This window comes from Arcobacter rhizosphaerae (assembly GCF_049472155.1).
In the GTDB taxonomy this organism is placed as follows: Bacteria; Campylobacterota; Campylobacteria; order Campylobacterales; family Arcobacteraceae; genus Arcobacter_B.
The window spans coordinates 57,672-115,342 of record NZ_JBMOVW010000006.1 but is presented as its reverse complement, the minus strand read 5'-3'; the positions used below and the strand labels follow the sequence as shown (position 1 = coordinate 115,342).

Below are 57,671 nucleotides of genomic sequence, written 5' to 3'. Positions count from 1 at the left end.
AGATTTAGGAAAAATGATGGCTATTTTTGGTGGAAAAAATCCACATCCACAGTCATTAGTTGTAGGTGGAGTAACTTGTGTTCAAGATATTAAGAACCCTGCAAGAATTGCTGAGTTTAAACAGATTTTAAAACTTGGTAGAAAATTTACAAAACAAGCTTATTTACCAGATGTTTATATGGCTGGAACAATGTATGCTGATGAAGCACTTGAAGGAATTGGTGGAGGTTTAGGTAACTTCATGACTTATGGAGACTTTAACTTAGATGATTTACCATTTTATGAGTCTTCAAAACTTTTCCCATCAGGTATTGTTAAAAATAAAGATTTATCGAAAGTATATGAAGTAAATCAAGAGAAAATTACAGAAGATGTTACTCATGCTTGGTATGAAGGTACTACAAACTTACATCCTTATGATGGAGAAACTAAGCCAAATTACACTGGTTTTGGTAGAAAAGAAGATAATATTGCTTATTTAGATACAGAAAACAAATATTCTTGGATTAAATCACCATTATATGATGATGAAAGAATGGAAGTAGGGCCACTTGCTAGAATGATAGTTGGGGTTGCTAAAGGTGATGAAAGAATCTCTAAATATGTAACTACTTTCTTAAAAAATGGAAACTTACCAACAAAAGTATTATTCTCAACAGTAGGAAGAACAGCAGCAAGAGCAATTGAAACAGAACTTATGGCTGATGTAATGATGGAATGGGTTGATGAATTAGCTAAAAATGTTGCTATGGGTGATTTATCGACATGGACTGAATTTGATTTTGATGATGTTTCAGCTGACGCACAAGGTTTTGGTATGTCAGAAGCTCCAAGGGGTGGTTTAGGTCATTGGGTTAAAATCAAAGATGGTAAAGTAGTTAATTATCAAGCTGTAGTACCTTCAACATGGAATGCTGCACCAAGAGATTATAAAGGAAGACTTGGAGCTTATGAAGCTTCACTAGTTGGAACAAAAGTTGCAAACCCTGATCAACCTTTAGAGATTTTAAGAACAGTTCATAGTTTTGATCCTTGTATTGCTTGTGCTGTACATATTATAGATTCAAAAGGTAAAGAGTTAGGTGTTTATAAAGTGGACCCAATAGGAGGAACTAGCTGTGCCTAAAATGAAACGGGTTGAGAGAATGACTCCAATCATGCGTACGATTCACTGGATGAATGCTGTATGTATGATTGTTGCAGTTGCAACCGGGTTATATATAGGTTACCCATATTATCAAACATTTATTGCTGATCCTGCTGTGGATAAGTATGTAATGGCTTGGAATAGATGGGGGCATTTTATTGCTGCTATTATTTTTGATGTAACAGCAATTTTAATAGGTTATTTATATCTTTTCTCTAGGTTTGAAAAGCCATATAAAAAGATTTTACCAACTAAGAAAAACTTTATTGAGTTTTGTGAAGTATTTTTTAATTTAATTACATTTAATAGAAGAAAAAAGTTTGATTCAACACATAGTGATTCTTATAACATTATGTTTTTTACACTTTTTCATATATTACTAGTATTTATGCTTTTAACAGGTTTACAGTTATATGTACATGGACTAGCTTCTGGACATAGTTCTATTGGTGCTTGGTGGCCTTGGATGTTGCATTTTGCTACTGATTGGACACTATATGTATTTGGTGGAAATATGGGAGTTAGAATCGCTCATCATACTACAATGTATTTAATCTTAATGTGGGTTATGTGTCATATTTATTACCAAATTTGGAGAACTATTTTCTGGAGAGAGGGTGATATTGGTATTGTATTTAGTGGACATAAGTTTGTTGAAGAGAAAGAAGAAGATAATAAAGAAGAGAAAAAACAGGATTAATCTCCTGTTTTTATCTTTTTTATAAGCAGTAAGAATTAGTGCTTATAAAAGAGATATAAATTTGATAGCATGGAGTTATAAAATGAAAAAAAATATAGTAGTAGGCGTAGGAAATATGCTTTTTAAAGATGAAGGCGTTGGTATTTATGCTTCTGAATTTTTAAAACAAAACTATGAGTTTGATGGATATATTGAAATTATAGATGGGGGTACATTAGGATTTAAACTAATGTCATATTTCCAAGAATATGAAAATGTTATCATTTTAGATACTGTATCTATTGAAGAAAATGCAGGTGAAATATATAGAATACCATCTGATGTACTTTTAGGGATGGGAAACTATAGAAAAACAGCCCATGAAGTAGAAATAGTAGAAATGCTTGAAATCGTATCTGTTTTAGACTCTCATGCAAAAGTAACTATTTTAGGAATAATTCCAGAAGATATTATAAGTGTTGGAATTGGTTTAACCAAAACTATTGAAAATAGATTTGAAGAGTTTATTTTAAATGCAGTAAAAGAAATAGAATCTCTTGGTATAAAAGCAAAAAAAGTAAATAATATAGCCATTCCTGATATTGTAAAAAGTATGATAGGTAGTTATAATGGTGAACATTTAAGTAGAATCCCAAATGAAGAAGATATAAGATATGCAACTAATATATAAAATAGAATTTAATACAACTAACTCATACTTTAAATACATAATAAATAAATTAATAAAAGAAGCAAATGTAAATGCAGTATGCAAACAATATAAAGGTTTTATAATTTTAAAACTTGAGGAAAGTGCAGAGAATATTGAGAGTTTTTTTGCTTTATTAGAAAAGAAACTTCCTGTTTCAATTTTTTTAGGTAAATCTTATGTAATAGAAGATTTTGATGAAAGTCTTGAAGAACTTGAATGCAAGGAAGTAAAACAAAACCTTACACTTTTAACAAATGATGCTATTAAAAATATAATAGAAAACAATAATATCGATTTTTTAAATGATATAGTAAAAATCTCAAAAGGTGAAATTTCAAGATTTGAAACACATAATGGACTAAAAGATTTATTTTTACCAAATAAAACAATAAGAGAAGATTTTGAACAAAAAGGTCATGAAGTAAAACTTTTAATTACAGATATAAATAAAATTACAGATTTATTTGATGTAAGTGCAAAAGACTTACAACTTTTATGCTCTATTGAAAGACCTTTAGTAAAACTAAAATTTAAACTTTTACAAAATAAAGAAAATGAATACTCTTCTACAAACTTTATATATGCGAAAATTCCAGATGATAAAGAAACAGTTTTATTTGCACAAGCTCTAAAACAAAAAGATATTTCTCATGTTTTATATGTAAATGATGATGTTTATCAAGATGGGTTAAAGGTTACTTATTTTAATGAAGAGAATATTATTATTCATGGAGATAAAGGACTTTTTCCTAAGTTTGATTATATAGCAAATAAAAAGTTTAACTCATCAAAAGAGTATTTTGATGAAAATGGTGGGGTTTATAAAGCCTCATTAGCTCAATATAATAAAAGATTAGTTCCTAGTGTTGGGGTTTATTTTTCAGTTAATTCAAATAAAAGTGCTATTTTGATGAATCTTCCAACAAAAGGCTTAAAAGAAGTAATAGCAATACCAAATATAATAAACTCTTTTGAACACTGTTTAGAAGAAATAATTGAAATAGATGAGTTTTGTGAAAGACTGGTTTTAAATTATAAAAAGAAATTCTCTACATATTTTGAAGATATGAGTGTAGATAAAAATGCTCATGGATTTGAATCTATTATAAATATGTGTTCAAAAGCTTTGGGTATGAAAGGTGGAGCAAAAGAGTTTGAAGATACAGCTTTAAATATTAGCATAAAAAGTGGAATTCAAATAGATATGAAACTGGTAAATATAGAAGGTATAAACTATCTTGATTATAGAAGAATAGTTCAATCTATGATGTCTTATAAAATGGCAGATGTAGATAATGCAACTTTAGTATATTCATTTTATGAAAGTCTTAGTGAATTTATCTGTAATTATGTAGATGAAGTAGCAAAAGAGATAAAAGCAAAAGATGTAGTAATGACTGGGAATATGTTCTCAAACTCTATATTACTTTCAAAAACTCACAAAAATCTAAGTAAAAACTATAACTTCATTCTTCCTAAAGAGTATCCTTTAGATTACTAAAAACAATAGCCTAAATATTTTTTAGGCTATGTTAGAAATAAAAATACCAATATAGAAATCAATTTAATTATTTTGATTCTTTATTGGATTAATATAAAAAACTTTTAAAAATGTCACAAAAATGCCCCAAAAAAGGCAAATTTTTAAATTTTATGAATAACCATTCATTTTATTGATTTTGGTCAAGGAACTTTAACCTTCATTAGTATAGAATTCTTTAAATAATAAATGAATAGTCATTCATAAAATTTAAAGGACATATTTTGGATACTAAAAAACTATTTGAAAAACTATCTAATAGATTGTTAGATTTAGAAAAACTACCAAAACTAAAAGAGGATAAATCAATCTCTACACACTTAGATGAAAAAGGTGTGTCAAGAAGAGATTTTATGAAATGGGCAACTGCAATTACTGCTATGTTAGCTCTTCCTGCTTCGTTTACTCCACTTGTTGCAAAAGCTGCTAAATTATCTGATAGATTACCTATTATTTGGCTTCACATGGCTGAATGTACTGGCTGTTCAGAATCTTTACTTAGAACAGATGCTCCTACTATTGATTCATTAATTTTTGATTATATCTCTCTTGAATATCATGAAACATTAATGGCAAGTGCTGGTTGGCAAGCAGAACACAATTTAGAGCATGCAATTGAAAAATATAAGGGTCAATATATTTTAATGGTTGAGGGTGGTATTCCATCAGGGGATAGTGCTTCATTTTTAACTATTGGTGGACATGGTAAAACAGGTGAACAAAGTGCTATTGATGCATCTAATAACGCTGCAGCAATTTTTGCTATTGGGACATGTTCTTCTTATGGTGGTGTTCAAGCTGCTATTCCAAATCCAACAGGAGCTGTTGGTTTATCAAAAGTTACAGATAAAACTGTGATTAACGTACCTGGTTGTCCTCCTAGTGAGAAGAATATTGTAGGGACTTTACTTCATTATATTTTATATGGAACACTTCCTGCTCTTGACGCTTATAATAGACCAAAATGGGCTTATGGGCAAAGAATTCATGATTTATGTGAAAGAAGAGGTCATTTTGATGCAGGTGAATTTGTAGAAGAGTTCGGTGATGAGGGTGCAAAAAAAGGTTATTGTCTTTATAAAGTAGGATGTAAAGGACCTTATACTTTTAATAACTGTTCAAAAAATAAGTTTAACTCTCATATATCATGGCCTATTCAAGCTGGTCACGGATGTATTGGATGTAGTGAGCCTGATTTTTGGGATACTATGGGACCATTTGAAGAGCCTGTTGCAAACAGATTATATGACACAGTATTTAAAGGACTAGGTGCAGATGCAACTGCTGATAAAGTTGGAGTTGGATTATTAACAGTGACTGGTATTGGTATAGCAGCACATGCAGCAATTTCAAAGTTTAAAAATCCAAAAGATGGTGAGGAGTAAAAAATGGCAAATAAAAGAGTAGTAGTAGACCCAATCACAAGAATTGAAGGACACTTAAGAATTGAGGTTGAAGTAGATGATAATAATGTAATTCAAAAAGCCTACTCATCATCAACTTTATGGAGAGGTTTAGAAACTATTGTAAAAAATAGAGACCCTAGAGATGCAGGTTTCTTAATGCAAAGAATTTGTGGTGTTTGTACATTTTCACACTATAGAGCAGGAATTGAAGCAGTTGAAGATGCACTTGGAATTGTTCCTCCACTAAATGCAAAGCTTACTAGGTCTTTAATGAATCAAGCTTTATTTATGCATGACCATGTTGTTCACTTTTATCACTTGCATGGGCTTGACTGGGTTGATGTTGTTGCAGCATTAGACGCAGATCCTGCAAAAGCTGCAAAAGAGGCATTTAAGTATTCAGATGCTCCAATAGCAACTGGTGAAAATGACTTAATTAAAGTTAAAAAAAGAGTTAAAGAATTCGTAGACAAAGGACAATTAGGGCCTTTTGCTAACGCATACTGGGGACATAAAACATATAGATTTACTCCTGAACAAAACTTGATTTTATTATCTCATTATCTTAAAGCTTTAGAAGTTCAAAGAGAATTAGCAAAATTAATGGCTATGTTCGGTGGAAAACAACCACACCCACAAAGTCTTACTGTTGGTGGAGTTACTTGTATTATGGATTTACTTGATCCTTCAAGAATGGGTGAGTATTTAACTAACTTTAAAATAGGTATTGATTTTGTAGAAAATGCCTACCAAGCTGATGTTATTATGGCAGGGAAAGTATTCAAAGATGAACCATCTGTTACTCAACAAGCTGGTGTTATGAACTTTATGTCACATAAAGAGATGCAATTAAATAGAAGTGAATTCTTATTTGATTCAGGAATTATCTATAAAGGTGATTTATCAAAAGTATTTGATATTAATGAGGATTTAATCACAGAAGAAGCTACTCACTCATGGTATTCTGACAATGAACCTTTACATCCTTATGATGGAAAAACAAATCCTGAATACACAGGCTTTAGAGATATGGATACTATTGGTGCAGATGGGACAGAAGTTCACTCAAAAGTTATTGATGAAAAAGGAAAATACTCTTGGATTAAATCCCCAAGATATGATAATAAACCAATGGAAGTAGGGCCACTTGCTTGTATTTTAATCTCTTATGCAAAAGGAAATGAAAGAATTGTTCCTTTAGTAGATGATTTCTTAGCTAAAACTGGATTACCAAAAGCTGCATTATTTACAGCATTGGGAAGAACAGCTGCTAGAATGATTCAAGCAAGAGCAATTGCTAAATATGGATTAGAAGCTTTTGATACTTTAATTGAGAATCTAAAAGTAGATCAAGATACATATACTTCATACAAAATTGATAAAAACCTTGAATATAAAGGTAGATTTATTGGTGATGTTCCAAGAGGTATGTTATCTCACTGGATTAGAATAAAAAATGGAGTAGTTGAAAACTATCAAGCTGTAGTTCCATCAACTTGGAATGCAGGTCCTATTGATTCTCTTGGTCAAGTAGGTCCTTATGAAGCCAATTTAATTGGTTTAAAAGTTGAAGATGTTTCTCAACCTTTAGAGATTATTAGAATTATTCATAGTTTTGATCCTTGTATTGCTTGTGCTGTTCATGTTATGGACAAAAAAGGAACAGATTTAGGAACATATAAAGTTGATCCTATTTATGGAATGTCTTGTTAAGGAGTAGGTCATGATAAAAAAACATTATGAGTTTTCATCTTGGCTTAGAATAACACACTGGATTAGAGTTATTGCTATTGTTATCCTTACTTTTACGGGGTTTTATATAGCAGTTCCTTTTATTAGTGCTGCACTAAATCAAGGGGAACCAAACAATTATTTATATGCTTTAATGAGATCTTGGCATATTATTTTTGGTTTTGTATTAATTGCTGTAACTATTGGTAAGTTTTATTTGTTTATTTTTGATAAGCAAAGTAAGCTTGAAAGAGTTTCTTTTTGGGATTTCATAAATCCAAAAATTTGGATAAAACAGATTAAATATTATATGTTAATTGGTAAACATGCTCACTTAAAAGGTGTTTATAATCCTTTACAATTCTTCGCGTATTTGGGAGTTTATGTAGCTATTATTGCTATTTGTATTACTGGATTAATTTTACATATTCATGTATATCATGAGGGTTTAGGTGGCTTTTTATATGATATTTTGAGACCTCTTGAAGTTATGATGGGTGGATTAGCAGTAGTTAGAGAACTACATCATATTTTTATGTGGGTATTTATTGTATTTTTACCTGTACATATTTATTTAGCAGTATTTAACTCAATCTATGGAAAAAGTGGAGCAATGGATTCTATTGTTTCAGGATATAAATGGGAAGATAAAAAATGAATATTTTAATACTAGGAATAGGAAATATCCTATTCCAAGATGAGGGAATTGGCGCACATTTTATACATTATTTAGATGAAAAATATGAATTTATATCAGATAATTCTACAGTTAGTATTGTAGATGGTGGAACTCTTGCTCAAAGATTAATACCTGAAATAGTTAAATATGATGAGGTTATTGTTGTTGATTGTGTAGATGCTTTAGATTCAAAAGCTGGAGATGTTTACTTTTTTGATTACAAAAAAACACCTTCTCACATTAACTGGCAAGGAAGTGCCCATGAAATTGAAATGTTACAAACATTAAATATGATTGATATGAATCGTGATTTACCAACAACAAATGTTTTGGGTGTTATACCAAAAAGAGTTGCTGATGATACTACTTTTGATTTAAGTAATGAAATTGTAAATGCTGTAAATACAATGGAAAATGTAGTGATAAAATATCTTGAAAAATTAGATGTGAAATCAAAGATTATTAATTCAGATATAACTATAGAATCAATAAGTGAGGTTTCTTTTAAACGGGAGATTAAAAATGGTCCTAGAGTTTAAATTTAAGTATTTATCTAAAAACAAAACCTTTGGGAAGTTTTTAGATCTTGCTGCAAAAAAAAGTTCTTGTGAGTATAAAATAGTTCAAAAACTAGATTTTATATACTTATATATAAAATGCTCACAAGAAAGCTTGAGTGATTTTTCAAACTCATTATCTTTATATCTTCCTATGTCTATTTTTTATTATGATGTAAGTGTCAATCCTCTTGATGAACTTCCAAATGTACAAAGTATGTCTTTAGAGCAAGATAATTTAATCTCATTTTGTCCTACTTGTTTAAAAGCTGTAGAAGATGAAAAAAGTAAAGATTACTATAATGCTTTTAAATCTTGTGAAATTTGTGACTCTTATAAAGAAGCTAATTTTATTTTAGATAATCACAAAGTAAATTCATCAAAAGAACTTTTTGAAAACCTAGCAGAAAAAATCAATGAAAACAAAAAAATCAAAATCAAAACTCTTAGTGGAACATTTGTTTTTTCAAAGTTAAAGGATTTAGATTCAAGTGAAAATCTATTGGCTACAAATTTAGTAAATATATCTTCTTTAGTAGTTGAAAATAGAACAGATATTGTTTCTCTTGCATGTATAGAAAAACCTTCAATTGATTTTAAAATAAATGAAATATACAAACTTAAAAACCAAATTAAAAAAGATTTTATAAATATAAGATTTGCTAATGATTTGACTTTATATTTTTTATGCACAGAATTATCAAAATTAAACATAAATTTTTTAAATATAGAAAATAAAGAAAATGAATTTGATATATTTTTAGATATAGAAGAAAAAACACAAACAAATAAAGTTTTAGATATTCCTCTTATAAAATGTTTTGAAAATAAAAAATTTATTTTAAAATCAAACTCTTATGATAAAAGTTTAGATGTAATTTATAGTAAATTTGAAGAAAAAAATAAATCACAATTTATGACAGTATTAGCTGAAAATGAACTTTTTGATAAATCAATCGTGAACTTTTATATTAGTACAAAAGATGATGATGGTTTATCTTTTTATAGCCAAAAGTTTGATGGTCTTATAGATATTGTAAAACCTTTTTATATTCCAAATAGTATAGAACAGTTTTTTGAGACAATGAAAAACGATGAAACAAGTAGTAGATTACTGCAAAATTATAAAGAAAAGTTTGAAGATGATTACAATGAAGCTTTAAAAAGTGATATTTCTTCTTATAAAACAAAATCTTTTTATAATTATTGGAAAATCGCAAAACAAATATTATGTTTTAAAGAAGATATTTTAGAAAATGCCAACAAATGTATGCTAGAAAAAGGCCCGCGAATAGATTATAAGCTTGTAGAAGATGAAAAGCTTTATAATAGAGAATTTGATTATGTAAAACTTATCAAATCAGCTATGAGTTTTAAATTAGCTGGGGTAGATGAAGAGACTATATCCTTAGGTTTTATAGAGAGTTTAGCCCATTTTATAGGGTATGAATTAGATAATATAAATAGCTCTTATGATTTAGATGGAGTTAGTTTATGTGGTGATATGTTTAGATATGATATATTTACTGCACTAGTAGAAAAAAGTATTACTAAAAACTTCAATATTTACTATAATAAGGAGTTTGTAATACAGAAATAAATATTTGGGGTTATGAATGTATGAAAAAATATATTTACTTTTTAGTGAGAATAGTAAAAATAATGAAGATGAAATAAATAAATATCTTAAAGAAAAATACAAACTTCAAGTAACTGCAAGAAATTATCAAAAAAAAATAAAAGAAAAAAATGCTCTTTACCTTCTTGATTTAAATGACAATGAAATCAAAAGTTTTTTTAAAGAGCATATCCACCATGATATAAATCTAGCTATTTTACCAAATGATGATGCTAATAATTGTATGTCAAACTATGGTATATCAAAGAATCTTAAAGAAGCACTTGATGATGCCTTAAATCAAAAACTATTAACAAAAATAGATTTACTTAAGTGTAATGATGAGATTATTTTAAATAAAATAGAAATAGGTGATATGCATGGTATAAACAGCTATAAGTTAAATACAAAGTTTGATAAAATAAAAACTTTTTTTAAAAACTTATTTAATATAAAATTTAAACCATATAAGTTTACAACTTCTCAAGATTATAGTTTTGAGACAGTGGCTTCTGGTATTATTATTTTAGAACACTCTTTAAATAGTAATAATAGTGCTTTAAAAGATAAACTCTCTATTCAAGATGGAAAATTAAATGCTTTGATATTATCACCTGGATCACTTTTAGCTTATTTTATATATTTAATTTCAATATTTTTTTATGAAAAAATCTCTGTTTTATCTCTTCCTAAAAGTTTAGGGTTTATAAAAAGTGAGTCTTTAAAAATAGAATCTAAAGAAGCTATGGATTATATTGCTGATGATATAGTAGTTAAAAATGTTAAAAGCATAGAGATTTTTGTTTTAAAAGATACTTTTAACCTACATTTAGGAAGTAAATTAAAAGAGTATATAAAAGATGAAAAAAATGATGAAGAAGAAAAAGAATCTATAGAAGTAGATAGTTTGCCAAAAGAGGAATTAAGTGAGGTTTTATTAAAAAAGAAGTTACCATTTTTTAAAAGAGCTTCTGAAGAGGATTTTAAAGATTTATTTTTAAGTCTTAAAAAAAGTGCAAAAATCACATTTATTTTTTCTACTTTAATGACTTTAAGTACCTTACTATCAACTACAGGACTTTTTGCTAACTCTTCTCCTGTTATTATTGGTGCGATGATTTTAGCCCCTTTAATGGCTCCTATGATATCACTATCAATGGGAGTGGTAAGAGCAAATAGTTTTTTGATTATACAAAGTATTAAAACCTTAACTTATGGGGTTATTATAGCCTTATTTGTATCTTCAATTTTTACTTGTTTTATGCCTTTAGATGAAATAACTTATGAGATGAAAAGTAGATTAAATCCTAATTTATTAGATTTACTTGTAGCAATTTTTTCTGGAATAGCAGGAGCTTATGCAAACTCAAAAGAAGAGGTAATCAAATCCCTAGCAGGAGTAGCAATAGCTGTTGCTTTAGTTCCTCCTTTAAGTGTAACAGGTATAGGTATTGGTCTAATGGATTTAGATATTATTTATGGATCATTTTTACTTTTTATTACCAACTTAGTGGGGATTACTCTTAGTGCTTCTTTAACATTTATTGTTTTAGGATACTCACCAATTAAAAAAGCAAAAAAAGGTTTACTTTATACGTTTTTATTATTAGTATTTATTAGCGTACCTTTAGTAAATACATTTGAAAAAATGGTTGAAAAAAATGAACTTTCAAATAAAATAAAAGAGTTAAAAAAAGTAAATGTAAATGATAAAGATATAGTATTAAAACTTTTAGATTTAGAAGATAAACAAGAGTATGTTTATGTAAGAATGGAGCTTATAAGTAATAGTTTCACAAGTACTTTAGAGTATAAAGCAATAAGAAAAGAAATAGAAAGAAGATTAAATCGAAAAATACTTTTAGAAGTATCTTCAAAATTAATAGTTAAATAAAGTGTGCAAATGATAAGTAAAAAAATAAAAGTAAAAGGTATAGTTCAAGGAGTAGGGTTTAGACCTTATGTATATAATTTAGCTTTGAAATATGATATAAAAGGTTGGGTAAACAATGACGAAGAAGGAGTTAATATTGTTCTTTATGCCTCTGAAAAAAACTGCACTAAGTTTATCGAAGAGTTAAGAAGTAAACCTCCTGTTTTATCAAAGATAGATTCTTTTGAGGTAGTAAAAATAACAGAAAATAAAGAGTATAAAAGTTTTGAAATAATTCAAAGTACCAATGAGAATAATAAGAGTACTATTATCTCACCTGATATGGCAATTTGTCAAGATTGTATAGATGACATAAATGATAAGAGTAACTTTAGATACAATTATGCTTTAACAAATTGTACTAATTGTGGTTCACGATATTCTATTATAAAAACAGTGCCTTATGATAGAGTAAACACATCTATGTCTAAATTTAAATTGTGCTCTAAATGTGAAGAAGAGTATACAAATCCTACAAATAGAAGATATCATGCTCAGCCTGTAGCTTGTGAAGAATGTGGTCCAAAAGTAGTTTTGTATAATAAAAAAGAAGCATTATTTTCAAATATAGAAGCAATAAAAAAATGTGCAGATTATATTAATGATGGAAAAATAGTAGCAATAAAAGGTTTAGGTGGGTTTCATTTACTTTGTGATGCTACAAATGATGAGAGTGTTAAAGAGTTAAGAAATAGAAAAAATAGACCTCATAAGCCATTTGCATTGATGTTTGAAAATCTAAATACTATTAAAACTTATACAGTTATATCAAAGAAAGAAGAAGAGCTTTTAGACTCAAAAGAAAAACCAATAGTATTAGTGAAAAAACAAAAAAATACAAATCTTTCTTTTTTAGTAGCTCCAAATATTGATAGACTAGGGTGCTTTATTGCTTATACGCCACTTCATCATTTATTATTTAGGTTTTTCAAAAAGCCTTTAGTTGCAACAAGTGCTAACTTAAAAGATGAACCAATTATTAGATTTAAAGATGAAATATTAGAAAAATTAGGACACGTTGTAGATTTTGTACTTGATTTTAATAGAGATATTGTAAATGCTTGTGATGATTCTGTTATACAAGTTGTCAACAATAATATTTCAAAGTTAAGAAATGCTAGAGGATATGCTCCAACAACTATAAATTTAGAGAAAAAGACTAAAAAGAAAATATTAGCTTTAGGGGCAAACCAAAAATCAACTATTTCATTAGCTATAGAAAATAATATTATTGTATCTCCACATATTGGAGATTTAAACTCTATAGATTCTGTTGAGTATTTTGTTAGAACTATTGATACTTTTAAAAACTTTTATGATTTTGAACCTGATATGATTGTTTGTGATAAGCACCCAAATTATGAGAGTGTAAAATGGGCAAAAGCTCAAGATTTTGAACTTGTACAAGTTCAACATCACTATGCTCATATTCTTTCAACTATGGCGGAATATAAGTTAAAAAACGATGTTTTAGGAATCTCTTTTGATGGTACTGGATATGGCGATGATGGAAATATTTGGGGTGGTGAGGTTTTTATATGTAATAAAAATGAGTATAAAAGGGCTTATAATTTAAAATATTTCAAACTTTTAGGAGGAGAGAAAGCTGTAAAAGAACCTAAAAGAGTTGCTTTATCTTTGTTATTCGATATTTATTCATTAGAAGAAGTTTTATTACTTGATAATAGTGTAATAAATGCTTTTTCAAAAAGTGAAATTAAGTTAATGCACACAATGTGGCAAAAAGGTTTAAATGCACCATTAACAAGCTCTGTTGGAAGACTATTTGATGCAGTTGCTAGTATTGCTAATTTGCTTCATATTCAAAGCTATGAAGGTCAAACAGGACTTATAATAGAACAAAACTATGATAAAACTATAACTGAGAGCTATGATTATAGAATTGAGAATAAACAAATAGATATAAGTCAAATTATAAAACAAATGCTAAAAGACGAAGATTCTAAACTTATTTGTTCTAAGTTTATTAATACTTTAGTCAGACTAATACTTGATATTTCTTCTACTCATAAAGATTTAGATGTTGTACTAAGTGGAGGAGTTTTTCAAAATAAAACTCTTTTAGAATTAGTATGTAAAAAGCTAAAAAATCAAAATACAAAATATTACTATTCTAAAGAAATTCCTTTAAATGATGGTGGAATTTCTGTTGGTCAAATTTACCATATAATTTAATTTTAAAAAGAAAACTTCTAAATAGAGTAGGGACTATTTAGATTCTTTTTCTTCTACTTTAGTCTTTTTGATATATAAAAATAAAAACTATAAAAAATCTACATTATATAATAAGTAAAAGTATAACAAAACATATAAGATATTAATGGAATAAATATATAATATTATGTATGAAAATATTCTAAAAACTCTATATATAGGCTTTATTTGAAAAAATAATTTTTTAGAAAAATTAGATGAAAATAGTTTTCAAAAATTTGATTTAAACTTATATAAAGTGTATATATTTAAATATTATTAAATAGATACAAAATAAATTCAAATCTAATATATAAAATTTTATATGTTAAAATCACAAAAAATATTTAAGGTGAAAAATGATTAAAACAACTCATGAAATCTCAAATGAAAATGGATATATAAAATATAATTTTTTTGAAATACATCCAGATTTAGAAGCAATTATTGCAGAAGAGTATAATACTTATAACACGGATAAATTTTCAAAACAAGAATATTGTGAAGCAATGTATAAAAAGAATTTTTATGATAAGTATGATGAAGTTACGTACAAAGAAGTATATGAAAAGTATATAAATAATGAAAAGTTTAAAGAAAAAGCAATGTTCATTTATAGCATTGTAGATTTTGATAAGTTTAAAAAATTTGTAGAATTAAATCCTGAAATACAAAATCCTAATGATCTTACTATTACATACTCTATTTTAGATAGCAGTGGAGTAAAAGTTCAAATTTACAATCTTACTATCAATGATTTAGTTTTCGTATTTTAATTTTCTTTTTTGCGACTAAGTTGCATTTAAAATATACTATGTATAATTATAACTTTAAATTATGCAACTTAGTTGTAAAAAAGGAATTATATTGAAAAAACTAATATTAGGTTCTCTTATTTTAAGCAGTACAATTTATGCTAGCACAACTTTAAATTATGCTTATGCTATTAAAGATTTTAATAACTCTATGACAAAAAAAAGTGGTGCAAAAATTCATAATTTTAGCATTCTTCATAACTTTAAAAATCATTCTTTTAATTTAGGATATCAAAGTGATAGAGTTAAGAGAGAACATTCAATAAAAAAAATTACTTTGCCTTCATTAGATATAGAAAAATACAATTTGAAATATCTATATAAACTAAATGAAAATATAAAGTTGAAAACAAGTTACTTAAAAATTATTGATAATCTAGCTCCTACTGATCAAGGAAAAATTTATGGATTGGGTGGAAGTTATAATTTTACAAAAGCTTTAAGTTTAAAAGCTGATATATACAATAGTGATTATGAAAAATTTGATGTAAGACAATATGATTTAGCTATACAAAAAGCTTTTAAAATTGATAATACAAAATTAAAGATAATTGGCTTTGTAAAAAAATAGATATTCATGGAGATAAATACGCTTCTTATACTTTTAAGAAAAAAGATTATCTAACAAAAGGTATTAAACTTGTAGCTAATCATCAGGGCTATATAGGAAGTGTAGCTACTTTTTTTGGAAAGAGAGCTTTTACTGTACTTGATGATGGAACTAAAGTTCAGCATCATGCCATGGAGCAAGATAAAACTTATATCTTAAGTGTTGGTAAAAAATTTAAAGAGTTTGATATTTTTTTAAAGTATTCTTTTCAAAATGGAAAAGAGTTACCTGAAAATAAAGAGGATGTAGATACAAAAGTTATGTCAATAGCTTTTTCATATAGATTTTAAAAGAGGTTTAAAACCTCTTTTATTATATAAAAAGTTTAGGATTTAAAAATCTTCCCAAATTTCTTTTTTTTCTTTTACTTCATCTTTTCCTTGAAACTCTTTCTCATTTGCATTTTGTACAATAGTATTTGCTATAGTAGAAGTATTTGTAGCTATTTTTTGAGTTTCAGTTGCTATGTTTGCATTTTTTTGAGTTTGTGCATCTAAAGAGTTTATAGCATCGTTTATTTGAACTATTCCTGTTTGTTGTTCATTTGAAGCATTAGATACATCACTTATAAGTTCAATTGTTTCATTTATATTAGATTTTAATTGAACATAACCTTCTTGCATATCATGAGCAATAGTTTTACCTTCATTTGCTTTTAATGTGGCTTTTTCTACTAAATCTTTAATCTCTTTTGCAGCCTCAGCACTTCTTGAAGCTAAATTTCTTACTTCTTGTGCAACAACAGCAAAACCTTTTCCAGCTTCACCAGCTGTTGCTGCTTCTACCGCTGCGTTTAGTGATAAAATATTTGTTTGGAATGCTATTTGATCGATTACTGTTATTGCTTCATTGATTGAATCAACTTGTGTGTTTATATCATCCATAGCAGTAGTTGTTTTAAGTGCTAAGTTTTCACCTTTATTTGCTGATTGTGTAACACTTGATGTTAAATCATTCATTCTAGTAATTTTTTGTGTTGTTAAAGATATATTACTTGTGATTTCTTCAAGTGCTGCTGCTGTTTGTTCAAGTGATGCTGCTGCTTCATTTGAACTTATATTTAAAGTATCTACATTTTTAAGTAGTACATCTGAACTACTATTTAGTGTTAAACCATTTGATTTATTTTCAATTAACATAGTAGTAATAGAATCACCTAAACTATTAACTCCATTAGCTAATCTTTCTAAATGCTCTTTTATTCCCTTTGTATTTACTTTATTTAAATAGTTGTAGTTTGAAAACTCTTCAAGTACATCTAAAATATTTTCAATATTATGCTCTAAGTGTGAACCCATATTATTAAGAACATTTTTAAGTTCATTTAATGCAGGATTGTTTACTTCTGTTGTGATTCTTTGACATAAGTCACCTTTTTCAAATTCACCTAAAACTGTAATAGTCTCATCTATAATAGCTCTATCTTCTTCGATGCCTTTTTTAGCTTTTTGAATATTTTCATTTACAACTTTTGACATTATTCCTATTTCTGTATTTGTTGTATTTGATAACTGCTCAACTGTATTAGTTTCTCTATTTAAGTATTTAAAGAAGTTTAGTAAGCCTTCTTGGAACTGACTAATTTGATAGTTTATATCTCTTGGTATATAAATACCAAGTGCAAGAATTATTAATACTACTATAAGTGAAATAAGTTCAACAGCTATTTCTAAATTGTTATTTGTTTTTGAAACACTTGACCCAACAACATCTTGATCTTTTTTAATTGAGTGTTTTATATCATTTGCTATTTTAGCAATATTTGGACCAATAATATCAAGTTCTTTAACTACTTTATTTCTTTCATTAATTAAAGCAATAATTTGTGTTAAACCATTTGAATATGTATCTATTAATAAAATAGCTTCTTTTAAAAGTTTTTTTCTTTGAGGTGTTTGAAGTTGTTTTTGAATCTTATTTAAGTCTTTATTTAAGTTTTTAAAGGCTTTTCTTGCTGTTAGATAATCTTCTTTTTTATTTGAAATTAAAAAGTTAGAAGTATAAAGTCTAGCTAAAAGTAAGTTTCTTATACTTTTTGCAGTAGCAAGGGAAGTTTTTAACTCGTCATCTTTTTCAGTACTATTCATAAGATTTGTTAAAAGAGTTTCAACTTTTTTACCATTTATATCTAAATTAGTGGCAACAACATTATTTTTAATTTGTACATATTCTGTTACAACTAAAAACTTTTTTTTATAATTAGATAAATCTTTTGATAACTCTTTTATCAAAGTTTTTCTTTTTGGCTCATAAATTTTATTTAAAGCCTCATCTGCTAATTTTTTGGTTTTGTTATAAAAATGTTCAAACTCTTCAATATCTTTATTTGATGAAGTATTTAAAAAATCTTTAACATTCATTCTTACCATCAACATATTTGACTGAACTCTACTTGCTAAAACAGTATTTCTAGACATCTGTCTATAATTAGAAAAGCCTTCTGCTGATTTGTATATACCAAATACACTATATAGTCCCAGCAAAACTATAAGTATACTGATAATTGAAAATGAAATAATCAGTTTAGATTTGATTGTAAAATTATTCATTTTTGTATGCTCCTTTTTTAAAATTACTTCATTCTAATAAAAAAAACATTACAGTTTTTGCTTTTTACGTTATAAGTGAGGTTATATTTATGAATATGTATTCACCAATTATTATCGAATCATAAAGTTACTATTAAATTTATATATTATAGAAAATAAGAATTAATTTTGAAATAATTATGTAATTGTTACATAATAGTTTAACTTAATTTTAGATAAAATCTTTTGTTTTTAAATTAAGGAGAACTATGAATTCATCAAGATTTACAAGGTTTGGATTTATTTTAGCTGCTGTAGGTTCAGCAGTTGGTTTAGGAAATGTATGGAAATTCCCGTATGTTACAGGTGAATATGGAGGTGGAGCCTTTGTATTAGTTTATTTAATTACAGCTTTATTTATTGGAGTATTTGTATTAATTTCAGAGTTACTTATTGGTAAGCTAGGAAGAAGTGATGCTGTTTCAATGTTTGAAAATTTAGCAGTTAGAAACAAAAAGCTTTGGAAATGGGCTGGCTTTATGGTAATTGTGCCATTAATAATTTTATCTTATTACTCTGTAGTAATTGGATGGATTTTCCATTATATAGCTATATCTTTACAAGGATTACCTTCAACAGTTGAACAATCAAAAGATATTTTTATGGGATTATTAACAAGTGATGTACAAACACAACTTATGTATCATACTGTTGTATTTGTTTTAGTTACTGCAATTATTTTAAAAGGTATCAAAGATGGTATTGAAAAAATAAATAAAATTCTAATGCCTTTATTAGCACTAATTTTAGCAATATTATTTGTTTATTCTATAAATGTTGAGAGTTTCTCTAAAGCTGTTCATTTTATGTTTGATCCTGATTTCTCGAAACTTACTTCAGAAGCTATTATTGTAGCTATTGGGCAAGCATTTTATACATTATCATTAGGTATGGGTATTATTATTACTTATGCGGCATCTCTTCCAAAGGAAGCAAATATTGTTAAGTCATCTATTTTAATTTCAATTATTGATACAATGGTAGCAATTGTTGCAGGTCTTATCATCTTTACTTTATTATTTGATAAAGGAGCAGAGTCTACAAAAGGTGCAGGTTTAGTATTTATTTCATTACCATCAGTATTCTATGAATTCGGTTCAATTGGTTCAACTTTAGCATTATTATTCTTTATTGCTATTGCTTTTGCTGGTATCACATCAGCTATTTCAATGTTAGAACCAACAGTATCATACTTCATAAATAGATTTGGTATGTCAAGAATTAAAGCTGCTATAATTTGTAGTGTATTCTTTTATATCTTAGGTATTGCAGCATTATTATCAAATATTTCAGATTATTCACCTATGTTAATGGTAGGAGAAAAAGGTTTATTTGACTGGTTAGACTTCGTTTGTTCAACTATTTTAGTTCCAATTGGTGGAATTTTAGTAGTAGTATTCATCGGACACTTTATGGATAAAGAAGCAGTTGAAAATGAACTAGTTCCTTTAATGGGAAGCTTCTTAACAAAAGTTTGGTTCTTTATGGTTAGATATATTATTCCAATTGCATTAATTGTTGTAATTTTAAATGAAACAGGAATTTTTAAATTCTAGTATTTTATAACTATAAACAAAAAAGGGCTAGATATTTTATCTAGCCCTTTTTTTATATAAATAAAAATATATAAATACTCACTCCCATAATAGAAGTAAGAGTTAGTGAAGCAAAAATAGCTTTTCCTATTTTCTTATGAGCTGTATTTGAAAGCTCTTTAAAGCCACTTTTTTTAAATAGTTTAAAAGAACTTATATATAAATACAACCAACCAGCAATAGCAAAAATAGCAATAACAATATGTACAATTAAAAATATAAGTAAGAAATCATAAGAGACACCACTATTTTCTGCATACTCTATAAAACCACCTGATATTCTAACTCCAATTTCAAATATTAAAACCATAATCAAAGTTACAACTAAAATTATAGTTTGAGATATAAAGTGAAGTTTATATTTTTTATCAACTGCTAGTTTAATACTATATGCTAGTAAAAAAGGAAGTAGTGCAAAAAAGATTGTCACTATATCCATAAATAAAAAAGCTTTCGTTCCTAAAAAGCCTGCTGCGAAAAACACTCTAGTTATCTTGTGCTTGATTTTTTAATGATTTGTCTATTAAAATAAATCCAAAGGGAACTAATGAATATACAAAATATTGAAAAGCTATACCTTTATCCCAATTGCATTTTTTTAATGCTTCAAATAAAAAAACACAGAAAAGTATAAATAACACACCATGACCCATACCTGCTATCTTAACAGGGTAAGGATTTTCTCCTATATACTTTATTGGCATTGCAATAAAAACTAATATCAAATAAGAAAGACCTTCCAAAAAAGAAATAATTCTAAATCTAGAATATGAATTTTTTAACATTTTTATCCTTTGTAATAAAAAATAGATTATATGAAAGTTTTATTTACAGTAAGTTAATATACTTACAATAGAATTATAAAAAGAGGATTTATGAATACAAATAAGATTATCTTTTCCCTATTAGTTTTATATATTTTAGCTGATGTGGTGCATACATACTTTTTTAATTAATCTTATATAAGTATAATGTAAAAAGATATTTAAAAATAAACTAGGATAAAAAATATATGAGTGAAGAGCAGATAGAAACGATTATAAAAAATGAGAGGTTAGAAAATTTAGATTCAAGTAAAATTAATAAATTAGCTTATAATGAAAAAAATCTAAAAAATTTTATTAGTGAAATAAAAAATCCTTATTCAAAAATTATATCTGTTTTAATTCATAAAAAACTTGATGAAAAAGAAGCAAAGGATACTTGGAAAAAACTTGTTTCTCACATGAAAAGTTTAGAAAAAAAACTAAATAGAAAAGTAGGAATAAACGTAGCAAGTGTTGATTATATAGAAAACATAAAAAGTGTTTCTGAGGATATGAGAATCATCCTTGAAGATGAGTTTGATTCTATTTCTAAAATAGCAACAATTGATGAACTTACAGGACTTTATAAAAGAGATGTTTTAAATGTTTTTATTAAAAAGATTTTTGAAAAAGCAAAAAGAAAAAAGTCTATATTTTCTTTTATAATGATTGATATAGATGATTTTAAAAATATAAATGATACCTATGGTCATCAAAAAGGAGATGAGGTATTATCAAAAATTTCATCTCTTATAAAGAAAAATATTAGAAAAATGGATATTGCTTTTAGATATGGAGGAGAAGAGTTATGCGTGATTTTCCCTGATACAAATAAAGATGATACCTTTCAAATTGCAGAAAAAATAAGATTAGCTATTTTCGAAGAATATAAAGATGAGATGAAGATAACGATTAGTATTGGAATAAGTTCTAATGAAAATATTCATGATAAACAAAATGAAGAAGATATTATAAAAAAAGCAGATGAATTACTTTATAAAGCAAAGAATAGTGGAAAAAATCAAGTAAGGGTTTAATAAAATGAATTTAAATATAGATATGAAAGACATAGGACAAATAGCAGTAGGATCATTTGCTTTTGCTGTACCAATATCTTTTTCAGAAGAAGCTTGGAGAATTAGTGAGAGTCTTCCTTTTACAAATTTGACTTTAGTATTTTTATTATCTGTTAGTTTTCTAGCTTTATTTGCTTATGAAAGTGTCTTTCAAGGAAGAGTAGTTCATCGTATATTTGTTTTTATTTTAAGAATTATTATTGCATATATTATTTCAGCATTAGTTGTAGCTTTGGTTTTAATTTCTATTGATAAGTTACCTCTTTTAACAGAGCCTATAATAGCAATAAAAAGATTAATAGTAATTACTATGCCTGCTTCTATGGGAGCTATTATTGTAGATAGTTTTGATAAAGAATAAAGATTTAATAAATTTTATTAAGTATAGTAATTTGTTCTTTTTTCGAATAATTAAATTTAAACTCACACTCTTTTAAATAGTAAAAAAAGTGTTCTTGATTAAAGCCTTTATATTTTTTAAGGTTTTCTTCTAAAAAAAGCCAAAACTTTTTAAGGTTTGTTTTTTTATAGGATTCTTTAGAATAAATTTTATGCCAAGATAAATACTCTTGAAAATATTCACTCTCTTCTTTTGTTCTACTTGGTATTTGAGGCATTAGAAGTGTATATACCTTATCTTCTGAATAAAAACCAATAATATTAACAGCTTCAAATAAAGATTTGATTTTTTTTTGTCTTTGTTTTGTATTAAAATAATAATACTCTTCATAATTACTATAATCTTTTGCTGTTTTGTTGTATTCATCTTCTAAATATTTTGATAGTTTATATCTTAGTTGATCATATCTATTTTTAGCAGTTCTATAATTAATATGTAAAAGTTTTGCTGCTTCATTTGCATTTATGTTATTACAAAAATATTCAATAATTTTTGTGTCTTTTTTGAGTTTTTTAAGAGAGTATTTTTTCTTGCAATTTTTGCATTTTATGTAATTGTTTTCAATATGATAAAAAGTACTATTGTTACAGTTTTTACATCTCATAAAAACATTTTAGCACTTTTTATCAAAGTTATAGATTATAAGACAAGCTTAAAAACTTGTCCATTCATCATCATCTTTTGAAGAATTATCTTCAAATTTTTGATTTTCAATTTTAGAAGTTTTATTTTCTTTTTTTGGAAGTTTTATATTATATGTTGCATTTTGTTGTTCTGTTTTTGAATCAAGAGTTTTTGCTTTTACTTCATCTTTTCCGATAAATTCTTTTGCATTTGCATTTTCAACAACTAATTTAGCAATATTATCAGTTTGCACTGCAACTTTATAAGTTTGATTTGCAATCATTGCATTTTCTTGTGTTTGTCTATCTAAAGAGTTCACGGCATCATTAATTTGCTCAATACCTGAGAGTTGTTCTTTACTAGAAGCTTCAACATTTTTGATTAAGTCAATAGTTTTGTTAATATTAGTATTTAACTGCTCATATCCACTAATCATTTCATCAGAAATCTTTTTACCTTCATCGGCTTTAATTGTAGCTGTTTCAACTAATTCTTTAATCTCTTTTGCAGCTTCAGCACTTCTTGCTGCAAGATTTCTAACTTCTTGTGCAACAACTGCAAAACCTTTTCCTGCTTCACCAGCAGTAGCAGCTTCTACCGCTGCATTTAGTGAAAGGATGTTTGTTTGGAAGGCAATTTGATCAATTACTGTAATAGCGTCATTAATTGCATTTACTTCATTATCTATTTCTGTCATAGCATCTGTAGTTTTATTTGCTAATGCTTGTCCTTGTGAAACAGAACTTGTTACACTTGAAGCTAATTTAGACATTTCAACTACATTTTGAGTATTATTTGATATATTGCTAGAAATCTCTTCAATTGCTGCTGCTGTTTGTTCTAGTGATGCAGCTGCTTCATTTGAATTTTTATTTAAAGTATCAACATTATTAAGTAAAATATTACTACTATCTCCTAGTGTTAAACCATTTGACTTGTTTTCTACTAACATATCATTTATAATATCAGCTAGATTATTTAGTCCCACAGTAACACCACTATTACAGCCATGAATTCTATGCGTAAAATCAAGAGCAGCATATCTTTCTAGTGCAAAAGAAATATCATTTATATTTGTACAAACTCTAAGTTGTAAGCTATAAAGCATTTCATTTATTTGCTCTCTTAAGTTTTCTAAACTTGCAGTTTTTGTTGCATGATCTAATCTTTTATTTAAGAATCCATCTTTTATAACATGAACAATATCATTTATTTCATCTAAGAATTTATTATCTGCATCTATAGTATCTTTTGCTTGTTGAATATTTTTATTTACAACTTTTGCCATCGCTCCAAACTCATCTTTTGCAGAATCGTCTAACATTTCTACTTGATCACTTTCTTTATTTACATATTGGAAAAAGCTTAAAAGACCATTTTGGAAGTTTTTAATTGAACCTAATAATTGATTAGATAATAAAAGACTAAATGTTAAGAATAATAAAATAGATAAAACTGCAATAGCAATAAGTACATTACTCATGGTAGCTTGTGCTTCATCTTTGTGTTTTATAGCATTTTCATTTATTGATGCTAACTCTTTTTCAAGTTCTAATCCTTTTTGAACCATTTGTTTTATAACATTTAAGACTTTAGGACTATCTTCTTTTTTACCATTTTTAAAATCAGTTATTTTATCAGAGGCAAATTTATCAAAATTTTTGATATATTCATCTGATAAAGAAAGAATACTGTTAGCTAATTTTAAATTTTTTTCATCATCAAGTAAAGGTTTTAATTTTGTGACTTGATTATTTAAGTTTTTAAAATCATTTCTAACTTTATTTGCAGTCTTTTCCCCTGGAGCTCTTAAAAATTGATAAACTGAAATTCTACCTTTTAGAACTTGTTGAATAAAAACATCTGTTTCTACTGCTACGTGAATCCTCTTTTCAGCCATACTATTAAAGTAGCTGAAAACTAAACTTGAAACTATTACAATTCCTATAAATGTGATAGGTAGTATTAATAGTTTTACTTTTGTACTAATGTTTTTTAGCATTGGTACCTCCCTTATTTAATAAAACGAATATAAATTATTGCTTAAAATTATTAAAGAATAAATTAAGGTAACCATGTTTGTGTTATATTTTGTGTTATATAGATATATAATGCAGTAAAATCACAATCGTAACGTATAACTTTTCCTTATTATTCTTTAGAATTATATTTTTAATTAATAATTTTTTCCAAAAAATACACAAGAGACAAATAAAATTAGATTAAATTTATGAAATATGAGATAAACTAATAAAAATGAATAACTATTCACAAAAAAGGAATAAAATATGTGTACAGATTGCGGATGTAGTATTACAGACCACCACCATCATCATGACCATGACCACTCCCATGGAGATTCAGCTTCTCACCAAGCTGCACATGATACTTTACATCATAACCCACAGTTAAATGATACTAAAACTATTTCAGTTATCAAAAAAATATTAGACAAAAACGATCACGAAGCTGCTCACAATAGAGCACATTTTGATAAGCAAGGTGTTTTAGGTATCAATCTTATGAGTAGTCCTGGAAGTGGAAAAACAACTTTACTTGAGAACTTAGCTGATATGGTTGACTTTAAATATGGTGTTGTTGAAGGTGACTTAGAGACAAACAGAGATGCAGATAGATTAAAAGCTAAAGGTATTAAAGCTACTCAAATTCAAACAGGTAGTGCATGTCACTTGGATGCATTTATGGTTCATAAAGGTTTACATGATATGCCTTTAGAAGACTTAGATGTATGTTTTGTTGAAAATGTAGGGAACTTAGTATGTCCGGCATCTTATGATGTGGGAACTCACTTAAATATTGTATTAGTTTCAGTACCAGAGGGTGAAGATAAAATTGCTAAATATCCAGTTATGTTTAGAGCAGCTGATTTAATTCTTATTACAAAAACTGACCTTTTACCTCACTTCCAATATGATGTGGAAAAAGAAAAAGCGGAAGCTAGAAAATTAAAACCAAATGTAGATATTTTAGAAGTAAATATCAATGACAAAGAATCACTTCAAAGAGTAATTGATTGGATTGAATTTAAAAGAAAGTTGAGATAAGGCTATGTGTTTATCAATTCCTTCAAAAATTAAAAGCATCAATGAAGAGATGAACACTTGTGTAGTTGATACTATGGGTGTTGAGAGGTCTGCTTCTTTAGACTTAATTGACCAAGAAGTAAAAGTTGGTGATTATGTATTGTTACACATTGGCTTTGCTATGAATAAGATTGATGAAGAGGATGCTTTAGAGTCATTGAAAATTTATCGAGAAATTATAGACAAAATGGAAGAGGAGGAGCGTCAAAGAGAAGACAATAGTTTGTCTTCTTTAGCTCCGCACGCCGATTGCGATGTGGATGCGAAGCAAACACCGCAAGACGGCAAGATAGGTAAGATTATTGCTGAGTCTGAAAATTGTCCAAACCGATAGGGTAATAGTATGGAAAAAGAATTAGAATTAAAAGATTTATATGATGGTTTTAGAGACCCAGATGTTATTAAAGCTTATCAAAAAATCATAAATGAAGATGCTAAAAAGTTAGGAAAGACTATAAATATCATGGAAGTATGTGGTGGACACACACATACTATTATGAAGTATGGTATTCCTCAACTTCTACCTGATAATATCAACTTCATTCATGGACCAGGCTGTCCTGTGTGTATTATGCCAAAAGAGAGAATCGATAGTGCATATATTCTTTCACTTCAAGAAGACGTAATCTTAGTTACTTTAGGTGATATGATTAAAGTTCCAGGAAGTAAGGGAAGTTTACAAGATGCAAGAAGTAAAGGTGCAGATGTAAGATTTGTTTACTCACCTATGGACTGTATCAAAATAGCCAAAGAGAATCCAAGTAAAAAGATTATCTTCTTTGCTATTGGGTTTGAGACAACTACTCCTATGACATGTTCACTTTTAGAAGCTGTAGTAAAACAAGATATTGAAAATCTGTTTTTCCATATCAATCACGTAACAGTTCCAGAAGTGATGAAAGAGCTAATAGATAGTAGAGACGAGCATGTAGATTCATACAACAATAGAATCGATGCTTTCTTAGGCCCTTCTCATGTATCTGTAATTAGTGGTTCAAAAATCTATGAGCAATTTCCAAGGGATTATGAAAGACCAGTAGTAGTTGCAGGGTTTGAGCCAGTAGATGTAATGCAGTCAATCTCTATGATTTTAAAGCAATTTATCGAAGATAGATGTGAACTTGAAATCGAGTATAAAAGACTTGTTTCTTATGATGGTAATCAAAGAGCACAAGATATGATGGAAAAATACTTTAATAAAGTGATGTTCAAATGGAGAGGATTAGGAAATATCCCTTCAAGTGGATTAGAACTAAAAGATGAGTATTCAAAATACAATGCAAAGGTAATCTACAAAGATGTATTACCAATGCAAGAAATAGAAGACCATAAACTATGTATTTGTGGTGATATTTTAAGAGGGATTGCAAATCCACCTGATTGTACAGTATTTGGAACTGCATGTAAACCTACTAAACCTATTGGTTCATGTATGGTTAGTTCTGAGGGTGCTTGTGCCGCTTACTATAAATATGGTAATCTCTTAAAATAAAAAGTATAATATTTGGACTAATATAATGGATACTATAAAAACTATTGAAAAAATTAATGGTATAAATATTTCTAATAAATTTAAATTGATTGAACAGAATGACAATTACGTTTTATATTTAGAAAATGAATTAATTGGAAGAGAATATTATAAGAGAACTAATAGTAATACTGATGCTGATGATGAAAGTATTTTAACTTATTGTGGATTTTCTGAAATTAATCATTTGTTTTTTACTGATCTAATAAATGGTATTAAATTTAATTTTGCTGAAATTCATTATTATGATAACAATGATGCTTCATATATTAATGAAAATCTTTACTTAGCATCAGTAAATAAAAAGAATAATAAAGTTTTTTTTGAATTTTGGTTTAAAATTAATTTATTTGATTATAAAGGTAAAGATAATCCAATATTAAAATCTGAAGAGTTTGAAAAACTTTTAAAATCTGAAGAAAATATAAATATTTATTCAAAGCATAGTGATGGTGAAACAGGTTATTTAGAGTTTTATTATGAATTTGAAAATGGAGCTTTAAATGAAGTCTTTGAATCTGCAAAAAACCTTATTTTAAATTTGTATTCAAATTCATTTAATACAAAAGAGAATAGTCTTGAAGCGATATTTGAATTACCAGAAGAGTATCAATCGATTTTAAAACCTTATTTGCTTTATTTTGAAGAGTTTCTAAATGATTTATGCATAGAAAGTAATGTTAATATTCAAAAAGTTGATAAAGAGACTATTCTTTCCGTTGAACCTAAAAATAGAGATGAAGCTTTAGAGAAAATATCTGAAGCATTAAAAGCCTATCTTTGTGCACCAGTAATTTCAAATGAATTATTATATAAAGAAACTATGGGACTACAAACTTCTCTTATGAAATTGAGTGGACAATGTAAGCATTTAGAATCGCAATTGATGTTAAAAGACGTAAGTTTACAAGAGCAAACAAATAAGTTAATTCTTAAGGATAACATTATTAATGAGTCAAAAAGAATTTTAGTTGAATCAGGTGTAGATTCAAAGATAATTACACAAGATAATACAATACTATTAGAAAGTTTAAAGTCAATTAATTTTGATAAAAAAGAGATTGATAAAAAGACTTTTTTAAAAAGCTTTAAATTCAATATGTCAATACCTTTATTTAAAGGTGCTATTGAAATAAAAAAAGATAAGTTCAAATAAGGAATAAGATGAAAACAGTTACTTTAGCTCACGGAAATGGTGGAGCAGAAAACCAAGAGTTAATCTCAAAGGTTTTTTATAGAGCATTTAAAAATGATATTTTAAATAAAAGCGAAGATGCTGCAATCATTCAAGATGGTAGCCTTGCTTTTACAACTGATTCATTTACAGTAAGTCCTTTGTTTTTCAATGGTGCAGATATTGGAAAGCTGGCAGTTTGTGGTACTTGTAATGACTTGAGCATGATGGGTGCAAAACCAAAATACTTAACTTGTTCAGTTATTATTGAAGAAGGTTTTGAGATCAAAAGCTTAGAAAAAATCGTAAAATCTATGAAAGAAGAGCTAGCTAAAAATGATGCTATCGTTGTAAGTGGTGATACAAAGGTAGTTCCAAAAGGAAGTGTTGATAAGATTTTTATCAATACTACGGGTATTGGTGAAGTTACTCAAAAAGGTATTAGCTCAAATGCTGTGTCCCAAGATGATGTGATTATAGTAAGTAGGGACGTAGGCGCACACGGTGCTACAATATTCGCTGCACGTGAAGGTATGGATATAAATACCTCTTTACAAAGTGACTGTGCTTCTTTATGGCCACAAGTAAAAGCTCTTATTGATTCAGGTATTAAAATCACTGCTTTAAGAGATGCTACAAGAGGTGGTGTTAGTGCAGTTCTTAATGAATGGGCGAATCAATCAGATGTATGTATCGAAGTTCAAGAAGAAAAAGTACCTGTTTCAGATGAAGTAAAAGGTATTTGTGAACTACTTGGATTTGAAGCTATGAGTTTAGCAAATGAAGGTACATTTGTGTTAGCTGTAAATAAAGATGAAGCAGATAAAGCTATAGAAGTTTTAAAACAGTTCGAGAACTCTTCAAATGCTTCAATCATCGCAGAAGTTTCGCAAGCTTATGAAAAAAGAGTTGTTCTTCACTCATCATGGGGAACAAAAAGATTTTTAGAATTACCAACTGGTGAGTTATTACCAAGAATCTGTTAGTAGTTTTGTATGAAGATACTTTTAATAATATCAAGTTTTAACTCTTTATCTCAAAGTGTTTTTTGTAAGCTTAGAGAACTAAATCACGAAGTAAGTGTAAAGTTCGCTATTTCAAAAGAACTTATGATAGAAGAGGTTGAGAGAGTTAAACCTGATATTGTATTTTCTCCCTTTCTAAAAGAGTATCTTCCCAAAGAGATATTTGAAAACTATGATAGTTTCATACTACATCCAGGAATCATTGGAGATAGAGGTCACAACTCCCTTGATCATGCTATAAACAATGAATCTCAAAACTGGGGTGTAGTAATACTAAAGGCCGCTCAAGATCTTGATGCAGGTGATATATATGCGCAAGCTTCATTTGATATGAGAATTGCAAGTAAAGCAAGTATATATAGAAATGAAGTAAATAAAGCTACTTTAAAAGTTTTAGAGCAGTTCTTAGAAAACTATCAAAACAAAGATTTTATCCCAACACCTCAAATACTAAATGAAATTCATGAACCAATCACTATGGATAAAAGAATCATAGATTGGGATAAAGATAATACAGAGCAAATAATCAAAAAGATAAATATGTCTGATTCTTACCCTGGGGTAAAAGATAATATCCAAGGAGTTGAGTGTTATTTATATGGAGCAAGTTTTGAGCAGAATTTCAAAGGTAAACCCAAAGAGATTTTAGCTAAAAGAGATGGAGCCATTTGTCTTGGTACTATTGATAGCTCAATTTGGATTTCTCATATCAAAGAAGTTGGTTCATTTAAACTTCCAGCTACTTATGTATTAAAAGAGAAAATCAAAGGTATACAAGAAAATAGGCTTCCGCTTATAGTTGATTACAACTCTAAAACTTATCATGAAATTTCAATGATAGAAGACGGGGAAGTAGTATACCTATACTTTAATTTTTACAATGGAGCTATGAGTTCAGCACAAGCAATAAGGCTTAAATATGCTATTGATTATCTAAAAGAAGAGTACAAAGTATTAGTACTTATGGGTGGAGATGATTTCTTTTGTAATGGTATTCATCTAAATATTTTAGAAGATAGTAAAAAACAAGGTGAAGATGGCTGGAGCAATATCAATGCTATTAATGATGTTGTTAAGTCAGTCTTAGAAGCAAGCGATATTATAACTATTGCATCTTTTGGCAAAAATGCAGGTGCTGGAGGAGTGTTCTTAGGTCTTGCTTGTGATTATGTAGTAGGATGTGATGGAGTTGTTTTAAATCCACACTATAAAACTATGGGATTAACTGGAAGTGAGTATCATACTTATAGCTTACCAAAAAGAGTAGGACAAGAAAAAGCTCAAAGCTTACTTAATGAGTGTTTACCTCTAAGTGTAAGTGAGGCTAAAAGTATTGGCATGATTGATGAGGTATTTGAAACTGAAAATTATTTTGAATCTCTTCAAGATTTTGCCAATGAACTTATAGAAGATGAAGATAATTTTGAAGAGTTAATAGATAAGAAAAAAGATAGATTTTTTGATGATGAAGATTTGATGGAAGAAAAAAAAGAAAAAGAGCTTAGTATTATGTATGATGAGTTTTGGTGTGAGGACTCATCTTTCCATTCACTTAGATTTAATTTTGTAAATAAAGTAAAACCAAAAAATACACTAAAAAGATTAAAGGATATATAAATGCATGAATATAGCATTGTTCAATCATTATTAGAATCTTGTGAGCAACACGCAAGACAAAATGAAGCAAAAGAAGTTACAAAAGTAGTAGTAAAAATTGGTGTTTTATCAGGAGTTGAACCTGATTTATTACAAACTGCATTTGATACGTTTAAAGAACAAACAATTTGTCATAATGCTGAATTTGTTTTAAATATACAAAAAATAACTATAAAATGCAATAACTGTAAAACAGAGTCTACTTTAGAAAAAAATGAATTTTTATGTCCTAAATGCCAAGAAAACGACATTGAAGTTATAGATGGAGAGGATATGTACTTAATGTCCCTTGAAATGAGTTAATAAAAAGTTAAATTAATAACAGATACTCTTAATATAAAAAATCATTTATATAAGAGTTCTTATGAAAAAAATATATTTAGAAAAATTAATTTATAAAAATTATTTAAAAACTTCTTTAACTTCAATTTTACTGATAGAAATACTATTAATCATTATTTACTTTTCAGTAAATAGTAATATGGCTAAGATTAGTATTGATTTTTTATTAAAAGATATTAAGACTAATACAAATGAATTAGTAGAAACAAAAATACAAAATCTATCCAATAAGTTTTCACAAATTGAAAATCTTACGAAAATACTACAAAATGAACATAAATACTTTTTTGAAAATAAAGATATGTTTATATATAAAAATCATAAGAACTTATTTAAATATACAGATGATGGCGTTTTTTATAAAGAGGTAGATAATGGCGGTAGTTCTTTGATTCTTTCAAAGAAAACACAACTTACAAAAGAAGTAGAAGAAAAAATATATTTAACAGAATATTTTGATAAGACTTTTAAGTCAATAGTTCAAAATGATAGCAGTATAATTGCTACACACTTTAATTCAGTAGAAAACTTTACTAGATATTATCCTTTTATTGAAAATATTTATGATGTTTTGCCAAAAAATTTAGAAATGACAAATTATGATTTTTATAATAAAGCACTTGATAAATATAATCCTTCAAGAAAGCCTATATGGACAGAGGTATATTTGGATCCAGCAGGTAAAGGTTGGATGATGAGTAGTATTGCTCCAATTTATAATAATAATATTTTAGAAGGAGTTTCAGGAATAGATGTAACTATTAATACTTTTATTAATGATTTTTTAAATATAAAACTACCATATCAAGGTAAATCTTTTATCCTTAGTTCAAGTGGTAAGATAGTGGCAATGGAAAAAGAGATTGAAAGTATATTAAATATTAGTGAAGTTACTGCTTACAATTATAAAGATAGTTTAAGAATTGAAAAAACAATTTATAAATCAGAAAAATTCAACCTTCTTAATTATTATGATAATAAAATAGCCAATACCTTTAAAAATATTTTAAAATCCAAACCCTTTAATAATAAAATATTAATTGAAGATAAAAAATATCTATTATTTGCACAAAAACTTGAAAATACTTCATGGTATATAATCTCTTTAATATCAGAAGATAAAGTTTTAGAAAAAATAAATAATTTAAAAGTTGACTATAAGAAATTAGGATATTTGATAATTGCATGTATTTTAGTCTTTTATTTTGTATTCTTTATATTTTTATATTTTAAAGCAAAATATTTAGTAAATACTATCAATAAACCAATATCAAAAATCATTGACCTAACAAGAAATATTGGTAGATTAAGTGAAGTGTCAAAATTGGAAAAATGTGGAATAGTTGAAATAGATAAATTAAGTGAAAATTTCAATAAAATGTCAAAAGAGTTAAATTTAAGAACAAAAAAGTTAGTTGAATCTGAGACTAAAAGAGTACTAAATGAAAAATTAGCAAATATTGATGCTTTAAGTGGAGCGTATAATAGAAGATTTTTGGATGAATTTATTGAAGGTTATCTAAAAATTGTAAAAAGAGAAAAAAATGATTTATCTATTCTTTTAATTGATATTGATGATTTTAAGAAAATAAATGATACTTATGGTCATGATATAGGTGATGAAGTAATTAAGCATTTTGTAGAGACTACTAAACAAGCAGTTAGAAAAAATGATTTATTGATAAGATATGGAGGAGATGAATTTTTGGTTCTTCTTCCCAATACTAATTTAGATTCATCTTTTAATGTAGCACAAAAAATAGCTCAGAAAATAAAAAATAGTAAGTTTAATGAAAAATATAATTATACACTTAGTATAGGAAGAGCTTGTTATATTGAAAGTGATAATAGTATTGATGATATTATTATCAGAGCTGATAAAGCTTTATATGCTGCAAAAGATAAAGGCAAAAACATAATTGTATAAAATAAGCATAAAAGTAAATAAAATATATAACTTTTCTATAAAAAATACATTTTAATAAGCTATTCTTACATAACTTTTACATAAAATTATGATATCGTTTTTATCAAAAGGAGTATAGATGAAAAAAGTATTAAGTTTAGCATTAGCCACTGCATTAACTAGCGGTATAGCTTTGGCAAAAGAAATAAAAGTAGGTGCAGTAATGCCAATGTCAGGTCCATTAGCAGCTTATGGACAAGTAACTAACTTAGGGGTAGAGTTAGCACATAAGTTACAACCTACATTAAAAAATGGGGATACTATTAAACTTGTTTTAATAGATAATAAAGGTGATAAAGTAGAGACAGCAAATGCAACTACTAGACTAATTTCTTCTGATAAAGTAGTTGCTATTTTAGGCGCATTAACATCTACAAATACAGCTCAAACAATTGCTATTGCAGATAAGAAAAAAGTACCTGTAATTGCTTCTGTTGCTACAAATGATAGATTAACTGCAAGAAGAACTTTTGCTAATAGAGTTTGTTTTACAGATTCCTTTCAAGGCGAAGTAGTTGCTAATTATGCAAAAAAGCAAGGTTATAAAACTGCTGTAGTTGTAGTTGATCAAGCACAGGTTTATTCACTTGGACTTGCTAAAGCTTTTCAAAAAGCATTTAAGAAAAATGGTGGAGATATCGTAAAAGTTATTAAAGTTACTTCAGGAGATAAAGACTTTAAAGCTGTAGTATCTCAAATCAAAAAAATCAACCCTGATTTTATGTTTATGCCTTTATATCATCCAGAAGCTTCTATGATAGCTAGACAATCAAAACAATTAGGATTAAGTAAACCAATGTTTAGTGGAGATGGAGTTGCTAACCAAACATTTATTGACTTAGGCGGTGAGTCAGTAGAAGGTTATATGTTTACAGACTTCTTTGATTATACAAATCCTCCATCACAAACATCAGCAAAATTTGTTAAATTCCATGAAAAAGAGACTGGAAAAGCTGAAATGAATTCATTTACAGCTTTAGGTGCAGACACTTATAATATTTTAATTGATGCAATGAATAGATGTGAAGATCCAACTGATTCTATTTGTATAAATAATGAAATTAAGAAAACTACTGACTTTGATGGAGTTTCAGGAAAAATCACTATTAACAAAGAAGGAAATGCAACAAGATCTGCAGTTATTAAAGAGATTAAAGGTGGAAAAGCTAGCTTTAAAGCGACGGTTAACCCATAATAGAAAATCATTTTTTTAAAAGTCTAGCAAATATTGCTAGGCTTTTTTTTTGCTTTAGGAAAAGAAATAGGGTTGCTTTTTCTATTGTAAAAATGGATTTTTTACAAATTCAGGAGTTTTAATGGATTTATTAACATTTATGCAACAGATGGTAAACGGATTCTCATTGGGATCTATGTATGCTTTAATTGCGATTGGTTATACGATGGTATACGGGGTATTAAGGCTTATTAATTTTGCCCATGGAGATATCATGATGGTTGGTGCCTTTTTAGGTTATGCTTTTATAGCAATTTTTGAGTTACCTTTTTCTTTAGCAGTATTATTAGCAGTTATACTATCTGCTTTAGTTGGTATTTTAACAGACAAAATTGCTTATAAACCTTTAAGAGAAGCACCAAGAATCTCACTACTTATTACAGCTATTGGTATTTCTTTTTTCTTAGAAAACTCTTTTACTGTTTTTGCAGGTGGAGTTCCAAGAGCTTTTCCTGTTCCTGAGTATATGGAAAATATTTTTAATGTAGCAGGTATCACTTTTAGTGTATCTTCTATAATGGTTCCTATTGTTACTTTAGTTCTTTTAGTTGGTATTTTATTTGTATTATATAAAACAAAATATGGTATGGCTATTCGTGCTTTATCTTTTGATTTTAAAACTGTAAACCTTATGGGAATTGATGCAAATATGATTATTTCGCTTGTATTTGCTTTAGGTTCTGCTCTTGCAGCAGTTGGAGGTATTTTCTGGGTAGTAAACTATCCATCAGTTGAGCCTATGATGGGTGTATTAGTCGGTCTTAAAGCCTTTGCTGCTGCTGTTGTTGGTGGAATTGGTTCTGTAACAGGGGCTGTATTGGGAGGTTTTATTATTGGCTTCACCGAAGTTGTTGTAATTGCATTTTGGCCTGAACTTGGTGGTTATAAAGATGCTTTTGCATTTATTTTCTTAATTCTTGTACTTTTATTTAAACCAACTGGAATTATGGGTGAAGATTTAGAAAAGAGTAGGTTTTAGTCATGATGAACGATACAATATTTACAAAACAAAGACTAATAAACTTAAGTTTAATAATCACAGCTATTTGGTTTACATGGTTTGCTCAAGTAACTTTTGACGACTATACAGTAAGAATTATAAATAATGTTTGTATTTTTATAATTTTAGCTGTTTCATATAATCTTATAAATGGTGTGACAGGTCAGTTATCACTTGAACCAAACGGATTTGTTGCTGTTGGAGCTTACGTAACTGCTATTTTAACTTTAGATGCAGATACTATGCTTTATCAATTTTATTTAGAAGATCCATCTGAATGGGTGTTAGCATTACAAGCTGATTTTGCTTGGGCATTACTTTTTTCAGGAATTATTTCAGCACTTTTAGCTTTAACTTTATCTTTTCCTGTATTTAGAGTAAGAGGGGATTATTTAGCTATTGTTACTTTAGGGTTTGGTTTTATTATTAAAATCTTAGCTATTAATAATCCTCAAATTACAAATGGTTCATTAGGTTTAAATGATATTCCAGAGTTTTCAAACCTTTACTGGACAGGTGGAATTGCTATTTTTGCAGTAGTTGCTATTTTAAATGTGATTTATTCAAAATATGGAAGAGCTATGAAAGCTGTAAGAGACGATGAAGATGCAGCAACTGCAATGGGAGTAAATACTTTTAAGACAAAAACTTTAGCCTTTAGTACATCAGCATTTTTTGAAGGTGTTGGTGGTGGTTTACTAGCAGCCCTTTTAACTTCTATCAGTCCAGATTTATTTACATTCTTACTTACGTTCCAATTGTTAATCATAATCATTTTAGGTGGTTTAGGTTCAACTACAGGGGCAATTTTAGGAACTATTTTTGTAATGGCTGGCTTAGAATGGATGAGATTCTTGGATGAACCTATGAATATTTTTGGTTTCCAAACAGAAGGAACACCAGGTATGAGAATGGTTGTTTTCTCATTAATTCTTATAATTGTAATGCTATTCGCAAGAGAAGGATTAATGGGTAAAAAAGAGTTATTTGATCTTAAAATTTTTAAGAGAAAAAAGGGGAATAAATGATTTTAGAAGTATGTAACGTAACTAAGAAATTTGGAGGAGTTACAGCTATAAAAGATACCTCATTTCATGTAAACTCTAAAGAGATTTATGGTCTTATTGGTCCAAATGGAGCTGGTAAGACTACAATGTTTAATATTATTACAGGAAATTATGAACCAACACAAGGACTAATAAAGTTTCATGGTCAAACATTAAATGGTATAAAACCACATAAAATTGTACATAGAGGAATAGCAAGAACTTTTCAAAATATTAGACTATTTAATTCAATGACTGTTTTAGATAATATTTTAATTGGCTTTGACTATCAAGCTTCTTATTCATATCTTGAAGCAATGCTTAGATTTCCTAGATTTTTCTTAGAAGAGCGACGAATTAGAAAAAGAGCTTTTGAAATTATGGAAGTACTTGGAATTGCTGAGTTTGCAGATGAAATGGCTACATCTTTATCTTACGGACAGCAAAGAAAAGTGGAAATAGCAAGAGCATTAGCAGCAGCTCCACAACTATTACTTTTAGATGAACCAGCAGCTGGTATGAACCCTCAAGAAACTCATGAGTTAGCTGAGTTGTTTTTTAAGATTAGAGATGAATTTGATGTTACAATTTTATTAATTGAACATGATATGAAGTTTGTAAATAAACTTTGTGATAGGGTAATGGTTCTTGATTATGGGAAAACTATTTTTGAAGGTGATATTAAAGACGCCATCAAAGATGAAGAAGTTATAAAAGCTTACCTTGGAGATTTTAAACATGCTTAAAGTAAAAGATTTAAAAGTATATTATGGATTAATAAACGCAGTAAAAGGTATAGACTTTGAAGTAAATGAAGGACAAATTGTTTCACTTATTGGATCAAATGGTGCTGGTAAAACTTCAACTTTACAATCAATTGTAAATGATGTTAAAAAAACTGGAAGTATTGTATATGTTGATAATGATATTTCAAAGATGAAAACCCATAAGATTATACAAAGCAATATTGCACTTGTTCCAGAGGGAAGAAGATGTTTTCAAAACTTAACAATTGAAGAAAACTTAAGAATGGGTGCATTTAATAATGACGATAAATATGAGGAATTATTGGAACACATGTTTAAGTTATTTCCTAGACTTGTATCAAAAAAAGGTCAGTTAGCTGGAACTATGAGTGGAGGGGAACAACAAATGTTAGCAATTGCTAGAGCTTTGATGTCAAGCCCAAAACTTCTTATGCTAGATGAACCTTCCCTTGGACTTGCTCCAAAAATTGTAGGAGAGTTATTTCAAACTATTGAAAAATTAAGAAACGAAGGTATTACAATTTTATTAGTTGAACAAAATGCCTTTGCAGCTTTAGAAATCTCTGATTATGCTTATGTATTAGAAAACGGTGAGATAGCCTTAGAAGGAAAAGGAAGTGAACTTATAGACTCTGATGAAATTAGAGCAAAATATCTTGGTGCTTAAACTTTAAAAAAGAAATAGTAGCTAAAATACGGCTACTATTTTATAAATTATTATTTATCTATCATTAACTATCAAGTTATATAATATTTATAACAATTAAAAAACTATTTAGGAATTTACATAAATGCTGTTAATGCAATTAGAAACAAAAGAGAAATTTTCATTTTTACAACTTGCTCATTATTTGGCAAGAATTGATAAAAGTTTTGGTGAAAAAGAAGAAGAGATAATTTTAGAGTATTGTTCTGAAATGGGTATTGATAATATCGACATGTTTGATGAAAATAGTTTTTGTTTAGAAACTATTTTAAATGATTTCAAATCAAAGAAAAGCCAAAAAATAGTACTTTTAGAACTTATGATACTAATTCATATTGATAATAACTTTGATATAAATGAAAAAGAATTAATAAAAAATATTTGTAGTAAATTTGATATTTCTTTAGAAGATGCAGATGATTTTTCTCAATGGGGTAAATCAGTAGCTATGTTGTATCAAGTAGCAAAAATATTTATAAATGATAAAAAAGAGGCATAACTACAATTCTTTAAACTTTCTTAGTAGGAAACTTTTGATAAAATCTCATTATGGAAATAATAGAGACATTAAATACTAAGCTTGATAAAATTTTACATGATTATGAAAGACTGAAACTAGAAAACCAGTCTTTAAAACAAGAGATAGAAACTCTTAAGAATGACAATGATGAACTCATTCGAAATAATCAAGATATGTTTCTAAGAATTGATAGTACTTTAACATTAACGAAGGCACGAAAAAGTGAATAAAGAGATTACATTTTATATCAATCACATGGCATATACTATCAATGTTGATGAAGAGATGGAACAACAACTTACGAAATATTTAGAGCTAGATAAAGAGAATAATACAAAAGATTTGTTAGCTGCATATATTCGAATAACTCAAGAATACTCAACTTTCAAAAAAGAGGTTGAACAAATTTCAGAAAAATTAGCAAGGTTTTAATGAAAAAAGCCTTTTCAATCTTAGAAGTAATTATTGTTATTTTAATAATCTCAATAATTCTAAGTTTTACAATACCTAAATTTAATTTGATAAGTCAAAATACAAATTTTTTAAAATTAAAAGCAGATATAGCCCTTATTCAAAATGGTATTACAAACTTAAAAAAACAAAAAGTTTTACAAAACAATTATGAGGAAATAGATACTTTAGATAGTGCTTTAAGTCTCAATGCAAATGAAAAACTTTTTTCAAATATTTTACAGTATCCATTAAACTCAACAAGTAACACTTTAAAGCAAAAGGGCTTTTGGTATAAAAAAAGTTCAAAAGAATATGTATTTATTTTAGATGATAAAAATGAAGTATTATTTGAATTATTAGATTTTACTTTTTCTTGTATAAAACCCAAAGAAGTTTGTGAGGAGCTTTATTAAAATGTATTATTACGAATTGGCACTTTTAAAATCTCCTTTAAATCCTTTAACTTACCAAAGTCAAGACTCTTTAGATATTGGTACAAAAGTTTTAGTAAAGTTACAAAATAGAAAAAAACTAAATGAAGCAGTTGTTATAAAAGAAGTTGAAAAACCAACTTTTAAGTGTGTAAATATTGAAGAGCTTACCGAAGAGTATTATGATGAAAAAATGCTTCAAGTAGCAAAGTTTGTATCTCAATATTATGTTTGTTCACTTGGTGAAGCCTTAAGTGTGTATAGTCCTTTTTCAAAAAAGTTTGAAAAAAGTAGTGAGTTTGAGATTTTTGATTCTAAAATAAGATTATCACAAGAACAACAAAATGCTTATGATTTTTTAAATGAAAAAAAACAAGCTTTACTTTTTGCTAATACAGGTGCTGGAAAAACAGAAATTTATATTAAAATAATAGAAGAACATTTAAATCAAAATAAACAAGCTGTATTGTTGATGCCTGAGATTTCATTAACACCTCAAATGCAGAAAAGATTAGAAAAAGTTTTTGATAAGAGCGTTGCTATTTGGCACTCAAAAATCACAAGAAAGAAAAAAGATGAGATTTTACAAAAACTTCAAGTAGGGGAGATAAAACTAATAGCAGGAGCAAGATCTGCTCTTTTCTTACCTTATAAAGATTTAGGTTTAATAGTTGTAGATGAAGAGCATGATGAGTCTTACAAGAGTGATTCAAAACCAAGGTTAAATACCAAAGATTTATCTATTTATATGGCAAAAAAATTTGATATGCAACTTATTTTAGGAAGTGCAACTGTTTCAGCTAGTTCTTTTGCTAAAGTGCCTTATTATAGATTAGACAAAACATTTTATGATACTTCTAAAAAATATATTTTTGATGATGGAGATTCATGTTTAACTCCAATGATTTTAAATAAAATCTCACAAACTATAGAGTCTCAAAATCAAGTGATTATATTTTTACCTACAAGGGCAAATTTTAAATATCAAATTTGTACTTCTTGTGGTAAATCGGTTGAGTGTCCTTATTGTTCTGTGTCAATGAGTTTGCATAAAAATGATTTGGCTTTAAAGTGTCATTATTGTGGTTATGCTCAACAAATTCCTGATAGTTGTCCCTCTTGTGGTACGGGAATTATTCATAACTTAAGAGTTGGAACAGCCCAAATAGAAGAAGAGTTAAAAGAGATTTTCCCAAATAAAAGTATAAAAAGATTTGATAGGGATGAGATAAAAACAAACAAACAGTTAAAAACAGTATTAAATGATTTTAATAAAGGGCAAATAGATATTCTAGTTGGAACTCAAATGCTTTCAAAAGGTCATGATTATCACAATGTAAAACTTGCAGTTGTTTTGGGAATTGATTCTGTTTTAAGTATGAATTCATATAAATCTAGAGAAAAAGCACTATCTTTACTTATTCAAATAGCTGGAAGAAGTGGAAGAAAAGGTGATGGGGAAGTAATAATTCAAACAAAAAATGAAGAGTTTTTTGATTATTATTTAAATGAGTCCAATTATAAAGAGTTTTTAGAAAGTGAGTTAGAATTTAGAGAAGAGTTATACCCTCCTTATTTAAAACTTTCAAAGGTTATTTTTGCCCATACCAATGGTTTAAAAGTAAAAGAAGAACTTGATAAATATGTAAGGATTTTAAAATCAAACCCTAATATTCAAGTAGTTGGTTTTGGACAATGTGCTATTTTTAAAATGGCAAATAAATATAGATATGAGATAGTTTTACGATCTAAAAATGTAAAAGCTATGCTTGAAGCTTTACATAGTGTTACTTCACCTATGGCTATTATAGATATGGATACTATTTATTAAATAAGAAGTTATTGTTTGTAAATAGGATTATTTTAATCTTATATTAGAAAAATTATTGTATAATCGGCAAAATTTTTAGGAGATATTATGGCTTATACAAAAGAAGATTTCAAAAAATTAGTAGAAGACGTTCAAGGTCAAGAGTGGTATAAAAACCCTATTGGTTTTGGTATAGCAAGAATTGATAGAGGGCAGTTAAACCCTGAAAAAATTCTTCAAGCAACTTACCCATTAATTAACTGGGAAGAAAATTATGGAAGTGCGGCGGTATTATTAAATGCACTTAAAAAAGCTGGAGAAGATGTTGATACTTCAAAATCAGAGTTAGTTTGTAAAATTTCTGATACTTTCTTAGCTGAGTGTGTAGAAGCATTTAGACCTTATATTCCAGAAGCAAAGGGTGAAGATCATAAAAATGTTCAAGTTATTTCTACATTAGCTTCATTACCAATTGATTCAGGATTAACTGCTGAGGATTACAGAGTTGTATTTATTTTTGAAGATACAGCGGTTGAGTCTGTAGAAACAGCTTACTTAAAGTTATATGCTTTATCAACAGGAAAAGCAGCACTTAGAAGCTTAAACTTAAATGGAATTTTCGGAGCGTTACATAATTGTGCATGGGTTGGTAATCAACCAATTGAATTAGACTGGTTAAGAGAAAATGAAATTGCATTAAAATTAGCTGATAAATGGCCAACTATTGATATGGTTGATAAATTCCCAAGATTCTTATCTCATGTAATTCCTGCTGATAATACAAGAATTTTAGAGACTTCAAAAGTTAGATTTGGAGCACAATTAGCTGGTGGAACAACTGTTATGCCTGGTGCTGCTTATATTAACTTCAATGCTGGTACAGAAGGTGCTGTAATGGTTGAAGGTAGAATTTCATCATCTGCTAAAGTTGGAGCTGGATCTGACGTTGGTGGTGGTGCTTCTATTCTTGGTGTATTATCAGGAACTGATGGTGTACCTGTTACTATTGGAGAAAACACATTATTAGGTGCTAACTCTTGTACAGGAACTGCTATTGGTGATGGTTGTATTTTAGATGCAGGTGTAACAATTTTACCAGGAACTAAAATCACATTATCTGAAAAAGCTGTTGCTGCATTAAAAGAGATTAATCCAGATAAAGAAATCTCTACTACTATGAAAGGTAGTGATTTCTTAGGAGTAAATGGAGTTCACTTTAGAGTAAATTCAACTACAGGTCAAACAATTGCTATGAGATCAACTAGAGAAGTTAAGTTAAACGCTGATTTACACTAGTATAAAAATAAAAGTTAAACTAGCACACTAAAAAAGGCAAGATTTTATCTTGTCTTTTTTTATTGCTTGTTTACTGAGTAAAGAGTAGTTATCATTTCAACTGCTTTATTTATTACTTCTTCTTTTTCTTCTTCATTTAATATAGGTGCACCATAAAGTTGTGGTATAAAAGCAAAAGATTTTATCATACCAATAAATTGTTTAGATACAAAAGTTGAACTTTTAAAGTTTAGTTTTCCATTTTGTTTTGCTTCCTCAAACCAACTTGATGTCATTGTTAAACAGTCATCATTTAATATTTCAATTATTTTTAGACCAATACTATTTTTTTGAATCATTATTATAGTCATAATTTGAATAAGTTTTATGTTTTCATTAGAGCTTAAAAAACTCATTTCTTTTTGTGCTATTTCATGTAGTTGTTCTGTAATATTTTTTTCATTACTATAAGTGTATTTAAAACTATTTTCAATTCTGCTTTTAAATATTTTTGCTATTGATAATAATAATTCCTCTTTATTTTTAAAGTGATTATACACAGTTGCTTTAGAAACATTCGCATTTTTTGAAATACTATCCATTGATGAAGCATCATATCCTTTAATAAAAAACTCTTCTATGGCAGCTTTTAAAATAGCTTCTTTTTTTTCTTGATTTAGTGTTCTTGTTTTTCTCATATTTTAATTATACCAAAAAATATACAATTTAAACTAAACTATACGGTTTAGTTTAATTTATTGTTAAGATAGCTTTTTATAAACTAAAAATGAATGAAGATTATTTTAAATTGAAAATAAAATCTAAAAGGAAATTAAATGAGCCAAAAGCTAATTATTGATGAAAAGAGTTATAGTGTTGATGTAGATGATAATACTCCACTATTATGGGTTTTAAGAGATCACTTAGGTTTAAAAGGTACAAAGTTTGGTTGTGGAGTAGGTCAGTGTGGAGCCTGTACTGTACTTAAAGATGGAGAAGCTATAAGAAGTTGCTCCGTTTCTTTAAAAAATATAGGGGATTCAAAGATTACAACTATACAAAATACCAAAAATAAAACTATAAAGAAGTTACAAAAATTTTGGATTCAAGAAGATGTAGCTCAATGTGGATACTGTCAACCTGGACAAATAATGAATGCAACAGCACTTTTAAATAAAAATACAAATCCAAATGATGAAGAAATTTTACAAGCAATGAATGGAAATATCTGTAGATGTGGTACATATAATAAAATTAAAACAGCAATAAAAATTGCTGCAAAGGAGGTGTAATATGAAAAGAAGAGATTTTATTAAAACTTCATCTATTGTAACGTCAGCTTTTGTTATAGGATTTTATATTCCAGAAAAATCAAAAGCTCAAACTATAAAAAAAGAAGATAAGAGTTTACAACCAAATGCTTTTGTTGAAATTAAAGAAGATAATACAATTAGTTTTATTATAGGTCAAGTAGAAATGGGTCAAGGGACATATACAACACTTGCTATGTGTATAGCAGAAGAATTAGAAGTAAATTTGGAAGATATAAATATAAAACCAGCAACAGTTGCTCCTGTTTATAATCATCTTTGGGGACCATTGATGATTACGGGAGGTTCCTCTTCTATTATTGCAAAACAGTTAGAAATGAGAAAAATTGGAGCTTCTTTAAATATAATGTTAAAAGAAGCTGCAGCAAAAAGATGGAAAGTAAGAGTTTATGATATAGAAACAAAGAAAGCAAAAGTAATTAATAAAAGGACAAAACAAGAGCTTTCTTATGGAGAATTAGTAAAAGATTTATCTTCTTTAAACGTTCCTAATAATCCTAAAGTTAAAGACCTAAAAGATTGTAAGATAATTGGTAAGCCTCATGCAAGACATTCTAAAGAAGCTTGGGAAAAAGTAACAGGCAAAGCAAACTTTGGCTTAGATATAGAAGCAAATAATTTAAAATATGCTGCTGTTTTACATCCAGATGTTTTTGGTGCAAAAGTTAAAAGTTATGATGCTAGTGCACTTAATAACAATAAAGATATTATAAAAGTTAAGCAGATTCCCTCAGGTATTGCTGTTATTGCTAATAGTTGGTTCATAGCTAAAGAAGCATTAAATGAAATTAAAGTGGATTGGGATTTAGGTAGTTTTGTAAACGTAAGTAGTTCTGATATAGATAAGCAATATACTTCTTTACTTAAAAAAGAGGGTTCTATTATGAGAAAAGATGGAGATTCAAAAAAAGCATTTAATGAAGCAAAAAATATAATAGAACTTGATTATGATTTTCCATTTTTAGCTCATGCTGCTATGGAGCCTTTAAGTTTTGCTGTTGAACACAAAAATAATAAAGCAACTTTATGGTCAAGTGCTCAATCTCAAACATTAGCTTTTAATGCTGCTTCCAAAATATTAGAAGTAAAATCAGAAAATATTACATATAACACACCATATTTGGGAGGTGCTTTTGGTAGAAGAGGGGCTATTAATCTTGATTTTGTGAAAGATGGTTTATTTGTTGCTAAAGATGAAGGATATCCTATATTAACTTTATGGACAAGAGAAGATGATATAAAACTTGGAAGCTATAGACCTAAGTATAAAAATAAAGTAAAATTAGCTCTTGATGAAGATGGTGATATTACAGCCTTTGATGCAAAAGTAGTTAGTCAATCTATTTTCAAAGGTTCAGTTTTTGAAGCATTTGGATACTCAAATGGCGTTGATGGAGCACAAAAAGAAGGCTTAGTTAATCATCCATATAGTATTGATAACCATGACATGCAAGCACATATTGTAGAGTCACCAATTCCTGTTTTATGGTGGCGATCAGTAGGGCATACTCAATCTGCACAAACTGTAGAGTGTAGTATTGATCAAGCTGCATATTTAGCAAAAAAAGATCCAATAGAGTATAGAAAATCAATGCTTACTAACCAAAGATTTATAGATTTACTTGATGATGTAGCAAAAAACTCTAAATGGAAAGAGAGAAAAAAAGAAAAGAATGTAGGTTATGGTGTAGCAATAGTTGAATCTTTTGGTTCAATTTGTGCTCAGGTTGCTAAAGTTAGGGTTACAAAGAATAGCTTTAAAGTTGAAAAAGTTTGGTGTTCTATTGATTGTGGTTTTGCATTTAATCCCCAAAATGTGGAAAATCAAATGATAAGTGGAATAAATTATGGTTTAGCAACTTTATTAAATAGTGAAATTACTATTAAAAAAGGAGCAACTGTACAAAGTAATTTTTATGATTATAAGGTAACAAGAATTTCTGATGCACCTGATATTGAAGTTAGTATAATAAATTCAGGAGAAAAAATTGGAGGTATAGGTGAGCCAGGTACTCCTCCTATTTTAGCTGCTGTACCAAATGCAATATTCGATGCAACAAAAAAACTTTATACATCAATGCCTATTAAAATAGGATAAGTTATGTTTAATAATAAAGAGTATCTAAGTTTTATAGAAAAGAGCAAAAAAGATAAACTTGATATTGTAGTGACAAGCGTAGTTAATACACTTGGCTCTACTTATGCCAAGTCTGGAAATATGATGTTAATAAATTCAAACTTTGAATCTGTTGGTGTTTTAGGAAGTCCGGCATTACATAAGAAAATACTAGATTTATCTAAACAAACTTTAAATAGTAAAGAAATAATATTTTTTAAAAATGAACCTAAATCAAAATCGTCAGGACATGGAATAAGTAATTATTTAGTAGAAGCATTTTTTTATGAAGATGATTATTCAGCTTTAGGTGAGGCATTAGTAAATATTGGAAAAACTTTAGTTAGAAATATATATACAAATGAGTATAGTTTTTTAGATAAAAAAAGTGAAATAAAGTTTGAAAATAATTTGTTCTATCAAAGTATAGAATTTCCATATTCCTTATTGATATTTGGTTCAGGAGATCATGTTACTTCTTTGGTTGAAATGGCAAATTTAATGGGTTGGCAAACAACAGTTATAGATACAAATATAAAAAAGCAAACAGTTTTAAATGCAGATTATTTAATACAATTAGATAAAATAGAAGATATAAGTAACATGGATTTAACTACTTATAACTCTTCTGTTATTTTAAGTCATTCCCCTACAAAAGATGATATTTATTTAGAAGCTTTACTTAAATCAAAGGTTGAATATATAGGTGTTTTAGGTAATAAAAAAAATATGCAAAAGAAAAAAAATAAATTTAACTTAGAAAATGATAAGAGATTTTATGCACCTGTTGGTTTAGATATTGGAGGAACCACTCATCAATCTATAGCACTTTCTATATGTTCACAAATAGAAGCGAGAAAAAATGGAAAAATTTAATAATCTTACCGTATTAATTTTAGCTGCGGGACAATCTACTAGATTGAAAGAATCAAAGCAATTATTAACTTTTAAGAATGAATCTCTTTTAAAAATAGCTACTAAAAAAGCAATGATTTTAACTTCAAATATATTAGTGGTTTTAGGTCATAATGCAGATAAATGTATAAATGAAATAAAGGGTTTAAATGTTGAGTATAAAATAAATAATAATTATGAAGAGGGAATGGGATCTTCTTTGAGTTTTGGCATTTCTCAAATTAGCAAAACTCAAAAAGTTTTAGTTATGTTATGTGATATGCCACTTCTTCCAATATCTCATTTAAAAAATCTCATTAAAAAATCAAATGAAGTAAAAGATATGATTATTTGCTCAAAATATAATAAAAGTATTGGAGTTCCTTGTGTTTTTCCTAAAGAGTATATTCATACATTGAAAAATCTTAAAGGTCATGAAGGGGCAAAAAAACTAATAAAAGAAGAAAATTACATAAGTATAGAGCTTGAGGATTCATTAGCTATAGATATTGATACTAAAGAAGATTATATTAAATTAATTAAGTAATATATAACCACTTTGTAAATACTATTTACGTATAATCTCACTTTAATTTAAAACTAACAAAAAGACTGGTTATGATAGAACTTTCAAATATTTCAAAAAGCTTTGCAAATAAAGAGTTATTTACAAATTTAAACTTTAGACTAAATAAAGGTAATAAAGTAGGTTTAGTAGGAAGAAATGGTAGTGGAAAATCTACTTTATTTAAAATCATTTTAGGAGAAGAACATCCTGATGATGGTGAAATAAACATACCTAAAAATTATAAGATAGGAGCTTTAAAACAGCATTTAGTACTTACTGAAAAGACAATAAGGCAAGAGGGTGCTAAAGCTTTAAATGAAGAAGATAAATACAATGTATACAAAGTTGAAAAAATTCTTTTTGGGTTAGGGTTTTCGGATGAAGACTTAGATAAATCACCACAAAGTTTTTCAGGTGGTTATCAAATCAGAATAAATTTAGCAAAACTTCTTGTAACTCAACCAAACCTTTTATTACTTGATGAGCCTACAAACTACTTAGATATTGTATCTTTAAGATGGCTAAAAAGCTTTTTGAAATCTTTTGATGGGGAAGTAATAATTATCACTCATGATAGAGACTTTATGGATAGTGTTACTACTCATACTATGGGCTTAGTACGAAAAAACTTAGAGATAATTCCTGGAAGTACTCATAAGTTTTATGCTCAGCTTGAAGCAAATGATGAACACTATGAAAAACAAAAAGCTAGTAATGAGAGAAAAAGAAAAGAGCTTGAAGAGTTTATTGCAAAAAATAAAGCAAGAGCATCAACAGCAGCACAAGCTCAATCAAAACAAAAAGAGCTTGATAAAATGGAAGACTTTTCTAGTTTACAGAATGAAGCTACTTTAGATTTTGATTTTAATTATAAAGATACTCAAGCAAAAGTTTTACTAGATGTAAAAGATGTCTCATTTGGTTATGATGAAACTAACTTATTATTTCAAGATATATCTTTTACACTTAAAAAAGGTGAAACTATTGGAATTATTGGTAAAAATGGTAAGGGTAAATCTACACTTTTAAATACTATTGCAGGTGAACTAAAAAATTTAAGTGGTACAATTAATTTTCATACTTCAACTACACTTGGACATTTTGGACAAACAAATATAGACCATTTAAATCCTGAAAATACAGTTATGGATGAAATATATTTAGGAAATGCAAAACTAGCAGAATCAACTGTTAGGGGTATTGCTGGGTCTATGATGTTTAGTGGTGATGATATCAAGAAAAAAATATCTCTTTTATCAGGTGGAGAAAAAAGTAGAGTAATGCTTGGTAAAATACTTGCAACCGATGTAAATTTACTTTTCTTAGATGAGCCTACAAATCACCTTGATATGCAGTCAATTGATGCTTTAATAAAAGCTATAAAAAACTTTAATGGTTCATGTTTGATAGTTACTCACTCAGAAGAGCTTTTAAGAGAAGTTTGTGATAGTCTTATTATTTTTTCAAAAGGAACAGCTTCTTATTTTGATAGAGGATATGATGAGTTCTTAGAGAAAATCGGTTGGGAAGAAGAGGAAGAAGAAAAAAAAGAGAAAACACCTCCAAAAGTAAATAAAAAAGAGAATAAAAAATTAAGAGCACAAATAATTCAAGAAAGAAGCAAAAAAACATCACCCCTTAAGAAAAAGTTAGAAAAATTAGAAAATGAAATAATGGAACTTGAAGATGAAGTAAGTACTCAACAAGAAGAGCTTATAAAAGCTTCAAATGAAGGTGATAATAGTAAAGTTATCGAACTTTCTCAAATAGTAGTAAAAAATGAAAAATTAGTTGAGGATAAGTTTGAACAGCTTGAAATAAATCAACATGAATTAGATGAGATTGAAGAAGAATATCAAAAAAGACTAGATGAAATCTAGGTCTTTTTTATAACCTTATAATTACTATCATTTACAATGATAACTTCATTATTATTAAAAGGAAGTAGATTTATAGACTTGTGATATTTCTCTATAATCATTTTTGTAGATTCTTCAAAAGGGAAGTTTTGATAATGAGGGACAGGATAAAAATCTACTATATTTAAAGAGTCAAAATTCTTCAATTTTACCTCTTCATTACTATCCATATAATGAATATAATCTATACTCGAAGATAAAACTATACTACCCGCAGATTCTCCAACATATAGTTTACCTAAATTTATTTGTTCTATTAAAATTTTATCAGCTCCAGTTCTTTTTAGTTCTTTTAATAAAAAAAATGTATTCCCTCCACCTATATAAATGAAATCATTATTTTCAAGTTTATTTTTAATATCTTCAAATGATGAAGTAGATAATTCTAATATATCTATTTCAATATCAATACTTTTAAAAAAATCTATTGCTTCTTTGATAAAAAAGTCTACTTCTTCAAATTTACTTGCTGTAGGTATAAAAGTTACTTTTTTTACTTTAAAGTTATTATCTTTTATATAATCAAGAAATATATTAGTAGTATTTGAAAAATAAGAAGTTAAAAACAGATGTTTCATTTATTAAACCTTTTTTAGAAAATTAAATTTATTATAATATAAAAACTCTACTAAATAACTTGTAAATAAACTCTTTACAAAAAAATATTACTATTCGTCTGCAATTAAAAAAAGGATGATTATGTTTGAATTATTATTTAACAAAAAAAGAGTATTTGAGGACTTGGCTTTATTATTATTAAGATTATTTATGGGTGGGACATTTTTAGTATATGCTATTAAAAAAGTACAAGGTTTTGACAATTATGTAGTACTATTTTCTGATAAACTTGATTTACCATTTCCAATGATAAATTTATATTTAGTTATGGCTGTTGAAGGTATTGGTGGTATTTTACTTGTTTTAGGAGTTTTAACTAGATTTATAAGTATACCATTAATTTTCACTATGGTAGTAGCATTTTTTTTAGTAAATATAAATAATGGCTTTGCTGCATCAAATTTTGGTGTTGAAGTTCCTTTAGCTTATATATCAATACTTATAGTATTATTTGCTTTTGGTTCAGGTAAAATAAGTGTAGATGATAAATTATTAAAAAACAAGTAGTTTAAAAAAATATTTAGATAATAAACTTAAATTTTATAAGAGATTTTGTTTATTATCTAAAGTTATTATATTTTAGGAATAAAGTACATAACAGTTTCGTATATACCTTCCATATAGTGTCTAAGGTATATATCATAGTCATTTCTAATACTTAACACTAAGTTTGGAACCTCATACCAATCACTTGCTTTATGATAAATACATATAGCTAAAATAGGATGATATTCTTTTATGGTGTTTTTAGCACCTTCTAGGGCTTTTATTTCATCCCCTTCAATATCAAGCTTAATAAAATCTATTTTTTCTTTTATAAGCTTATCTACGGTGTTTATATTTTGTGTTTGATAGTCATGCCTACAGTTATTTTGAGGCTCTTGTAAGTTATCTTCTATAAGTTGAGTTTTATTTCCTAATCCACAATTTATAAATTCTACATTTTTTAAATTGGGATTTTCTCTTTTTGCTATGTTTATATGAAGTAAGCTTGGCTCAATACAGTAAATTTTTTTATAATCAGGATAGTTTTTAAGTATATATTCTAATGTATCACCAACATAAGCACCACCATCTAAAAAACTTATATTTTTTATATGAGGTATTATTTTTTTGTCAAAGTATTGATTTTCATGGTCATTTGTAAAACCTTTCATAAACTCTAAATCATAGCTTATTTTGAAATTTATTACTTTCTCAAAAATCCTTTTTGATTTTTCATCTTTTAAAAGCTCATAGGTTTTTTTATATTTATCTTTGTTTTTAGAAAAGTCATCTTTAAAATCACCCATAAAAATAGGAGAGGGTAATTGAAAGCTACTATAATAATAAAAGCTAAGATAGTTAAAGTTTTTATATCCTAGTTCATCTAATTTATTTTTTACTTCAAGTGGGCTTCCTGTTGAAGCACTTAATATTATAGAGTTTTCTTTAGGTATATCTTCTATTTTTAAAATATCTTTCTTTTTTGAACTTTGAACTCTTGTAAAGTCATCTATTATGCCATCAACATGGATATGTTTGATAACTGCTTTTCCAAATTTATTTATACCTAAAATATATTTTTTTATATCTTTTGAGTTGATAAAAAGCTGTGTAAGCTCTTTATCTTTTTTGTTTTCATAATCGAAATCTACTAGTTTCATTATTGAGTAAGTAATTTTAGACTTTTTGCATTGAAAAGTTTTAGTGTTTCACTTTTCATAGTTTTTAGTTCACTTGTAAAACCATTATTAGCAAATATCATAAATATATCAGCTTGTATTCCTACGTCTTTACAATCTTGCATTAGTTTTGTAAGTACTGCTTTTTTGATTTTTGAGGTAGTGTTTTTACATACACCTACGATTATTTTATTGTCTTTTGTTTGAACTATTACATCTATTTGTCTTGTTTTGTCCCAGTATTTACCTAAGTCTTTTATTCCATCTTTTTCATAGAAATCTCTTGAGTATTCCATACATAATTCTTCAAAAATAAACTCTTGAAATTGTGTAAAGTTGTTTTTAAATCTCTCATTAAATTCAGTATATTTTCTATCTCTAATTCCTTTATAAATAGGAGAAATAAAAGCAAACCAAAATCTTAAAAATGGTGTGGTAAATAAAAGTTTTTTAGCAATAGTACTATTATCTACTTTTTTAGCTAAAAAGTTAAATGATGATTCAATTTCTATAATACCTTTGTCACAAAGGTTATCAACACAAGTCATTCCTTCTTCAAAACTTACATGAGCTCTTTTAAAAGAAGCATTAGTTCTTCTATCACTTAATGCAATACCTGTTAATACTGCATGATCTATATGATAGCCACCCGTAAGTAAGTGTATTTCTTTTTTTAATTCTTCATAGTTATTTAGAATATGAGATTTTATTAATTCTTCTAAGGGTTTAGTAGTATCAATCTTTAAGTCATATCCACCAAATACACTAAAGTACTTTATTGCTGTTTGCATATCTTTTGGATTGTTTTTTTTACAAAAAAGCGCAAACTGCTTTTTTGTTGATAAGTCGATTAAAAAAATGTTATTCCTTTGTTTTTTTATATTTTAAATAAATCTTTTGGATTTATATGATAAGAGTTTTTAGTAGCTTGAAAAGTTAAGTTATTATTAACTCTTCCTACCACATAGCCTTTTTTTATCCATTTCCCAACTTTTAAAGTAGGAGCAATTTCATCTAAATGAGAATAGATTGTATGTAATCCATTTTGATGTTGTACAATCACAACATTTTCAAGCATTCCTGCATTTTTTTTCGCATACACTACTTTTCCATTTAATACTGAAACTACTTTCGCCTTTGGTCTTTTTGTTTTTAAAACAACAGATTCATTGAATAGTTTGATTTTATATACAGGATCATAATATGTACCAAATTTTTTAACAACTTTAAAAGATTTAAGAGGTGCAATAGTTTTACTTCCTCTGTATTTTGTGATTTTAACACCAGAAGTTGAAGAACCTATCTTTCTTACATCAAGATTTAGTTTTTGTGCGTACCTTTGGTTTCTATCTTGAGCTGTTTCTATTTTAGTTGAGCTAGATTTTTTTTCTTTTTTCTTTTTAGCTGCTAATAACCTTCTTATTCTTTCTCTTCTTTCACGTTCTTTTTGTATTTCTTCTTTTTTTAAAATATTAAGTCTTGATAGTAAACTTTTTAAAGATTCTTGTTTTCTTACAACTTCTTTTAATTGTTCTTGATATTCTTGATGTTGTTTCTCTAAATTTGTAAGAGATTTAGAGTGTTTAGATTTTAAAGTATTTAGAGTTCTTTTAGTCTCTTGTCTCTCTTTTATATAAGATGAAATTTTTTTGATTTTTTTTTGATTTTCTTTTGTATTACTTGTAAGAAGTTCATAGTTATTATTAAGTTTTAATATTTCATCTTTTGAATTTTCAGAAAGTATAGTATATATCTCACTATCAACTAGTTCTTTTAAACTATCTTTTGAAGCAAGTTTTAAAGCAATTGAGGTTGAAAAATCTTCAATAATCGTATCTACTATTTGTTCTTCATTTGTTTTCTTTTTTTTGATAAGTTTAGAAGATTTTGTTTTTAATAATGAGATTTTCTTCTTTGATTCTTCAAGTAATTCTGTATGCTTTTCTATATCAGCATTTATTCTTTTTATATCTTTTTCAAGATTTGAAATATTGTCATTTTGCTTATTTATCTTTTTTGATAATTCATTTATTTTTTGAGTAGTTGCTCTTTTTTTTGATACATTATTATTCAAAATCTTTTTATTGTTTTGAATCTTTTTATCTATAGAATTTGTAGATGTATATGAAAAAGTACTTAGTAAAATTACTGTTATAAATATTTTAATCATTGTTAATTTTATACTTTAGTAAAACGCCAATTATTGTAAACAAAGATATACCAAATGATAGTATAAATAGTTTAAACAATTCATTGTAAAAGTCTATCTTAACATCTATTATATCCATAAGTTCATAAGGGAAAATAACCATCATGTTACTAGAGACATAATATAAAAATGCACCAACAATTATAAACGAAAATAGTGAACTAAGAATAGCATAATTTAACACACTTGAGGCACTATATAAAATAGAAGCACCATGAAGTCTCAAAATTGCTATTTTTGTACTGTGTTCATGAAACCAAAGTTTTACTTGTTTTGCTATGATAATAATAGCAAAAATTGTAATTATAAAAAATAAAATAAATGTAATACTATTTAATAAAACTAGTAAAAGGTATGTTTGATTATGGTCTTTTGAAAATACTTCTACTTTCCTAATATTTTTATTTTGAAGTAAAGTATTTTTAATTTTTTCTAGTTGGGTTGTTGTAGGAAACTCTTCTAAAAATATTTGATAAAAGTTTGGTAGTTTTCTTTTTAATAATTTGATTGAAGTATCAGATAAATTTGACTTAATATTATTTATAATACGGTTCTTTTTTAGAGTTTGAATTTTTTCTACATCAATTCCTGCTAGCGTATTTATATTTTCTTTAATAAGTGGAGTATTTGTAATTATTACTATTGAATAATCATTTGCTATTCTTTGTTTATAATTTACTACCACATTATCTATTAATAAATAGATTGAAAAAGTAATTAGCATTGCTGTAAGAGGAATTAAAAAAGCGAAAATATTCTTAAGAAACTTCATATATCATACCGTCCTCTAAAGACAACTGTCTAAACTTTATTCCTAAATTCTTAGGTACTCTATGTGTTACAACTACGATTGTAATACCAAGTTGTTCATTTGCACCTTTAAGTAAATTCCAAACAACTTCAGCAGAATAATCATCTAAATTTCCAGTTGGTTCATCTGCAATAATTATTTTAGGGTTATGGGCTAAAGCACGTGCTACTGCTACTCTTTGTTGCTCACCTCCACTTATTTCATTTGGATAATATCCAGCTCTATGAGAAAGTCTTACATGAGCTAAAAGCTTATTTGCTTGATCTCTTGAAACTTCATTTGAGTAACCATTGATTTTAAGAGGAATCATTATATTTTCTTCAATAGTAAACTCACTAATAAGTTTGTAGTCTTGAAATATAATTCCAATATCTTTTCTTAAAACCCTTAGCTTTTTACCTCCAATACCAAATACTTCTTGTCCTTCAATCTTTAAACTACCATGTTTTAAGGGAATATCTCCATAAAATGATTTTAATAAAGTAGATTTACCACTACCTGAGTTTCCACCTATGAAGATGAACTCTTTTTGTTTAATAGTAAAGTTACCTTTTTTTATAATATATTTATTATCATCATAAGATAAGTATATATTTTTAGCTTCAATCATTTACTTAAAATCTCTTTTAATTTTTTATGTGCATTTAGGTTAGAGCTTGTAGGAATAGGACTTCCTTGATAATAAGAAACCTTTCCTTCCTCAACTAAAATATATTTACTTACAGGTCTATCAAAATTACCCATTGTAAGTTGTATCATTCCTGAATTCTCTTTATTCTCTAAAGTAAAAATATCTTCAATATGAACAAAATAACCATTTTCAACTATAGATTTTGTAGGAATATTTTCTATAAGTTGTAAATAGTCCTCAATTTCAAAATCAAAGTCAAAATCTGGCTTTATATCAATAGCTTCATCTTCTTGTGAAGATACTAAAACTACATCATAGATATTTTTACCCATTTTTTTCCATCTATCTTCATATTTACTAGATACTTCTAAATCTTTATTAATATCAATTGTAATTCTTCCTTTAGGAAGATTTGTAAGAAGTTCAGTACAATAGTCGAAGTATTTTCTACTATCAGTTCTAAGTTCTAGTGTTCCACCGATTTTTAAAACTCTTAAAGCTTCATTTATAAACTCATTTGAGTAGATTCTTCTATGGGGTTTTTTATCCCAAGGTACTGGGAAGTGAACAAAGATTTTACCAACTTTATTTGATTTAATAAATTCCATAAATAGTCTTGCATCATAATTTACAATTAAAACATTTTCAATTTCTTGTAATTCAAGTTGTTTTGATAGTTGTTCAATTGATGGTGTATGAATTTCTAAACCTATAAACTGTACATTAGGATTGTTTTTTGCTTGATAAATCAGATGTCTACCACTTCCAAATCCAATTTCAATTTGTATTTCTTTGTCTGTATCAAACTCATCAACAAAATAGTTTATATCTTTTATATATTTATTTTGAGGAACTATTTTATTTGAAAAATTGTTAGTATTTGAAAAAACAATATCAGCTTCAATTGCTTTTGCATAACTATTTATAGCATCTTTTACTACACTAACGGGAGAAACCCTTGTAACTTTATCAAATTTAACCATCTGATTTTCATCTTTAGGTCTAACTGTTAATAAAAAATCTCTATTATCTTTTTGTACAGCTATTTTATACTCTGTATTTCTTTTTTTCTGTGTAAAATTATATGATTTTGCAATAAACTTAAAATCAACACCATCACAAGATGATGGTGTTTTAACTAGGTCTGTTTGTTTGTATACGATATGCGGCATTTTCTTCTTTACTATTTTTGAATTTTTGGTAAGATTAATTCAGCTTCATCAGTTTTATCTGAAATTAATCCATAAGTGTCATTTGCTTGAATAGAGTATTTATATTGTACTCCATTAATGATATTATTGTCTTCAAATCTTAGACCTTTAATATCTGTAAACTTTTCAGTTTTACTTTCCCAAAAGCCTGTTTTTGTTGTTTTGTAAACATTATAAGAAACAGCTCTATTATCTCCGGCAGACCAGTTTAATATAGCTTTTGAACCTTGAATTTGGGCTAATGTCATCACTGGCTTAGATGGTTTACTAAGAGTCATACCTTTTTTCCCATCTATTTTATCCGAGCTTCTTAAAAAGTCTTTATCTATGGCATAAACTTTGTAGTAATAACTTTTCCCATCTTCATCAATGTGATCAGTATAGTCTAAAGTATTCTTTGTAAACTCTTTATGTTTTGTATATCCAATACTTTGAAAAGGACTTCTGTAAATTACATATTTTAAAACATCTTCTGTAGGACTTGGATCCCACTTTATTACAATCTTTTTAGGTTGATTTATAGATACTTGAAGGTTTTGTACACCAATTGGTAAAGGTTTTGTTTTTGCAGTTACAACTTTACTTGGTTGTGTAGCAATATCCTCAAAAGTATAAGCAATTACTCTATATTTAAAAGTCTCATTGTTTCCAAGATTTGTATCAATGTATTCAGCGTTAAGTCTACCTTTTATAGTTTTTAAAGTAAGCCATTTTGAATTTTTAACATCAAGTTTTTGAATCTTATAATATTCAATTCTTAAATCAGGATGTGGTCTCCATACAATTTTAATTCTATTAGGAAGATCATTTATCCCTTGAACAAAACTTACAGGTAAAGCTCTAGCTGCTGTAGAAGCAACATAGGCTTTTGTAGTTTTTGATTCCATTCCATCCCTAGATTTTGAAGAGATTTGGTATACATATTTTGT

General features: G+C 27.5%; 55 protein-coding genes and 1 pseudogene (2 of these 56 cut by a window edge). 42 read left to right on the top strand and 14 right to left on the bottom strand.

What is annotated here, in order from left to right; genetic code table 11:
- From ACH5BH_RS10750 to ACH5BH_RS10685, 14 genes are all read left to right on the top strand, one after another.
- Positions 1-1,126 carry the 3' portion of a nickel-dependent hydrogenase large subunit gene (locus ACH5BH_RS10750; RefSeq protein WP_404303706.1) on the top strand. It extends 617 nt beyond the left edge of the window, so only the last 1,126 of its 1,743 coding nucleotides appear in the window; the start codon falls outside the window, past its left edge; its stop codon occupies positions 1,124-1,126.
- Between the two features lies 1 nt (position 1,127).
- Positions 1,128-1,847: a cytochrome b/b6 domain-containing protein gene (locus ACH5BH_RS10745; protein WP_423298381.1), complete on the top strand. Its 720-nt coding sequence runs from the start codon at positions 1,128-1,130 to the stop codon at positions 1,845-1,847.
- A gap of 82 nt (positions 1,848-1,929) precedes the next feature.
- Positions 1,930-2,517 carry a HyaD/HybD family hydrogenase maturation endopeptidase gene (locus tag ACH5BH_RS10740; protein ID WP_423298340.1) on the top strand — a complete coding sequence of 196 codons (588 nt, stop codon included), beginning with the start codon at positions 1,930-1,932 and terminating at the stop codon, positions 2,515-2,517.
- Positions 2,501-4,039 carry a Kae1-like domain-containing protein gene (locus tag ACH5BH_RS10735; protein ID WP_423298339.1) on the top strand — a complete coding sequence of 513 codons (1,539 nt, stop codon included), beginning with the start codon at positions 2,501-2,503 and terminating at the stop codon, positions 4,037-4,039. The genes ACH5BH_RS10740 and ACH5BH_RS10735 overlap by 17 nt, the downstream gene beginning before the upstream one ends.
- Before the next feature lie 263 nt (positions 4,040-4,302).
- Positions 4,303-5,463, top strand: coding sequence for a hydrogenase small subunit (locus ACH5BH_RS10730; protein WP_404303711.1), 1,161 nt, complete (start codon positions 4,303-4,305; stop codon positions 5,461-5,463).
- Positions 5,464-5,466: 3 nt separating this feature from the next.
- Positions 5,467-7,197 (top strand): nickel-dependent hydrogenase large subunit, encoded by a 1,731-nt coding sequence (locus ACH5BH_RS10725; protein ID WP_404303712.1) that lies wholly within the window; start codon positions 5,467-5,469, stop codon positions 7,195-7,197.
- A 10-nt stretch (positions 7,198-7,207) separates the two neighbouring features.
- Complete coding sequence (gene cybH / locus ACH5BH_RS10720; protein WP_404303713.1) at positions 7,208-7,873, top strand: Ni/Fe-hydrogenase, b-type cytochrome subunit; 666 nt, start codon at positions 7,208-7,210, stop codon at positions 7,871-7,873.
- The gene (locus ACH5BH_RS10715) at positions 7,870-8,433 is read left to right on the top strand and encodes a HyaD/HybD family hydrogenase maturation endopeptidase (RefSeq protein WP_404303714.1); all 564 of its coding nucleotides are present in this window, start codon (positions 7,870-7,872) and stop codon (positions 8,431-8,433) included. Before cybH ends, ACH5BH_RS10715 begins: the two co-directional genes overlap by 4 nt.
- Positions 8,417-10,051, top strand: a complete 1,635-nt coding sequence (locus ACH5BH_RS10710) for a hypothetical protein (protein ID WP_423298338.1) — start codon at positions 8,417-8,419, stop codon at positions 10,049-10,051. Before ACH5BH_RS10715 ends, ACH5BH_RS10710 begins: the two co-directional genes overlap by 17 nt.
- Before the next feature lie 16 nt (positions 10,052-10,067).
- On the top strand, positions 10,068-11,963 hold the full coding sequence (locus tag ACH5BH_RS10705) for a TIGR00341 family protein (RefSeq protein WP_423298337.1): 1,896 nt from the start codon (positions 10,068-10,070) through the stop codon (positions 11,961-11,963).
- 9 nt (positions 11,964-11,972) lie between these two features.
- Entirely contained in the window at positions 11,973-14,198 is a 2,226-nt protein-coding gene (gene hypF, locus ACH5BH_RS10700) for a carbamoyltransferase HypF (protein WP_423298336.1), read from the top strand.
- 377 nt (positions 14,199-14,575) lie between these two features.
- Positions 14,576-14,992: a hypothetical protein gene (locus ACH5BH_RS10695; protein ID WP_404303720.1), complete on the top strand. Its 417-nt coding sequence runs from the start codon at positions 14,576-14,578 to the stop codon at positions 14,990-14,992.
- Positions 14,993-15,083: 91 nt separating this feature from the next.
- A complete protein-coding gene (locus ACH5BH_RS10690) occupies positions 15,084-15,602 on the top strand; it encodes a hypothetical protein (protein ID WP_423298335.1) in 519 nt (172 codons plus the stop codon).
- A 170-nt stretch (positions 15,603-15,772) separates the two neighbouring features.
- Entirely contained in the window at positions 15,773-15,931 is a 159-nt protein-coding gene (locus ACH5BH_RS10685) for a hypothetical protein (protein ID WP_423298334.1), read from the top strand.
- Positions 15,932-15,973: 42 nt separating this feature from the next.
- Here the strand turns inward: ACH5BH_RS10685 and ACH5BH_RS10680 are convergent, their stop codons facing one another.
- Positions 15,974-18,190, bottom strand: coding sequence for a methyl-accepting chemotaxis protein (locus tag ACH5BH_RS10680; protein ID WP_423298333.1), 2,217 nt, complete (start codon positions 18,188-18,190; stop codon positions 15,974-15,976).
- A gap of 248 nt (positions 18,191-18,438) precedes the next feature.
- Here ACH5BH_RS10680 and ACH5BH_RS10675 point away from each other — a divergent pair, with 248 nt between their 5' ends.
- Entirely contained in the window at positions 18,439-19,785 is a 1,347-nt protein-coding gene (locus tag ACH5BH_RS10675; RefSeq protein ID WP_423298332.1) for a sodium-dependent transporter, read from the top strand.
- A 52-nt stretch (positions 19,786-19,837) separates the two neighbouring features.
- Here ACH5BH_RS10675 and ACH5BH_RS10670 read toward each other — a convergent pair whose 3' ends face one another.
- Positions 19,838-20,263, bottom strand: coding sequence for a DUF420 domain-containing protein (locus tag ACH5BH_RS10670; RefSeq protein ID WP_423298331.1), 426 nt, complete (start codon positions 20,261-20,263; stop codon positions 19,838-19,840).
- Positions 20,264-20,309: 46 nt separating this feature from the next.
- Positions 20,310-20,609, bottom strand: coding sequence for a DUF3817 domain-containing protein (locus ACH5BH_RS10665; RefSeq protein ID WP_404303726.1), 300 nt, complete (start codon positions 20,607-20,609; stop codon positions 20,310-20,312).
- Positions 20,610-20,836: 227 nt separating this feature from the next.
- On the opposite strand from ACH5BH_RS10665, the gene ACH5BH_RS10660 reads away from it, so the two are divergent.
- The gene (locus tag ACH5BH_RS10660) at positions 20,837-21,667 is read left to right on the top strand and encodes a GGDEF domain-containing protein (protein ID WP_423298330.1); all 831 of its coding nucleotides are present in this window, start codon (positions 20,837-20,839) and stop codon (positions 21,665-21,667) included.
- A 4-nt stretch (positions 21,668-21,671) separates the two neighbouring features.
- Complete coding sequence (locus tag ACH5BH_RS10655) at positions 21,672-22,067, top strand: DUF2391 family protein (RefSeq protein WP_404303728.1); 396 nt, start codon at positions 21,672-21,674, stop codon at positions 22,065-22,067.
- Positions 22,068-22,071: 4 nt separating this feature from the next.
- Here the strand turns inward: ACH5BH_RS10655 and ACH5BH_RS10650 are convergent, their stop codons facing one another.
- Both ACH5BH_RS10650 and ACH5BH_RS10645 read right to left on the bottom strand, forming a co-directional pair.
- The gene (locus ACH5BH_RS10650) at positions 22,072-22,710 is read right to left on the bottom strand and encodes a hypothetical protein (RefSeq protein WP_423298329.1); all 639 of its coding nucleotides are present in this window, start codon (positions 22,708-22,710) and stop codon (positions 22,072-22,074) included.
- Positions 22,711-22,758: 48 nt separating this feature from the next.
- On the bottom strand, positions 22,759-24,732 hold the full coding sequence (locus ACH5BH_RS10645; RefSeq protein WP_423298328.1) for a methyl-accepting chemotaxis protein: 1,974 nt from the start codon (positions 24,730-24,732) through the stop codon (positions 22,759-22,761).
- Between the two features lie 286 nt (positions 24,733-25,018).
- Between ACH5BH_RS10645 and hypB the strand changes: the two genes are divergently transcribed.
- The 19 genes and pseudogenes from hypB to ACH5BH_RS10550 all read left to right on the top strand — a co-directional run bounded on the left by hypB (position 25,019) and on the right by ACH5BH_RS10550 (position 42,791).
- Complete coding sequence (hypB, locus tag ACH5BH_RS10640; RefSeq protein ID WP_423298327.1) at positions 25,019-25,795, top strand: hydrogenase nickel incorporation protein HypB; 777 nt, start codon at positions 25,019-25,021, stop codon at positions 25,793-25,795.
- A 4-nt stretch (positions 25,796-25,799) separates the two neighbouring features.
- Positions 25,800-26,040 (top strand): annotated as a pseudogene (locus ACH5BH_RS10635) (HypC/HybG/HupF family hydrogenase formation chaperone); the annotation flags it as partial.
- A 137-nt stretch (positions 26,041-26,177) separates the two neighbouring features.
- Entirely contained in the window at positions 26,178-27,326 is a 1,149-nt protein-coding gene (hypD, locus tag ACH5BH_RS10630) for a hydrogenase formation protein HypD (RefSeq protein ID WP_423298326.1), read from the top strand.
- A 25-nt stretch (positions 27,327-27,351) separates the two neighbouring features.
- Complete coding sequence (locus ACH5BH_RS10625; protein WP_423298325.1) at positions 27,352-28,521, top strand: hypothetical protein; 1,170 nt, start codon at positions 27,352-27,354, stop codon at positions 28,519-28,521.
- An 8-nt stretch (positions 28,522-28,529) separates the two neighbouring features.
- Positions 28,530-29,525 (top strand): hydrogenase expression/formation protein HypE, encoded by a 996-nt coding sequence (gene hypE / locus ACH5BH_RS10620; protein WP_423298324.1) that lies wholly within the window; start codon positions 28,530-28,532, stop codon positions 29,523-29,525.
- 9 nt (positions 29,526-29,534) lie between these two features.
- Positions 29,535-31,181, top strand: coding sequence for an enoyl-CoA hydratase-related protein (locus ACH5BH_RS10615; protein WP_423298323.1), 1,647 nt, complete (start codon positions 29,535-29,537; stop codon positions 31,179-31,181).
- Positions 31,182-31,523 carry a hydrogenase/urease nickel incorporation protein HypA gene (hypA, locus tag ACH5BH_RS10610; protein ID WP_423298322.1) on the top strand — a complete coding sequence of 114 codons (342 nt, stop codon included), beginning with the start codon at positions 31,182-31,184 and terminating at the stop codon, positions 31,521-31,523.
- Positions 31,524-31,584: 61 nt separating this feature from the next.
- The gene (locus ACH5BH_RS10605) at positions 31,585-33,489 is read left to right on the top strand and encodes a diguanylate cyclase (RefSeq protein WP_423298321.1); all 1,905 of its coding nucleotides are present in this window, start codon (positions 31,585-31,587) and stop codon (positions 33,487-33,489) included.
- A gap of 118 nt (positions 33,490-33,607) precedes the next feature.
- Positions 33,608-34,723: an ABC transporter substrate-binding protein gene (locus tag ACH5BH_RS10600; protein ID WP_404303739.1), complete on the top strand. Its 1,116-nt coding sequence runs from the start codon at positions 33,608-33,610 to the stop codon at positions 34,721-34,723.
- Between the two features lie 121 nt (positions 34,724-34,844).
- Complete coding sequence (locus ACH5BH_RS10595) at positions 34,845-35,741, top strand: branched-chain amino acid ABC transporter permease (RefSeq protein ID WP_423298320.1); 897 nt, start codon at positions 34,845-34,847, stop codon at positions 35,739-35,741.
- 2 nt (positions 35,742-35,743) lie between these two features.
- Complete coding sequence (locus ACH5BH_RS10590; RefSeq protein WP_423298319.1) at positions 35,744-36,790, top strand: branched-chain amino acid ABC transporter permease; 1,047 nt, start codon at positions 35,744-35,746, stop codon at positions 36,788-36,790.
- Positions 36,787-37,554, top strand: a complete 768-nt coding sequence (locus ACH5BH_RS10585) for an ABC transporter ATP-binding protein (RefSeq protein ID WP_423298318.1) — start codon at positions 36,787-36,789, stop codon at positions 37,552-37,554. Before ACH5BH_RS10590 ends, ACH5BH_RS10585 begins: the two co-directional genes overlap by 4 nt.
- The gene (locus ACH5BH_RS10580; RefSeq protein WP_404303746.1) at positions 37,547-38,242 is read left to right on the top strand and encodes an ABC transporter ATP-binding protein; all 696 of its coding nucleotides are present in this window, start codon (positions 37,547-37,549) and stop codon (positions 38,240-38,242) included. The genes ACH5BH_RS10585 and ACH5BH_RS10580 overlap by 8 nt, the downstream gene beginning before the upstream one ends.
- A 124-nt stretch (positions 38,243-38,366) precedes the next feature.
- Positions 38,367-38,780 (top strand): TerB family tellurite resistance protein, encoded by a 414-nt coding sequence (locus ACH5BH_RS10575; protein WP_404303748.1) that lies wholly within the window; start codon positions 38,367-38,369, stop codon positions 38,778-38,780.
- Positions 38,781-38,830: 50 nt separating this feature from the next.
- The gene (locus ACH5BH_RS10570) at positions 38,831-39,031 is read left to right on the top strand and encodes a hypothetical protein (RefSeq protein WP_423298317.1); all 201 of its coding nucleotides are present in this window, start codon (positions 38,831-38,833) and stop codon (positions 39,029-39,031) included.
- The gene (locus ACH5BH_RS10565) at positions 39,024-39,233 is read left to right on the top strand and encodes a hypothetical protein (protein WP_404303749.1); all 210 of its coding nucleotides are present in this window, start codon (positions 39,024-39,026) and stop codon (positions 39,231-39,233) included. The genes ACH5BH_RS10570 and ACH5BH_RS10565 overlap by 8 nt, the downstream gene beginning before the upstream one ends.
- Positions 39,233-39,667, top strand: a complete 435-nt coding sequence (locus tag ACH5BH_RS10560; protein ID WP_423298316.1) for a prepilin-type N-terminal cleavage/methylation domain-containing protein — start codon at positions 39,233-39,235, stop codon at positions 39,665-39,667. The genes ACH5BH_RS10565 and ACH5BH_RS10560 overlap by 1 nt, the downstream gene beginning before the upstream one ends.
- Position 39,668: 1 nt before the next feature.
- Positions 39,669-41,516: a primosomal protein N' gene (locus tag ACH5BH_RS10555; protein WP_423298315.1), complete on the top strand. Its 1,848-nt coding sequence runs from the start codon at positions 39,669-39,671 to the stop codon at positions 41,514-41,516.
- Positions 41,517-41,603: 87 nt separating this feature from the next.
- Entirely contained in the window at positions 41,604-42,791 is a 1,188-nt protein-coding gene (locus ACH5BH_RS10550; RefSeq protein ID WP_404303753.1) for a tetrahydrodipicolinate N-succinyltransferase N-terminal domain-containing protein, read from the top strand.
- A gap of 59 nt (positions 42,792-42,850) precedes the next feature.
- On the opposite strand, the gene ACH5BH_RS10545 is transcribed toward ACH5BH_RS10550, so the two are convergent.
- Entirely contained in the window at positions 42,851-43,468 is a 618-nt protein-coding gene (locus tag ACH5BH_RS10545; RefSeq protein ID WP_404303754.1) for a TetR/AcrR family transcriptional regulator, read from the bottom strand.
- A gap of 138 nt (positions 43,469-43,606) precedes the next feature.
- Here ACH5BH_RS10545 and ACH5BH_RS10540 point away from each other — a divergent pair, with 138 nt between their 5' ends.
- The 5 genes from ACH5BH_RS10540 to ACH5BH_RS10520 all read left to right on the top strand — a co-directional run bounded on the left by ACH5BH_RS10540 (position 43,607) and on the right by ACH5BH_RS10520 (position 49,559).
- Entirely contained in the window at positions 43,607-44,062 is a 456-nt protein-coding gene (locus ACH5BH_RS10540; protein WP_423298314.1) for a (2Fe-2S)-binding protein, read from the top strand.
- A 1-nt stretch (position 44,063) separates the two neighbouring features.
- Complete coding sequence (locus tag ACH5BH_RS10535; RefSeq protein ID WP_423298313.1) at positions 44,064-46,199, top strand: xanthine dehydrogenase family protein molybdopterin-binding subunit; 2,136 nt, start codon at positions 44,064-44,066, stop codon at positions 46,197-46,199.
- A 3-nt stretch (positions 46,200-46,202) separates the two neighbouring features.
- Positions 46,203-47,093 carry an XdhC family protein gene (locus ACH5BH_RS10530; RefSeq protein ID WP_423298312.1) on the top strand — a complete coding sequence of 297 codons (891 nt, stop codon included), beginning with the start codon at positions 46,203-46,205 and terminating at the stop codon, positions 47,091-47,093.
- Positions 47,080-47,658 carry a nucleotidyltransferase family protein gene (locus tag ACH5BH_RS10525; protein ID WP_404303761.1) on the top strand — a complete coding sequence of 193 codons (579 nt, stop codon included), beginning with the start codon at positions 47,080-47,082 and terminating at the stop codon, positions 47,656-47,658. The genes ACH5BH_RS10530 and ACH5BH_RS10525 overlap by 14 nt, the downstream gene beginning before the upstream one ends.
- A 71-nt stretch (positions 47,659-47,729) precedes the next feature.
- Positions 47,730-49,559 (top strand): ABC-F family ATP-binding cassette domain-containing protein, encoded by a 1,830-nt coding sequence (locus ACH5BH_RS10520; protein ID WP_423298311.1) that lies wholly within the window; start codon positions 47,730-47,732, stop codon positions 49,557-49,559.
- On the opposite strand, the gene ACH5BH_RS10515 is transcribed toward ACH5BH_RS10520, so the two are convergent.
- Positions 49,556-50,176 (bottom strand): Type 1 glutamine amidotransferase-like domain-containing protein, encoded by a 621-nt coding sequence (locus ACH5BH_RS10515; RefSeq protein ID WP_423298310.1) that lies wholly within the window; start codon positions 50,174-50,176, stop codon positions 49,556-49,558. The two genes, ACH5BH_RS10520 and ACH5BH_RS10515, sit on opposite strands and share 4 nt — an antisense overlap.
- Positions 50,177-50,297: 121 nt before the next feature.
- On the opposite strand from ACH5BH_RS10515, the gene ACH5BH_RS10510 reads away from it, so the two are divergent.
- Positions 50,298-50,723: a DoxX family protein gene (locus ACH5BH_RS10510; RefSeq protein ID WP_423298309.1), complete on the top strand. Its 426-nt coding sequence runs from the start codon at positions 50,298-50,300 to the stop codon at positions 50,721-50,723.
- 65 nt (positions 50,724-50,788) lie between these two features.
- Here ACH5BH_RS10510 and ACH5BH_RS10505 read toward each other — a convergent pair whose 3' ends face one another.
- The 7 genes from ACH5BH_RS10505 to ACH5BH_RS10475 all read right to left on the bottom strand — a co-directional run.
- Positions 50,789-51,862, bottom strand: coding sequence for an FkbM family methyltransferase (locus ACH5BH_RS10505; RefSeq protein ID WP_423298308.1), 1,074 nt, complete (start codon positions 51,860-51,862; stop codon positions 50,789-50,791).
- Positions 51,862-52,671: a DUF234 domain-containing protein gene (locus tag ACH5BH_RS10500; protein WP_423298307.1), complete on the bottom strand. Its 810-nt coding sequence runs from the start codon at positions 52,669-52,671 to the stop codon at positions 51,862-51,864. Before ACH5BH_RS10500 ends, ACH5BH_RS10505 begins: the two co-directional genes overlap by 1 nt.
- A gap of 86 nt (positions 52,672-52,757) precedes the next feature.
- Entirely contained in the window at positions 52,758-54,050 is a 1,293-nt protein-coding gene (locus ACH5BH_RS10495) for a murein hydrolase activator EnvC family protein (RefSeq protein WP_423298306.1), read from the bottom strand.
- Positions 54,043-54,861 carry a cell division protein FtsX gene (locus ACH5BH_RS10490; RefSeq protein ID WP_423298305.1) on the bottom strand — a complete coding sequence of 273 codons (819 nt, stop codon included), beginning with the start codon at positions 54,859-54,861 and terminating at the stop codon, positions 54,043-54,045. The genes ACH5BH_RS10495 and ACH5BH_RS10490 overlap by 8 nt, the downstream gene beginning before the upstream one ends.
- Complete coding sequence (locus ACH5BH_RS10485) at positions 54,848-55,510, bottom strand: cell division ATP-binding protein FtsE (protein ID WP_404303777.1); 663 nt, start codon at positions 55,508-55,510, stop codon at positions 54,848-54,850. Before ACH5BH_RS10485 ends, ACH5BH_RS10490 begins: the two co-directional genes overlap by 14 nt.
- Positions 55,507-56,703, bottom strand: coding sequence for a tRNA (guanosine(46)-N7)-methyltransferase TrmB (trmB, locus tag ACH5BH_RS10480; protein ID WP_423298304.1), 1,197 nt, complete (start codon positions 56,701-56,703; stop codon positions 55,507-55,509). Before trmB ends, ACH5BH_RS10485 begins: the two co-directional genes overlap by 4 nt.
- An 11-nt stretch (positions 56,704-56,714) precedes the next feature.
- Positions 56,715-57,671: the 3' portion of a hypothetical protein gene (locus ACH5BH_RS10475; RefSeq protein ID WP_404303780.1), read on the bottom strand. The gene runs 315 nt beyond the window's last position; only the last 957 of its 1,272 coding nucleotides appear in the window; its start codon lies beyond the right edge, outside the window — the gene reads right to left on this strand; it ends in the stop codon at positions 56,715-56,717.

Coding starts and splice junctions, on each gene's coding strand:
- ACH5BH_RS10665 (WP_404303726.1), bottom strand. CDS start 20,609: ATGTTAAAAAATTCATATTCTAGATTTAGAATTATTTCTTTTTTGGAA.
- ACH5BH_RS10540 (WP_423298314.1), top strand. CDS start 43,607: ATGAGCCAAAAGCTAATTATTGATGAAAAGAGTTATAGTGTTGATGTA.
- ACH5BH_RS10600 (WP_404303739.1), top strand. CDS start 33,608: ATGAAAAAAGTATTAAGTTTAGCATTAGCCACTGCATTAACTAGCGGT.
- ACH5BH_RS10645 (WP_423298328.1), bottom strand. CDS start 24,732: ATGCTAAAAAACATTAGTACAAAAGTAAAACTATTAATACTACCTATC.
- ACH5BH_RS10670 (WP_423298331.1), bottom strand. CDS start 20,263: ATGGATATAGTGACAATCTTTTTTGCACTACTTCCTTTTTTACTAGCA.
- cybH (WP_404303713.1), top strand. CDS start 7,208: ATGATAAAAAAACATTATGAGTTTTCATCTTGGCTTAGAATAACACAC.
- ACH5BH_RS10725 (WP_404303712.1), top strand. CDS start 5,467: ATGGCAAATAAAAGAGTAGTAGTAGACCCAATCACAAGAATTGAAGGA.
- ACH5BH_RS10490 (WP_423298305.1), bottom strand. CDS start 54,861: ATGAAGTTTCTTAAGAATATTTTCGCTTTTTTAATTCCTCTTACAGCA.
- ACH5BH_RS10520 (WP_423298311.1), top strand. CDS start 47,730: ATGATAGAACTTTCAAATATTTCAAAAAGCTTTGCAAATAAAGAGTTA.
- ACH5BH_RS10710 (WP_423298338.1), top strand. CDS start 8,417: ATGGTCCTAGAGTTTAAATTTAAGTATTTATCTAAAAACAAAACCTTT.
- ACH5BH_RS10615 (WP_423298323.1), top strand. CDS start 29,535: ATGAAGATACTTTTAATAATATCAAGTTTTAACTCTTTATCTCAAAGT.
- ACH5BH_RS10685 (WP_423298334.1), top strand. CDS start 15,773: ATGGAGCAAGATAAAACTTATATCTTAAGTGTTGGTAAAAAATTTAAA.
- ACH5BH_RS10675 (WP_423298332.1), top strand. CDS start 18,439: ATGAATTCATCAAGATTTACAAGGTTTGGATTTATTTTAGCTGCTGTA.
- ACH5BH_RS10550 (WP_404303753.1), top strand. CDS start 41,604: ATGGCTTATACAAAAGAAGATTTCAAAAAATTAGTAGAAGACGTTCAA.
- ACH5BH_RS10740 (WP_423298340.1), top strand. CDS start 1,930: ATGAAAAAAAATATAGTAGTAGGCGTAGGAAATATGCTTTTTAAAGAT.
- ACH5BH_RS10680 (WP_423298333.1), bottom strand. CDS start 18,190: ATGAATAATTTTACAATCAAATCTAAACTGATTATTTCATTTTCAATT.
- hypA (WP_423298322.1), top strand. CDS start 31,182: ATGCATGAATATAGCATTGTTCAATCATTATTAGAATCTTGTGAGCAA.
- hypD (WP_423298326.1), top strand. CDS start 26,178: ATGGAAAAAGAATTAGAATTAAAAGATTTATATGATGGTTTTAGAGAC.
- ACH5BH_RS10715 (WP_404303714.1), top strand. CDS start 7,870: ATGAATATTTTAATACTAGGAATAGGAAATATCCTATTCCAAGATGAG.
- ACH5BH_RS10605 (WP_423298321.1), top strand. CDS start 31,585: ATGAAAAAAATATATTTAGAAAAATTAATTTATAAAAATTATTTAAAA.
- ACH5BH_RS10510 (WP_423298309.1), top strand. CDS start 50,298: ATGTTTGAATTATTATTTAACAAAAAAAGAGTATTTGAGGACTTGGCT.
- ACH5BH_RS10660 (WP_423298330.1), top strand. CDS start 20,837: ATGAGTGAAGAGCAGATAGAAACGATTATAAAAAATGAGAGGTTAGAA.
- hypB (WP_423298327.1), top strand. CDS start 25,019: ATGTGTACAGATTGCGGATGTAGTATTACAGACCACCACCATCATCAT.
- ACH5BH_RS10650 (WP_423298329.1), bottom strand. CDS start 22,710: ATGAGATGTAAAAACTGTAACAATAGTACTTTTTATCATATTGAAAAC.
- ACH5BH_RS10485 (WP_404303777.1), bottom strand. CDS start 55,510: ATGATTGAAGCTAAAAATATATACTTATCTTATGATGATAATAAATAT.
- hypF (WP_423298336.1), top strand. CDS start 11,973: ATGATAAGTAAAAAAATAAAAGTAAAAGGTATAGTTCAAGGAGTAGGG.
- ACH5BH_RS10525 (WP_404303761.1), top strand. CDS start 47,080: ATGGAAAAATTTAATAATCTTACCGTATTAATTTTAGCTGCGGGACAA.
- ACH5BH_RS10575 (WP_404303748.1), top strand. CDS start 38,367: ATGCTGTTAATGCAATTAGAAACAAAAGAGAAATTTTCATTTTTACAA.
- ACH5BH_RS10580 (WP_404303746.1), top strand. CDS start 37,547: ATGCTTAAAGTAAAAGATTTAAAAGTATATTATGGATTAATAAACGCA.
- ACH5BH_RS10570 (WP_423298317.1), top strand. CDS start 38,831: ATGGAAATAATAGAGACATTAAATACTAAGCTTGATAAAATTTTACAT.
- ACH5BH_RS10735 (WP_423298339.1), top strand. CDS start 2,501: ATGCAACTAATATATAAAATAGAATTTAATACAACTAACTCATACTTT.
- ACH5BH_RS10515 (WP_423298310.1), bottom strand. CDS start 50,176: ATGAAACATCTGTTTTTAACTTCTTATTTTTCAAATACTACTAATATA.
- ACH5BH_RS10705 (WP_423298337.1), top strand. CDS start 10,068: ATGTATGAAAAAATATATTTACTTTTTAGTGAGAATAGTAAAAATAAT.
- ACH5BH_RS10500 (WP_423298307.1), bottom strand. CDS start 52,671: ATGCAAACAGCAATAAAGTACTTTAGTGTATTTGGTGGATATGACTTA.
- ACH5BH_RS10695 (WP_404303720.1), top strand. CDS start 14,576: ATGATTAAAACAACTCATGAAATCTCAAATGAAAATGGATATATAAAA.
- ACH5BH_RS10555 (WP_423298315.1), top strand. CDS start 39,669: ATGTATTATTACGAATTGGCACTTTTAAAATCTCCTTTAAATCCTTTA.
- ACH5BH_RS10545 (WP_404303754.1), bottom strand. CDS start 43,468: ATGAGAAAAACAAGAACACTAAATCAAGAAAAAAAAGAAGCTATTTTA.
- ACH5BH_RS10585 (WP_423298318.1), top strand. CDS start 36,787: ATGATTTTAGAAGTATGTAACGTAACTAAGAAATTTGGAGGAGTTACA.
- hypE (WP_423298324.1), top strand. CDS start 28,530: ATGAAAACAGTTACTTTAGCTCACGGAAATGGTGGAGCAGAAAACCAA.
- trmB (WP_423298304.1), bottom strand. CDS start 56,703: ATGCCGCATATCGTATACAAACAAACAGACCTAGTTAAAACACCATCA.
- ACH5BH_RS10655 (WP_404303728.1), top strand. CDS start 21,672: ATGAATTTAAATATAGATATGAAAGACATAGGACAAATAGCAGTAGGA.
- ACH5BH_RS10590 (WP_423298319.1), top strand. CDS start 35,744: ATGATGAACGATACAATATTTACAAAACAAAGACTAATAAACTTAAGT.
- ACH5BH_RS10625 (WP_423298325.1), top strand. CDS start 27,352: ATGGATACTATAAAAACTATTGAAAAAATTAATGGTATAAATATTTCT.
- ACH5BH_RS10505 (WP_423298308.1), bottom strand. CDS start 51,862: ATGAAACTAGTAGATTTCGATTATGAAAACAAAAAAGATAAAGAGCTT.
- ACH5BH_RS10595 (WP_423298320.1), top strand. CDS start 34,845: ATGGATTTATTAACATTTATGCAACAGATGGTAAACGGATTCTCATTG.
- ACH5BH_RS10560 (WP_423298316.1), top strand. CDS start 39,233: ATGAAAAAAGCCTTTTCAATCTTAGAAGTAATTATTGTTATTTTAATA.
- ACH5BH_RS10530 (WP_423298312.1), top strand. CDS start 46,203: ATGTTTAATAATAAAGAGTATCTAAGTTTTATAGAAAAGAGCAAAAAA.
- ACH5BH_RS10535 (WP_423298313.1), top strand. CDS start 44,064: ATGAAAAGAAGAGATTTTATTAAAACTTCATCTATTGTAACGTCAGCT.
- ACH5BH_RS10495 (WP_423298306.1), bottom strand. CDS start 54,050: ATGATTAAAATATTTATAACAGTAATTTTACTAAGTACTTTTTCATAT.
- ACH5BH_RS10745 (WP_423298381.1), top strand. CDS start 1,128: ATGAAACGGGTTGAGAGAATGACTCCAATCATGCGTACGATTCACTGG.